The sequence below is a fragment of the Desulfovibrio sp. 6_1_46AFAA genome (assembly GCF_000224635.1).
In the GTDB taxonomy this organism is placed as follows: domain Bacteria; phylum Desulfobacterota; class Desulfovibrionia; order Desulfovibrionales; family Desulfovibrionaceae; genus Desulfovibrio; species Desulfovibrio fairfieldensis.
This window is the reverse complement of record NZ_JH114303.1, coordinates 115,343-160,616: the sequence shown is the minus strand read 5'-3', so window position 1 is coordinate 160,616 and position 45,274 is coordinate 115,343. Positions and strand designations below refer to the sequence as shown.

The following is a 45,274-nucleotide window of genomic DNA, read 5'->3' as shown; positions in this document are numbered from 1 at the left end:
TCCAGCCCGGTCGCCGGACCGCGCGCCGGAAGCCGCCGGGTCCGGCATGCCGCCCGGAGACGTACCCGTGGCCTCGCCCGCGCCGTCGGCCCCAGGCAGACGGCATCAGCCCGGCCTCACCCGGCCCAGCGCCGTGGACCCGGAACAGTAGGAAGCAAGTGCCGCTTCTGACAGAAAAAAGGGAGGCCGGATCACCGGTCTCCCTTTCGAATTGTTATGTCCGGAACGCCTACAGGGCGGCGGCTCTCGGAGCGTCGGCCAGCATGACGTTGATGACCGTTTTATCGACCGAGCACATACCCTGCGTGCTGATGGTGCCGAGATTCTGGATCGTCGTTTCCGGGTGGATCGAGACAATGCCCTGACCGTGGCCGATATGGATGTTCTGACTGGCCAGAAGGGCGCAGAGCACGGCTTCGGAGGCCGCCGTGGCCAGCTTGAAGGCGCAGCCGCCCTTGGCTCCGTCGCAGAGCATACCGGCCAGGGTGCCGCTCATGGAATTGATGACCCCGGCCAGTTGGTTGTCGTCGCAGCCCAGAAGCCAGGCCACGGAAACCGCCGCGCCGACGCCGGCCGCAATGGCACAGCCGCACACCGGGGACAGGGGGCCCGAGAACTCCTTGATGGCAATGGTCACCAGGTGGCTCAGGGCCAGCGCGCGGATCAGCTTTTCCTCGTCCAGGTCCTTTTCGCGGCAGACGATGTAGGGCGGCAAAATGGCCGTAATGCCGTGATTGCCGCTGCCCGCGCTGGACATGACCGGCATTTTGAGCCCGGCCATGCGCGCGTCCGCCGCCGCTGCCGCGTACATGCGGACTTTGTTGACCATATTTTCCTCTATGGCGCCCTCGTCCATCAGACGTCGCAGAGCCGCGCCCAGGCCCAGGCCGGGCATCTGTTCCAGACCGGCCTGGGCCATGCGGTAGTTCATGGGCACCCCGGCGATAAGGAAGGCGATCTCTTCCAGCGGCAGGGCCTCGACCTCCTGCCGCAGTTCCTGGATGGTCATGTCCTTGAGGATGGGCGTGACGGCGCTTTTCTTCCCGTCCTCCGCAACGGCCGGGGCCGCTTCCTCCACGGTTTTCCCGTCCCGTTCCACCAGAACCATATTGGTGTGGCCCCCGATGATGACGGCCCGGCCCGTGCCCTGCGCGCCGCTGACCACGGCTTCGATGAAGAAGTTTTCCTCCGCGTCGCAAAGGCCCACCTGAATGGGAACGGCATCCAGAAGCGCGTGGGCCCGGCTTACGGCGTCCTCGTTCACATCGGCGAAGACTTCCAGGCCCTTGTGCCAGTCGCCGCAGGCAAGGGCCAGGGCCACGGCGAATTCTATGCCGTACTCACTGGTTCCCGGGATGCCCACGCCGCGCGCGTTTTTGAAGATGTTGCCGCTCAGGCGCACCCGGACGTCCCTGATGTCCCCGCGGCTTTCCTCCTGGGCGCGCGATACGGCCAGAGCGATGGCCGCCGGTTCCGTGCAGCCCAGGGCCGGTTTGACGTTACGTTTGAGCAAAGAAACGAGATGGTCGCGATACATGTTTTTTCCTTTCAGAGCGGACGACGTTTTGAAAGCGCTCCGGCAGCCGCGCGGGCGGACGCCGCGTGACGCGGATGTCGGCGCGGTTCATCCGCGCGGTTATTGGGCGCCTTTTTCTTCCTTGTACTGGCGGATCGGAGCGGCGAAGAAGTCGCTGTACTGCTTGAGCACCTTGCCGAATTCAGCGCCCGGCAAATAGCTGGGGCGGATATAGACCTGTTGCAGCTTGGCCTGCACGCCGGGATCGGCCAGGGCTTCCTTGAACAATTCCTGGAGGCGCTCCACGCGGTCGGCGGGAATGCGCCTGGGCCCCACGATGCCGTATACCGAGTCGAAAACCAGATTTTTGTCCACCTGTTCCACAAAGGTGGGCGCGTCCGGGTAGTAGGCGTCGCGCTTGGCGCTGGAAACCGCAATGACCCGGATGGCGTCCTTGTGCGGCAGGAAGTTGGCCACCGGGGTGTAGGCCACGCTGATGTGCCCGCCCAGCAGGGCGGTCACCAGTTCGCCGCCGCCGTTGTAGGCGACGTAGGGCACGTTGGAGTCGGGGAAATGCTTCATAAGCTGCATGTGGAAAAATCGCTGCGCCGTGAGCGCGCCGGGGCTGCCGAGGCTGTACTTGTCAGGGGCGGCCTTGGCTTTTTCCATAAGGTCGGCAAGCGAGGTGATGCCCGATGCGGGCAACACGCCCCAGCCCATGGTGAACTCGGAAATCTGCGCGATGGGGGTGAAGCTCTCGTAGGTGAAGCCGCACGGCTTGACCTGCGGCACCACGGTCAGCACGTTGGCCGAGGTCAGGCTGATGGTGTAGCCGTCGGGCCGGGCGCGCGACAGCTCCACCATGGCGGGAATGCCGCTGCCTCCGGCCTTGCTGGTGACCAGCAGGGTGATGCCGTGCTTGTTTTGCAGGTATTCGCCGAGGATGCGGGCCAGCGTGTCGGGGGCGTTGCCCGCGCCGAAGGGCATGATCAGCGTAATGGGGCGGTTGGGAAAGGTTTCCGCCGTTGCGGGCGCGGCCATACAGCACAGGGCCAGCAGGCAAGCGGCGGCTGTCGCCAAACGTCTTTTGACTGTCTCAAACATGCTTGTTCTCCTTACGGTTGCAGGCTATCCCGCCGGTGTGGCGGGTTTGCGGCGCAGTTCGTCCCAGGCCGCCTTGAGGATGATCAGAAGGCTGACGGCCAGGATGGTGCAGGCAATGGGGCTGGTTACAAAAATACTCAGGTCGTTGCGGGAGATGGAGAGCGTGCGCCGGAAATTGGATTCGGCAATGGGCCCCAGAATCAGCGCCAGCAGCAAGGGCGGCTGCGGAAAGCCCCCCTTGAGCATCAGATAGCCGAGCAGGCCGAATCCGGCCATAATCCACAGGTCAAAGGTGGAATTGTTGGTGGCGTAACTGCCGATGGCGCAGAGCACCAGGACAATGGGCATGAGAATGGGGGTGGGCACATGGACGATCTTGCCCGCCACGCGCACGGCCAGCAGGCCGATGACCAGCATGGCTGCCTGGGCCACGAAGAAACTCCCGAAAATGCCGCTGACCACAGTGCTGTGCTCGCTGAACAGCAGCGGACCGGGGGCCAGGCCCTGAATCATGAGCGCGCCCAGCAAAATGGCCGTCAGCACATCCCCCGGCACTCCCAGAACCATCATGGGAATGAGCGCCCCGCCCGTGACGGCGTTGTTGGAGCTTTCCGTGGCGGCAATGCCCTCAAGGGTTCCCGTGCCGAAGGCTTCCGGCGTGGCCGAGTGCCGCTTGGCTTCGCTGTAGGCGATGAAACAGGCCGCGCTGGCACCCGTCGCCGGAATGATGCCGATGATCGTGCCGATGACCGAGGAACGCAGCAGATTGAATTTCTGGACCAACAGCTCCTTGAGCGCCAGGCCCTTGTTGGAAAGACGGCCGTATTTCACTATGCCGAACTGGCCGCGAAATACGTCTTCCAGGGAAAGCATGACCTGCGACACGGCAAACAGGCCCACCAGCGCCGGTACCAGGGGAATGCCGCTGAACAGGTCCGGCATATTGAAGGTGTTGCGGAAATCCCCTGAAACCTGGTCAATGCCGATGGAGGAAAGAAAAAGTCCGAAAAAGGCGGCCGCAAGGCCTTTGACAATGTTGCCGGAAGAAAATGTCGCGACCACCGTAAGGGCGAACACGGCCAGGGCAAAGTATTCGGGCGCGCCGAAGCGCATGGCCGCCATGGCCAGCAGCGGGGCGCAGGTCACCAGGGCGACGCCGCTGAAGGTGCCCCCCAGAAAGGAGGCCCAGGTCGCCATGTCCAGGGCCTTGAGCGACTGCCCTTTTGCCGTGAGTTTGGGGCCTTCCAGTATGGTCGCGGCGGCGGCCACGGTGCCGGGGGTGCCCACCAGAATGGCCGAGATGCAGCCCCCGTAAATGGCGCCGCAATACATGCCCAGCAGCAGGGAGAAGGCCTCCACTGTGGGCATGCCGAAAGAAAGCGGTATGAGCAGCGCGACGCCCATGGCCGCCGTCAGGCCCGGTAATGATCCGAAAATAATGCCCAGAGCCACGCCCGAGCAGTTGGCGAGAAGCGCCGCCGGCGTCAGGGCCTGTTGCAGTCCCGCAAAGATATCCATTATGCCGGTCTCCTGTTAGGGCAAGAGAATTTGAAAAAAACCGCCGAAGGCCAGCACGAGAATCCCGGTGGTTCCCACGGCGACGCAGATGATTTCCAGGGGCTTGCGCCTGCCGAGCACGGGCAGGGCCACAAGCAGGAAAAGCAGGGTGGCAACGATGAACCCGCCGTTGTGGGGCATGCCGAGCCGGTTCATGCCGCTGATCAGGTCGCCGAGCCAGACCATGGCGGCCATGTAGCAGACCCAGAACACATAGAATGCGAGAACTTTGGGGTCGAGATTAAACGACCGTGAGGCCTTGTCCGCATTGCGTCGCGCAATCCCCGTTATGACGAGAAGAGCGCCGCATAACGCCGTCGCGCCGAGCGTGATATAGGGCAGGGTGGAGGGACCTGCCCATTCCTCGGCGGACGGGGGCGGCAGCTGGCTGGTGCTCAGGGCGCCCACGGCGCAGAAAAGCAGGATGACGATCCCGGAAATGACGTCCTTATGGATTCTCATGGTCTCCTTCCCCCGGAAGTCTCAGGCTCTTTTTCTGCCGGGGCCTCCATAGGGAGACCCCGGCGAGTGTCGGGCCGGGAGCTGTTTCCAAACCGGTTCTTTTGCCTTCCGGCTTCGTCAAACGTCGCTTTTCACACTGGTCGAATACCATAAGAGTATACTCTCGTCGTAAAAAGCTCATTTTTCTCGCTGGAAAGGCAAAGCTCCCTAATTGGAAAACAGCTTCTAGGGCCGGGCTTTTTTCCACAAGCGGACGCGGCAAAAGCTGTCGCCTTTGCCGAGCCGCTCGACGATATCGCACGGAATGTCGTGCTCGGCGGCGCGGTTGCGGTCCAGCTCCATGGCGATATCGCAATACAAGTCCTGCTTTTCAGGGGAAAGTCCCATGGCTTTCCACTCTTCCAGCAGGGGGCAGTAATGCATGCGCATTTCGCTGTACTCGTCGTTCTTGGTGATTTCCGTTTCAAAGACGCCGCCCATGTCGCGGTAGTGGATGTCCACCCATTCGTCGGGCGTTATTTTGTGCCCATCGCGTTCAGCACGGATACAGCCGTAGCTGGTGATGGCCTTCCTCGCCGCGGCTTCGGCCTTGTCGGAGGGCAGAATCTTTTCCAGTTCGCCGCAGAGGCAGGCCATTACACGGGCGCGGTCGCGCATTGCGCCGCGAACACGCTCTGTAACTTCTTTATTCCACTCCATACAGACTTCTCCTTGCATAAGGACTAGTAGTCAAGCATGCTTTATGTATTTTACTATAAAGAAAAAACACCACAGCCGCAGCATATGCTGTCCAGTGTACAATCAAATATTGTGCCAAAAATGTTCTCCAGGGATAACATGCTATTTTTTATGTCTTTTTATCCGTGATGCCGCAGAACGACTGTGGACAATGAAGCGATTTTTTTCACATTTTTTAAAATTTTATTCTCATTTTTCTTAAATAAATTTTATTTTTGAAAAAACTATTGATTTTTTAAAATAAAAGCATTTAGAAAAATAAAAAATTTCTCAATATAAATTGCGAATGATAAAAATCGAGCGGGAGAAGGCAGCATGTCTTTCGTTAACGGAAATATGCAACTGGTAGGGCAAAGCCCGGCCATTTGCCGACTGCGCGAGCAGATCAGCAAAGTCGCAGCCATGGACGCCGTCGTTCTTGTGCAGGGCGAGTCCGGGACGGGCAAGGAGTTGGTGGCGCGAGCCATTCATATGCAAAGCCCGCGTCATCAAAAGGCGTTTGTGGCCATCAACTGCGGGGCCATTCCCGAGTCGCTGACGGAAAGCATTCTTTTCGGCTACGAGGGCGGGGCTTTTTCCGGAGCTCACAGCGCCGGTCAGACGGGCCTGCTGGAAAAGGCCAACGGCGGCACCCTGTTTCTGGACGAGGCGGGCGAAATGCCGCCCAGCCTGCAGGCCAAGATGCTGCGGACCTTGCAGAATTATAAAATCCGCCGCGTGGGAGGCAGCCAGGTCTGCCAGCTGGATGTGCGGATAGTCGCCGCCAGCAATCGGAACCTGCGCGATGCGGTCAAATCCGGGCGCTTCCGCGAGGATCTTTTTTACCGGCTGGACGTCATTCCGCTGATTGTCCCGCCCTTGCGCGAACGGCAGGGGGACATACGCCTTCTGGTGGAATTTTTTCTCGAGTCTTACAGTGCTGCGAGGGGGATACGTTACGAAATCTCTTCCGGCCTGCTCAAGAAGTTCGAGGCCTATGCATGGCCCGGCAATGTGCGCGAGCTGAAAAATTTTGTGGAGTACGGCATCTGCTTCAGCGAAGACGGTCGGCTCACCAAAAAACTGCTTGAGCCGCGCTTTGCGCTGGTCGGTGCCTCGGAATGTTCCGGCGCGCGGGTCGTGCGCCGCCGGAAGCCTGCCTTTGACGCGACGCATCTGGAAACTCTGCTGCGCCGTTACGGCCGCAGTACGGAAGGCAAAAAAGCCGTGGCCCGCCAGATGGGCATCAGCCTGGCCACGCTGTACCGTCACCTCAGGCGGGACCAGGAGGACGGCGCGCGGTAGGGCGGGGCCGCCTATGGCGATGGCTGCGGAACGTTTGGATATTTTCAACAGCCAAACGCTCTAAAAACAGTGAAGGCCGGTTCCCCCGCATGCTGTCGGGAAAACCGGCCCTTTTCGCATGGACGGGAAAACGCGCTCAGCGCAGGCCCAGGTCGCGCAGCAGATTCGCCACGGCCATCCGGCCCATCTGTTCGGTGGCCCCGGCCGTGGACGAGGAACAATGCGAGCCCATGACCAGATTGTCCAGCGCGTACCATGCCGGATTTGCCGGAGGTTCCTGCTCAAAGACATCCAGGCCCGCGCCGTGGATCCGGCCTTCCCGCAGGGCGGCCAGCAGGGCGTCCTCGTCGATGAGGCCGCCGCGCGCCGTATTGATCAGCACGGCTGTTTTTTTCATGGCGGCCAGGCGTTGGGCATTGATTAGATTACGGGTTTCGTCCGTAAGCAGCGTGTGCAGGGTGATGAAATCGGCCTCCCGGCAGATGCGGTCCACATCGGCGCGCTCAATGCCCGCCTCTTGGGCGTAGGCCTCGTCCCAGGCGATATCGTGGGCCAGAATTTTCATGTCGAAACCGCGCGCCCGACGGGCCACGCATTTGCCGATGGCCCCCAGGCCCACAATGCCCAGGGTCTTGCCGTAGAGATCGATGCCGGTGATCTTGCTCCAGTCCTTTTCCCGGCAGCGCCGGTCGATGAGAGCCGCCTTGCGGGCCACGGTGAGCATCAGGGTCAGGGCATAGTCGGCCACGGCGTTGCTGTTGGCCCCCACAGTGCGCGAGACGGCGATGCCCCGTGCCTTGCAGGCCTCCAGATCAATATTGTCCAGGCCCACGCCGTACTTGGCGATGGCCCGCAGTTTGGGCGCGGCGGCCAGCACCGAGGCGTTCATGGGGTCCACGCCCAGGATGACGCCCTCGCACGGGGCCAGCTTTTCCTTGACGGCTTCCTCGGAGAGGATGCCGCCCGTGTCGTTGCGGATGACTTCCAGTCCGGCGTCGCGCAGGATGTCGAAAAGTTCGGGATTGTTTTTGCCGAAGGAACGGGGCGTAACAAGAATCTTCACAGGACGCGCTCCTCTCGAGTTATGTGCATGAAATTGCGGATGGCCATGCGCGCCTGAGGCCAGCCGTCGGCGAGCTTGCGGGCCTTGGGATAGCGCCGGGCGCGGGCGTTTTTAATGAGGCCTGACCCTAACCCAAGGGCCGGATTTGTCAATGTCTCCGCCCTTGGACCCCAGGGCAGACGCATCTAGATTCTGTCGACATTCAAGCTGACGTGTGTTAAACTTGCGCAGCACAGGAGGTTGTTGTGCAAAAACGTCATGCCTTGCGAGATGATCAATGGGAGAGGATATGCGAAGCCTTGCCAGGCAAGGATACCGATCCTGGTCGAACGAGCAAAGACAATCGCCTTTTTATTGAAGCTGTTATGTGGATTGCTAAAACAGGCGCCCCGTGGCGTGACCTCCCGCCGGAGTACGGCAAGTGGTCAAATGTCCACAAACGATTTATGCGTTGGGCTAAAAATGGCGTGTGGCAAATGATTTTTAATACTCTGGCCGTCGATGCAGACACTGAGTGGCTTATGATTGACAGCACCATAGTCCGGGCGCACCAGCATGCAGCCGGGGCTAGGGGGGGCAGCAATGCCAAGCGTTAGGGCGGTCACGAGGTGGTTTTGGAACAAAAATTCATGCACTTTCAGACGCCTTGGGCAATCCGATGAGGTTCATTCTGACAGGCGGGGAAAAGTCAGACTTTCTTCAAGCATGCCCTCTGCTTGAAGAGCAAAGAGCCGAGGCCGTTCTTGCGGATAAAGGCTATGATGCTGGCTATATAGTCGACGCTATACAAGCAATGGGAGCCGAAGCGGTTATTCCTCCAAAGTTAAATCGTAACACGCCTCGCAATTACGATGTTTTTTTGTATAAAGAACGGAATGTTATTGAAAGAATGTTTGGCAAGATGAAGCATTTTCGTGGGATTGCCACGAGATACAGTAAAACGGCAGTTTCATTTTTGGCTTTTGTTCAGCTTGCAGCAATTTCACTTTGGCTAAAATGAATGTCGACAGAGCCTAATTCCAGCCCTTGCAGGCCCCTTATCCACCGTGATGATCCGTCAAAACCAGCCTTTTGTGCGCCGGCTGCGTCACTTGGCGCTTTTTGCTGCTCATGTACTTGAGTACAGCTCTGCTCTCGATGCCCGCAAGGTTCGCCCGGCTCGCCAACGGGCACGGCCCTTTGGGCCGCCTTCCGGTCGGTTTCCGCGCAAAAAGCGCCATTTTTCTTGCCGGCGCGCAAAAATCTTGCTTCAGCCGTTGTGACGCAGGAGCTTTAGCCGTAGGCGAACTTGTGAGTCGTACGGATAAAGACAGCAACGCTAGCTACGGATGAAGACAGCAATTGGTTACGCAAAATTATATCCAAGGAAATCGCTGTCGCTATCCGTAGCAGTGCTGTCCTTATCTGTACGCCGCCCTGCGGCTACAGCTAAGGCAACACGGCTTCGCCGTGAACGGCTCAAGCAAGCCGCTGACGCGGCAACGGCCGGCGCATTTTTTAGGATTCTCCCGGCACCAGCCATCCGCCTGCGCTTCGCTCCGGCGGAGCAAAGGTGGCTTCGCCTCTTTTTGTTCGTTCTCCGATCTACCGGGGAATAAAGACTTTTTAGATGCGTCTGCCCTGCTTTGGCCCCCACTAACCCGCCCGCCGCGAAGCCGCCTTTTCCTGGACGGCGCGCCGCCGGGCCGCCTTGACTATCCGCATCCGGTTTAGTAGTGCATTATATTGTAGGATAAGGAATAATTACGCTTTTACGGATCGGGAGTCCGCGTGGTTCTGCTGGAAAAAATCAAAGAGTCGGCCATTTCCGTCATTCCGGTGATGCTGGTGGTCTGCCTGCTGCACTTCACGGCGGCCCCTCTGGGCGACGCTCTGGGGGAATTTCTGGTGGGCGGCGTGCTGCTGATCCTCGGCTTGAGCGTTTTTTTGCTGGGCGCGGACATCGGCGTGCTGCCCGTGGGCCAGAAGGCGGGTTCGGCCCTGACTTCCCGCCGCAATCTGCCGCTCCTGCTGGGCGCGGGTTTTGTGATCGGCTTCTTCATCACCGTGGCCGAGCCGGACGTGCATGTGCTGGCCCAGCAGGTGAGCGCCGTGGACCCCGGCCTTTCCCGGCCCCTGCTGGTGCTCATGATCGCCGTGGGCGTGGGCCTGTTCGTGGCCATCGCCTTGGGCCGGATCATCCTGCAGGTGTCGCTTCGGTTGTTGCTGCTGCTTTTTTACCTGTTGCTGTTCGGCTGCGCGGCCCTGACCAGCTCCGCCTTTCTCGGCGTGGCCTTTGACGCGGGCGGCGCCACCACCGGGCCCATGACCGTGCCCTTCATCATGGCGCTGGGCGTGGGCGTGGCCGCCGTGCGCGGGGGACGCGGCAAGGACGACAGCTTCGGCCTCATCGGCCTGGCCTCCATCGGGCCGGTGCTTTCCGTGCTGATTCTGGGCATGCTGCACCACGGCCGCACCGGCGACGTGCCTGAAGTCATTGAGGCGCAGGCTTCCACCCTGCTGGGGCATTTTCTGGCCCTGGTGCCGGAAGTGGCCGGAGAGGTCGGCATGGCTCTGGGGCCGCTGGTGGGGCTGTTCGTGATCTTCAGGATTTTTCTGCTGCGCCTCACGCGTTACCAGACCATCCGCATGGCTGTGGGCCTGGTCTATACCTTTCTGGGTCTGGTCTGCTTTTTTGTGGGAGTCAAGGGCGGCTTTATTCCGGCCGGGCGTGAACTCGGGGGAATTCTGGCCCAGCATGACTTCCGTTATTTCCTGATTCTGGCGGGCGTGGTCCTGGGGGCGCTGGCCGTCTGCGCCGAGCCCGCCGTCTGGGTGCTCAACGCCCAGGTGGAGGAAGTCTCCGGCGGGCATATCAAGCGCACGGTCATGCTGGTTTCGCTGTGCATCGGCGTGGCGGCGGCCGTGGGCATGGCTATGCTGCGAGTGGTGACGGGCATGAGCATCTGGTGGTTCCTGATCCCCGGCTACGCGCTGGCGCTGGGCCTGACCTTGTTCTGCCCGCGCATGTTCACGGCCATTGCCTTCGACTCGGGCGGCGTGGCCTCCGGGCCCATGGCGTCCACCTTCATTCTGGCCTTTACCCTGGGAGCTTCCCACAGCCTGGGCGGCAACCCCATTACCGACGCGTTCGGCGTCATTGCCATGATCGCCATGACGCCTCTGATCACCATTCAGCTTTTGGGCATTCTTGTGGATCGCCGGGAAAAGGCGGCCGCCCGGCGCCGGGACGCCTTGCGCGAACCGGCTTCCCGTGCCGCCGGGGAAGGGCGGTCATGAGCCTGTTGGCGACGATCTACGCGCCCGGCAAGCTCCTGGTGAGCATTGTGGGCAGGAATCAGGGCGATTGGGTGGTGGAGGCCGCCAAAAAGGCGGGCGCGCGCGGCGGCACGGTGCTGCTCGGGCGCGGCACGGCGGAAAGCCGCATTCTGCGGCTGCTCTGCCTGGGCGATACGGAAAAGGATCTGGTGCTCACCCTGGCCCCGGCCGGGGAAATGCCCGCCATCATCAACGTCCTGCGCGACGGAAGCGGCATGGCCGGGAAAGCGCCGGGCGTAGGCTTCGTGATCGACGTGTCGGGCATTCTGCGACATATTCTGTCCGCGCCCGGCGCGGCCCCCCAACCTTTCCATACGGCAACAGGTGAAAGCATGAACGCACAGGCAAGCCATCAACTGATCTGCGTCATCGTCAACGCGGGCTATGCCGACGACGTGATGAACGCGGCGCGCACGGCGGGGGCCACGGGCGGCACGGTCATCAACGCGCGCGGCACGGGCCGGGAAGAGGACGTGAAATTTTTCGGCATCACTCTTGTGCCGGAAAAGGAACTGCTGCTTATTCTGGCGGAGCAGGCGGCGGCTCCGGACATTCTTGAGGCCATCCGCCGGACGCCCTGCCTGAATGAGCCCGGCATCGGCATTGCCTTCTGCATGGCGGTGGAGAGCTTTTTCCCCCTGGGCCGCGCCGGGGCGACGGACTGAACGGCGTCGTATCCACGGCGCGCGACGCAACGCGGCCCGGAAGGCCGAAGCCCCGGGCCGCGCCGCATCATGCCGAACCGGATCGGTTGCGCCGGTTCAGGCCTCGACATTCAGTTTGGAGCCGATGCCTTCGGCGGCCAGGCCGTCGATGCGGGCCATGTTCTGCTGCATCTCCTGGCCTTTGTCGAGGCTGCCGTTGATGACGGCCGACGCCATGGTGGCCTGAAAGTTCAGGGCATCCTTGGTGACGGCCACGCTCATGCCCATCTGCACATCTTCCATCGCGCACTCCTTGCGCCGTCAGGGCGGCGCTGCTGATAGTCTTCAACAGGGGATATCGGCCGGAATGCGCCTGGCTTAAGGGGGGGCGGATATTTTTTACCGGCTGTTTTCAGACCCCGACCGGATGCGTTTGTCCCGTCCGCCCGGCAAAAGCCGTTGCGGGCAGGCGGCAGGGCGTGTACAAGAGGAAAAACAACAGGATATCGCCCATGAGCACTCTGCATGACGACACGACCGTGACCATGCCGGAACTGGACTCTGTGGTGGAGCGTCTCTGCCACTCCTCGTCCCTGGACGCCGTCTGGCACCGTCCGGCCCAGGGCGCGGCCATGCCTTCGCTGGACGCCTTGAAGGAAATCATGGAGCGCCTGCGCGCGGCCGTCTTTCCAGGCTATTTCGGTTCGACCAGAATCCGGCGCGAGTCCATGCGTTACCACCTTGCGGCCAATCTGGATTCCATTTACCACAAACTGAGCGAGCAGATTCTGCGCGGCTTCTGTTTTTCCTGCGAGGGGCGGCACGCGGCCACGCCCTGCGAGGCCTGCGAGAGCGAAGGTACGGCGGCGGCCCTGAAGTTCATGGACCGGTTGCCCGAAATCCGCCGTCTGCTGGCCGGGGATGCCCAGGCCGCCTATGAGGGCGATCCGGCGGCCACCAGTCCCGGCGAAACCATTTTCTGCTATCCGTCCATGCACGCCATGTTCCACCACCGCATCGCCCATGAGTTGTATACACTCAAGGTACCGGTGATCCCGCGCATCATTTCCGAGATGGCCCATTCGTGCACGGGCATTGACATCCACCCCGGCGCGACCATCGGCGAGGATTTCTTCATCGACCACGGCACCGGCGTGGTTATCGGCGAAACCTGTATTCTGGGGCGCAACTGCCGCCTGTACCAGGGCGTGACCCTGGGGGCCCTGTCCTTTCCCAAAAATCCCGACGGCACGCTGACCAAGGGCATTCCCCGGCATCCGGTGCTGGAGGACAACGTCACGGTCTATGCCGGGGCCACCATCCTGGGCCGGGTCACCATCGGTGCCGGCGCGGTCATCGGCGGCAATGTCTGGATCACCAGCGACGTGCCCGCCGGAGCCAGGATCTCCCAAGAGAAGCCGTATGCGTAAGAAAACGATTGCCCGTCGCCTGCTCGCCCTGGGACTTTGCCTGATGTTTCTGGCCCTGGCCGCCTGCGCCGGACAGAATATTGAGGTGCGTCCCAAAGGGGAGGCGGTTGTGGGCGTCGGCGTGGGCAGCCGTTAGAGCATTTCAACCTTGAAATGCTCTAACGCCGAACACGGCGTGGATTCCGGCAAAGTGACCGAAGGCAGCCCGAAGGGCTGTCCCCGTTGGCGGCAACGGAGCCATACAGGGATCGACAGCAGCGATAATCGCATTTTTTGTCGGGATGAACCCACTGAAACCTATAGCGTTTCAGTGGTGGACTGCTCTGGAACATTTCAGACTTGATCCGCGCCGGGAGCTGTTTTCAGGGCATCCTTTCACGGCAACAGTTTCCGGCAGCGGGTAATTTGGAAACAGTGCGTCTTCCGGGCCTGTCCTGTTGGTGTGCGGGCGCGGCCCGAAAATGAAAAGGGCGGGGATTCCCCGCCCTTTGCTGTTCTGGCACGTCGCGGTACGCCGCGCACAGGGTCTTATCTCCAGCAGCCGCCGCGGCCGCCGTGCCCGTAACCGTGGCCCGAACCGTAACCGCCGTGGTGCATGCCGGGGCCGTAGCCGTTGCCCATGCCGTAGCGATGCCCCATCCCGTAACCGTGGCCCATGCCGTAGCCACCCATGGGCAGGCCTTCCTTGTCGAGCTGGGCCCGGAGGTCGGCGCGGTCGGAGCGCATCTTGCCTTCAAGTTCGCCGATTTCCCGGGACAGGCTTTCAATCTTGCCCTTGTCGGGCGATACGCTGCTCATCTGGGCATCCAGTTCGGCGCGTTTGGTGATCAGGGACTGCCGGACGGCATCCATTTTTTCATAGTGGTTGCTGAAAATCTGCTGCGCCTTGGCCTCCTGTTCCTGCGACAGCGGGGCATCGTAGCCCGGTCCGCCGTTGCTGTAGCCGCGGGCCTGGCTGAGACCGGCAAAGCCCAGAACCAGCATCGCCGCGAGGGCCAGAGACGTCATGCGCAGAGTGTTAGCCTTTTTCATTGTGTCCTCCCGAAGGGGTTGTGTGCGGATACCATTGCGGTATGCACGGATGTTAGTATGTATAAGGTGTCGCCTTTGTGTTTCAGGCGAATTGTCCTGCATATAGCAAGGCGCGTGCCATTATGAATAACTATGTTAAATGATAAATGTAATTAAAAATAACCTGAAAGAACATTGCGCCGCGCGGGGGAAGAACGTAACCTTTTTACCCGCTGCGGGTAAAAAGGTTACACGAAGGGAATCTTATGCAGGATCACTACTCTCCACTCTCCCATCTGGAAAAGCGGCGGCACTGGCGTTTTTTCTGGCGGCTCTTCGCGGGGCTCGCCCTGGCGGGCATCTGCGCCGCGGCCTTCATGGTCTCACGGGGGGCGGAACAGGAAGAGCGGCAAATGCTGGCAAACATGCAGGGCCGGGCCGATGTGCTGATCTGGGCTCTGGAGGGCAGCGCCCGCTCCTTCGGGCATATGCGGCAAAATCCCATGCTGGGCCTGGTGGAGGAGGTGGCGAAACAGCCGGGCGTCGCGTACATCGCCCTGGTGGCCGCGGACGGGCGGGTTTTGATCCACAGCCGCCCGGATCAGGTGGGAACGATTCTGTACAGCCCGGAGGAACTGCAAAAACTGCATGTGGGCGACAACTCCCAAAGCCGTTTTGATCCGAACGATCCGGGCGTGTTTGAAACCTACAAGATTTTTACCCCTTCCCGCCCGCGCGGCGGCGCGGGCATGCCGGGCCATATGGGCATGGGCCGCATGATGCGGGGCGGCCACCACGCCCGGATGTCGTCCGGCGAACTGGAGGACAAGTATATCTTTGTGGGCCTGGATGCTTCGCATTTCGCGGCCAACCTGCACGAATACGTGTTTCATCTCAGCGCCATAGCCGGTCTTGTCACCCTGGCGGGCCTGGTGGGCATCGTGCTGCTGTTCTACATCCAGAATTACCGGTTTTCCAAAAGGATGCTGGAAGATACGCAGGCCCTGGCCGCTCAGGTCATCAATAGCCTTCCGGCCGGGCTGGTGGTGACGGACCCGCACGGGGTCATTTCCCTGAGCAACCGGCACGGGCGGGACATGCTGGGCCTTTCCGGGCAGGAAAAGACGCCGCTTTCCCTGCATGATGCGCCGGTGCTGGACTGGCAGGCCCTGATGGACGAGCTGGATGCGGGCAAGGTTATTCCGGAGCGCGACGCGGACCTTTTCCGCTCCAAGGCCAATCCGCTTCCGGTCAGCCTCAGCGCCGCGAAAATCATCGGCAGCGAGGGCGCGTTTCTGGGCTATCTCTTTATTTTGCGCGATCTGGGCGAGATCCGCAGGCTTCAGAAACAGCTCCGGCAGAGCGAGCGGCTCTCCGCGCTGGGCAATCTGGCTGCGGGCGTGGCCCATGAAATCCGCAATCCGCTCAGCTCCATCAAGGGCTACGCCACCTATCTGACCGAAAAGCTGAAAAACGACAAAATGGCCTATGCCACGGGAAATATTCTGATTCAGGAAACCGAGCGCCTGAACCGCGTCATGTCGGATCTGCTGAGCGTGGCGAAGCCGCTTGATCTGCGTTTGCAGTCCGTGCGCATTGAAAACGTTCTGGAACAGGCCGTGCGGGTGATTTCCTCGGACGCGGAGGAAAAGGGCGTGGCCGTGCATTTGCGCCTGCCCCGGCCCGGCGACGGGCCCCAGGGTGAGGTCCGGCTCGACCCCGACCGCCTGATTCAGGCCCTGCTCAACCTGCTGGTCAACGCCGTACAGGCCACGGAGCCGGGCGGCAGCATCGAGGTCGCGCTGGAAAGCGGCCGGGCGCAGGCCGCGGACGGCGCTTTCTGGAGCATCAGCATCAGCGACACGGGCTGCGGCATGTCGGCCCAGACCGTGGCCCAGCTTTTCACCCCGTACTTCACGACCAAGGCCTCGGGCACCGGACTGGGGCTCGTGCTCACCCAGCAGATCGTGGAGCGGCACGGGGGAGAGATCAAGGTGTTCAGCCAGCCCGGCAAGGGCTCGACGTTCACCATTCTGCTGCCCCAGGCTATGCGGGAAGGAGGTGAGGCATGAAAAAAATGTTGACGATTCTGGTGGCCGACGACGACGCCACGCACCGCGAAGTATTGCGGACCCTGCTTGAGGAATGGGGCTACGCGGTCCGGGAGGCCGTGGACGGCGAGCACGCGGTGGCGCTGTGCCGGAAGCAGCCCTTTGATCTGGTGCTCATGGACGTGCGCATGCCCAAAAAATCCGGCCTGGAGGCCCTGAAGGAGATCAAGGTCCATAATCCCGCCGTGCCGGTGCTGATCATGACCGCTTTCTCGGAAGTCGCGGCGGCGGTGGAAGCCATCAAGTCCGGCGCGTACGACTATCTGACCAAACCCCTGGACTTTGAAAAGCTCAAGGTCGTGTTGCGCAATGTTTTCGCCCACGTGGGTCTGATCCGGGAAAACGCCACCCTGTCCCGCAGCCTTGCCGCCACCGAGGCGCAGACGGGCATGGTGGGGCGCAGCGAATCCATGCGCGCGCTCTGGGAGATGGTCCGCACCATCGCGCCCACGGACGCCACGGTGCTGATCACCGGCGAGTCCGGCACGGGCAAGGAACTGGTGGCCAAGGCCGTCCATGCCGCCAGCCGCCGGGCGCGGGGGCCGTTCGTGGCGGTGAACTGCGCGGCCCTGACCGAGTCGTTGCTGGCTTCGGAACTGTTCGGGCACGAAAAGGGCGCGTTTACCGGCGCGGACAAAAAGCATGAGGGGCATTTTCTCAAGGCGGACGGCGGCACGATTTTTCTGGATGAAATCGGGGAAATGCCGCTCTCCATGCAGGTCAAGCTGCTGCGCGTGATCCAGGAGCGCGAGGTGCTCAGTGTCGGCGGCAACAAGGCCGTGCCCGTGGATGTGCGCATCATCGCGGCGACCAACCGCGATCTGGCCAAGGAAGTAGCTGCCGGAACGTTCCGCCAGGATCTGTACTACAGGTTGAACGTGGTCACCCTGGCCCTGCCGCCCCTGCGCGAACGCGCGGACGATATTCCTCTGCTCGCCCAGCATTTCATGGCCCGTTTTGCGGACAAGAACAACAAGAATATCAAGGGGTTCACGCCGGGAGCCATGGACCGCCTGGTGCGCTATGCCTGGCCGGGCAATGTGCGGGAACTGGAAAATGTCATTGAGCGGGCGTCCATCCTGCTGCTGGGAGAGCATATCAGCGAGCGGGAGCTGCCGGAGCGCTTCGCCGCGTCCCAGGGCGATGCCCTGACGGACGCCCTGACTACGGATTGTCCCACTCTGGAAGACGTTGAGCGGGCCGTGATTTTGAAAACCCTGAAACGCTTCGGCGGCAACAAGACCGAGGCGGCCAAGGCCTTGGGCATCACCCGCAAGACGCTGCACGCCAAGTTGAGCAAGTATCAGTCCGCACAGGAGGATGCGCCGGAGGGAGAGGATGAGGACAAGGGCGCGGCAACGAGCTAGGCTTAGGCCTCGTTTTCATGGGTGAAAACTGTGCCCGAAGGGCGAAAAAAGCATCCGGTTTCGTGCATCCCTGCCCGCTGTCATGGACATCCGGGCAAGCGCATGCCATAATAACTTGGCCTAGGGCCTGTTGACACTATGCCTTTTTGCCCGCTCGCTACGTCAGATTTCACCTGCTTTTTCGGTCGAGTACCAAAAGAGTACACTCCCTCAAAGCAGGCTTATCTTCCTTGCGGGCGAACAAAAATTTTATAGTGTCAACAGGTCCTCGTTGGCTCCGGTTCCGTCCGGAAGCGGAGCCGCATTTTTTCGTCCATCCGCGGGAGATGCCCATGATCGACAGCTCAGCCTATGGCGCGGCGCTGGAAGACCGTCTGGCGCGCATGCCGGGCGGCGTATGCGGCTCGGACAACTGGCTCTTGCTCCACGCCAACGACGCTCTGCGGGACATGCTCGGCATTCGGGGCGAGATTTTGCCCAGCACGGCCCTGAGTCGCTGGCTGAGCCAGGGCGTTCTGGAAGGCTTTCACGAGGCCGGGGGCTCGGAGGGCATGCCCGGCGAGCAGGGCCGGATGATCTTTCGCCATCCGCGCGGCGCCAGCTATCTGTTCTACTGGTGGGGGGACGTGAGCAAAAGCCACGGCCCGGTGCGTTGTTTCACCGTGTATGAAATCCCCATGGGCGAGCTGGACCAGGCCGCCCGGCTGTCCTGGCGCGAGCTGGACAGCATGCTGGAATTCATTCACGACGGCATCTGGGTCATTGACGCCGACGGCGTCACCCGGCGCGTCAACCGGGCCATGGAGCGCATTGCCGGGATCAAGGCCGAAGAGGTGGTGGGCCGGCACGTGAACAAGCCCCTGCAGGAGGGGCGCTTTAAAACCTGTGTGACCCTGCGGGCCCTGAAGGCCCGGCACACCGTGACCCTTTTTGACGATTACGCCAACGGCAAGCGCTGCCTGAATACCAGTACGCCGGTGTTTGACGAAAACGGCAAGGTCTGGCGCGTGATCGCGGTCATCCGCGACATTACGGAGCTGGAGAACCTTCAGAAAAAACTCTCCAATCTGGAAGTGGAGGCCATGGCCTACAAGCTCCGCGCCCAGGGCCTGGAGAGCGAAGCCAACAGCGGCCTCATGGGCCAGAGCCTGCTGCTGCACCGCGTGCGCCAGGACATCGTCAAGGCCGCGCATTCCGACGCCGTGACCTTGATCCTGGGCGAGACCGGCACCGGCAAATCCTTGGCCGCCAAGATCATCCACGACATGAGCCACAGGGCGGAAAAGCCCTTTGTGGTGGTCAACTGCGGGGCCATGCCCGCTGCGCTCATGGAATCGGAACTGTTCGGCTACGAGGGAGGCGCGTTCACCGGAGCCTCCAAAGGCGGCAAGCCGGGCATGCTGGAGCTGGCCAGCGGCGGCACGCTGCTGCTGGACGAAATCGGCGAGCTCTCCCTGCCCATGCAGGCCAAGCTGTTGCATGTGCTGGACGGCCAGCCCTTCTACCGGGTGGGCGGCACCCGCGCCATCGCCGTGGACACCAGGGTGATCGCGGCCACCAACAAGCCTTTGGACAAAATGGTGGCCGACGGCCAGTTCCGCGAAGATCTCTTCTACCGCTTGCGCGTGCTGAACGTGGACATGCCGCCCCTGCGCGAACGCAAGGACGACATTCTGATGCTGGCCTGGCATTTTCTGCGCAAGATCAGTGAAGGCACCGGCACGGACAAGCGCCTGGACCCGCGCACGGAGCAGCTCTTCCTGGCCTACAACTGGCCGGGCAACGTGCGCGAGCTGCAATCCGTGATCCAGTCCCTGGTCACGCTGGCCGAGACGGAAATCATCGCTCCGGCCGACCTGCCTTCCTACATGCGGGAATCGGCCAGCGCGCCGCGTGAAGTGTCCCGGACGGAACAATCCCTGACCCGGGCCGTGGAGGCTCTGGAAAAAAGCATGCTGGCCGAGGCTCTGGCCGAAGCGGGCAGCACCTACAAGGCCGCCCGTCGCCTGGGCATCAGCCAGTCTTCGGTGGTGCGAAAAGCGAAAAAATACGGTATCCACGCCGAGGGCGAGGCACGGGACGCCCGGATCGGAGAAAAACCTGGCCCGGCGGAAGATGCGCCTGCCTTGAACATTGCCTAGTGCCTAATTCGAAAAATTAGACACGCAAAACCCGTAGGGTTTTGCGGCAACGCGTCGCCGCATCCGGAGAACGTATGGATGACATTACTGTCGGCAAAATAATCAGCATGAGCATCAAGCTGTACGCGCTGATGACGCCGCCCGCAGTGCTCAGCGCCTTTATCAGCGGCACCAGAAGCCTCGACAGAGAGCAGAAGGCCCTGACGGCCTGTAAAACATCCGTGGCGATTTTCATCATCGGCACGTTTCTTTTTTTGTTCGGTTCGCATCTGTTCACGCTGTTCGGCTTCACCCTGGACGCCTTTCGCATCGGCGTGGGCCTGCTGCTCTTTTTGACCGCCATCTCGCTGATGAACGACGACTGCACCCAGCCGCGCACCAGGCAGGAAGGCGACATCAGCGTGGTACCGCTGGCAATTCCCCTGGGCATGGGGCCGTCGGCCATCGGCGCGGTCATGGTTATGGGCGCCACCACCGAGGGCCTGAATGATGTGCTGTCCGGGGTGTTCTGCCTGCTGCTGGCTTCGTTCGGCATGTTTCTGTTGTTGTGCATGGCCGACAAGGTGGAGAAAGTGCTGGGCGACACGGGCATCGCCGTGATGTCCAAACTCACGGCCCTGCTGTTGTCGGCCATTGCGGCCCAGGTTATTTTTACGGGCATCACCGCCTTTTTGAAGTAGGCCGGAGCCGCAAGGGGGAGGGGTATGGAAGGCATTGTCAGCGAAGTGGTCGGGACGAGCATCAAGCTGTATGCGCTGATGACGCCGCCCGCCGTGCTCAGCGCTTTTATCAGCGGCACCAAGGAATATGACAAAAGACGGAAAGTCACCGTGGCCTTTAAAACCTCCACGGCGATTTTCATTATCGGCGTGGTGCTCTATCTGTTCGGCTCCAATCTGTTCGAGCTGTTCGGCTTTACTCTGGACGCCTTCCGCATCGGTTCGGGCGTGCTGCTCATGCTGACCGCCGTGGCCCTGATGAACGATGACGGCTCGCAGGTCCACACCAAGCGCGAGGGCGACATCAGCGTGGTGCCCCTGGCCATTCCCCTGGGCATGGGACCGGCCTCCATCGGCGCGGTCATGGTCATGGGCGCGTCCGCCGTGGACCTGCATGAAATGCTGGTGGGCGTGTTTTCCCTGCTGTTGGCGGCCGCGGGCATGTTTCTGCTGCTCTGCCTGGCCGACGGCGTGGCCCGGGTGCTGCGCCGTACCGGCATTGCCGTACTGTCCAAGCTCACGGGCCTGCTGCTGGCGGCCATTGCGGCCCAGGTGATCTTCACGGGGGTCAGCGCGTTTTTGAAATAGGGCATTTCAACTTTGAAACGCGTACTCTTTCAAAGATACTCTGTTCTAAAGGTTTTTTCCGGGCAAGCCGTCTTGCGGAGACCGTCTGTTTTTCCGGTGAGCGGGAATTTCAAGTGTAACAGCGGCCGTCCCGCGTGCGCGGGCGGCGTTCCGGCGGAAGCCGGGAGGGGGGTCAGGGTGCGACTGCTGGAAACATATTTTAATCCCGCCGCCAGGGGCAGCTCCGTCAGAAAGGAGTGTCTGGCCGGGCTGACCAGTTTCATGGCCATGTGCTATCTCATCTTTGTGGTGCCGTCCATGCTGGCCGACGCGGGCATGCCCAAGGATTCCGCCGTGGCCGCCACCATCTGGGTGAGCATTCTGGCGACCCTGCTCATGGGCCTGTGGGCGAAATTTCCGGTGGGCGTGGCGCCGGGCCTGGGCATCACGGCCTTTTTCGCCTACTACATCTGTGGTCCCGCGGGCTATACTTGGCAGACGGGCCTGGGCGCGGTGTTCATTTCCGGCCTGGTGTTTCTGCTGCTCACGGCGACCCGCGTGCGCCAGATGATCATCAATGCCGTGCCCATGGACCTGAAATACGCCATTGTGGTGGGCATCGGCGCGTTCATCGCCTTTATCGGCATGAAAAGCTGCGGCATTGTGGCGGCGGACCCCTCCACTTTCGTGACCCTGGGCAATCTGGGCCAGCCCCAGACCCTGCTGGCCGTGGCCGGGGTCTTTCTGATCGGCGCGCTGATGGCCCTGCGCATTCCCGGCGCCATGATCATCGGCATTCTGGCCATCACCCTGGCGGGCATGCTGCTGGGGGTTTCGCCCGTGCCCAGCGGGGTGATTTTTTCCGGCAAACTGCCCCTGCCCACGGAGACCTTCTTGCAGATGGATCTCAAGGGCGCGCTGCACCACGGCCTGTTTTCCATCATTTTCACCCTGACCATGGTGGACCTGTTCGACAATATGGGCGTGCTCATCGGCCTGGCGCACAAGGCCGGTTTCATGCGCGAGGACGGGCATATTGAAAACCTGGACAAAGCCCTGATCACCGACTCTTTGGCGACCATGTCCAGCGCCCTGCTGGGGGCCACCACGGCCACCAGTTATCTGGAAAGCGCCACGGGCGTGGCCGAGGGCGGCCGCACCGGCCTGACCGCCGTGGTCATTGCCGGGCTGTTCTTCCTCTCGCTGTTCTTCGCGCCCCTGGTGGCCCTGGTACCGTCTTTCGCCACCGCGCCCGTGCTGATCATCGTGGGCGCGCTGATGATGCAGGAAGTGGGGCGCATCCGCTTCGCGGACTTCACCGTGGCCCTGCCCGCCTTTCTGACCATCGTGAGCATGCCCCTGACCTTCAACATCGCCACGGGCTTTGGTTTCGGCTTTGTGAGCTGGGTGGGCATCAAGCTGCTGTCGGGCCGCTTCAAGGACGTCAATCTGATCATGTGCCTGATTGCGCTGTGCTTCGGGATTAACTTTGCCCTGCGCCTGCATTAGGAAACGCTGAGTACTGGTCTTTTTGCCCTCTGCCCGCGTCAGGATCGCCCCGTGCGAAGGTCGAATATGCTTGAATATGCTCCCTTCGCCCAAGGCTCGCCTTTCTTGGCGGAGAACAAAAATCCTCACTACTCAGCGTTTCCTTAACGCTCTGAACATCCATGCCGTGAGGCGACAGCCGGTCGAAAAGGCATTCTTTCTTGGCAGAGGGCAAAATTTCTCGTAGCCTGTGCGGACCTTCGGACAATTTCCGCAAGAGGGGGCAGGATGGTGGAAAAGGGACAGGTCAAACGCGAAATGCTGGGCAGCCGTCTGGGCTTTCTTCTGCTGTCGGCGGGCTGCGCCATCGGCCTCGGCAACGTCTGGCGTTTTCCGTATATCACCGGCGCTTACGGCGGCGCCATTTTTGTGGGCATTTATATTTTCTTTCTCTTCGCCATTCTGCCCGTCATGATCATGGAATTCGCCGTGGGCCGCGCCTCGCGCCGGAACATGGGCCTGGCCCTGCGGGTGCTGGAACCCGCGGGCACGTACTGGCACCGTTTCGGTTGGGTGGCCCTGGTGGGCAGCTATATGCTGATGATGTTCTACACCACGGTGACCGGCTGGATGCTTTCCTACTGCTGGTTCATGGCCTCGGGCGCGTTGTCCGGGCTCACGCCCGAGGGCGTGGGCGGCTTTTTCAAGGCGGCTCTGGGCCGGGTGGATGTGCAGATCATCGGCATGAGTCTGAGCGTGGTTCTGGGCTTCGGCGTCTGCGCCTTGGGCGTGCAGAAGGGCGTGGAGCGCGTGGTCAAGCTGATGATGGTGGGCCTGCTGCTGATTCTGGTGCTTCTGGTGGCCCGCGCGCTGCTGCTGCCCGGCGCGGGCGCGGGCGTGCGCTTCTACCTTGTGCCGGACTGGGGCAAGTTCAGCGAGGTGGGCCTGCTCAACGTCTGCAACGCGGCCATGAACCAGGCATTTTTCGCCCTTTCCGTGGGCATCGGGGCCATGACCATCTTCGGCAGCTACCAGCCCAAGGACCGCTCCCTCACCGGGGAGGCGCTCTGGATCATGGGCCTGGACACCTTTGTGGGCATCATGGCCGGGCTGATCATTTTTCCGGCCTGCTTCGCCTTCGGCGTGGAGCCCGGCGCAGGGCCGGGTCTGGTTTTCGTGACACTGCCCAATATCTTCAATTCCATGGGCGGCGGCCGCCTCTGGGGCACGCTCTTTTTCATCTTTCTGGCTTTCGCCTCCCTGTCCACGGTCATCGCGGTGTTTGAAAACATCATTTCCTACAGCGCCGACGTCTGGGGCATGCCCCGCCGCCGGGCCACGGTGCTGCATGCCGGGGCCATGTGGCTGCTGTCCCTGCCCTGTGCCCTGGGCTTCAACCTGCTGAGCTTCGTGCAGCCCCTGGGCGCGGGCAGCAGCATCCTGGATTTTGAGGATTTTCTGATCAGCAACAACGTCCTGCCCCTGGGCGGTCTGCTTTTTCTGCTGTTCTGCTGCCGGCGGCGCGGCTGGGGCTGGGAGAATTTCCTGACCGAAGTGGACCAGGGGGTAGGCGTCAAGTTTCCGCCCTGGCTGCGCGGCTATCTGACCTGGATACTGCCCGCTCTGATCCTCGTGCTCTTCGCGGTCGGCTATGTGGAGAAGTTCGGGCTCATGGAACATCTGAAATTGTTCTGGGCCACCGCGTACCGGCCCGGTATGGGAGGCTGGATCGTCGGAATCCTGGCGGCCGGGACGTTGCTTTGGCGGCTGCTGGCTAGGCGGCGTTCGCGCCGCTGAGGCCGGAACAAGGCCCGCTTGCCCGCGACGGCGGCTTGCCATCGGAAGAACATCACGGCATACTGCGGACTCCCGTCCGCCGAGAGGCGCATCCCGGAATCCGCCCTGAACAAGGAATCGTTATGAAACCCACCCTGTTGCAACAAAAAGCGCGCCCCAAGAAACCGCTCTGGCGTGAATACGGTGAAGCCTTGCTGGTAGCTCTGGTCCTGGCCCTGGTGATCCGCACCTTTGTGGTGCAGGCCTTCAAGATCCCCTCGGAATCCATGCTTCAGACCCTGCTGGTGGGCGACCATCTGCTGGCCAGCAAATTCGCTTACGGGATCAAAATCCCCTTTACCGACACTTATGTCTACAAGGGCGACGATCCGGCCAGGGGCGACATCATCATCTTCAAGTACCCCAATGATCCCAGCGTGGACTACATCAAGCGGATCATCGGCGTGCCCGGCGACGTCATCGAGGTGCGCAACAAGCAGCTCTATCGCAACGGCCAGCCCGTAAAGGAATCCTACATCCGCTTTGCGGATCCTGACGGCGTCGAACCCGTTCGGGACAATTACGGGCCGGTCACCGTGCCGCCCAACAAATACTTCGTCATGGGCGACAACCGTGACAATTCGCTGGACTCCCGTTTCTGGGGCTTTGTGGACCGCAGCGCCATCCGGGCCAAGGCCTGGCGCATCTACTGGTCCTGGGGCGGGCTGGACGATATCCGCTGGGGACGTATCGGGCAGCAGATCCACTAGGAGCTGCCTCTAACTTGTCCTTTCGCCCTCTGCCGGCGTCAGGCTCGCCCCGTGCGAAGGTCGGGTTTGAATATACTCCCTCCGCCCAGGACGCGCCTGCCTTGGCAGAGAACGAACATCCTTATTTAGAAACAGCTCCAAGGGCGGATTAACTTCAATGTTACATTGCTCCGGCTCGGCGCTGACGGCGCGGCTATGGTGATTCGCCTGTACAGCGGCGGCCTCGAAGGGGTGGACGCCTTTCCGGTGGAAGTCGAGGTGGATTACGTCCGCCGGGGTCTGCCGGGCTTCAGCCTGGTGGGTCTGGCCGAAACCGAGGTGCGCGAGGCCAGGGACCGCGTCTTTGCCGCGCTCCGAGCCTGCAATTTCCGGCTGCCCCCGGCGCGGATCACGGTCAACCTGGCCCCGGCCGGGCGGCGCAAGGCCGGAACCGGCTACGATCTGCCGCTGGCCGTGGGCCTGCTGGCCGCCGCCGGTCTTATCCCCGTGGACAGGGTGCGGGGCCTGTTCTTCATCGGCGAACTTTCATTGACCGGGGCCCTCAAGCCCGTGCGCGGCGTGCTGCCTCTGGCCATTCTGGCCCGGCGGCGTGAGGCCGCCGGTCTGGTGGCCCCGCCGGACAATGCGGCGGAAGCCGCCGTGGTGCGCGGCCTTCAGGTCTACGCACCGCGCGATCTGGCCCAGTGCGCGGCCTTTCTGGCCGGAGCCGAAGCCCTGGAAGCCCGGCAACCGGGCGCGCCTCCCGCGCAACCGTCCTTTCCTATGCCGGACTTCGCGGAGGTCAAAGGCCAGCAAGCCGCCAAGCGCGCTCTGGAAGTGGCCGCCGCCGGAGGGCACAATCTGCTGCTGATCGGGCCGCCGGGCAGCGGCAAAACCATGCTGGCCCAACGCCTGCCCACCATCCTGCCGCCTCTTTCCTTTGAAGAGGCCCTGGAAGTCACCAAAATCTACAGCGTGGCGGGCCATCTGCCGCCGGACGCGGGCCTGGTGGCCGCGCGTCCTTTCCGCTCGCCGCATCATACGGTTTCGGACGTGGCCTTGGTGGGCGGCGGCAGGCAGTCCCGGCCCGGCGAGGTCAGCCTGGCCCATCGCGGAGTGCTTTTTCTGGACGAGTTGCCGGAATACAACAAGCCCGCCCTGGAGGCGCTGCGACAGCCCCTGGAAGACGGCGTGGTGACCGTGGCCCGCGCGGCCCAGAGCATCACCTATCCGGCGGCCTGCATGCTGGTGGCGGCCATGAATCCCTGCCCCTGCGGCTATCACGGCGATCCTGCGCATGCCTGCACCTGCCGCCCGGAGCAACTGGCCCGCTATCGCAACAAACTCTCAGGTCCGCTGCTGGACCGCATTGATCTGCATGTGGAAGTGCCTGCCGTGCCCTATGCGGATTTGCGCGCCACGGAAGGCGGCGTCTCCTCGGCCGAAATGCGGGCCCGCGTGCTGGCCGCACGCGCCGTGCAGGAAGAGCGTTTCGCCGGGCTCGCGCCGCGCTGCAACGCGGAACTCTCCGGCGGGCTGCTGGAACGGCATTGCGCCCCGGATGCGGCCGGGCACAGCCTGATGGAGGCGGCCATGCGCCGTCTGGGCCTTTCCGCGCGGGCCTACACCCGCGTGCTGCGTCTGGCCCGGACCATTGCGGATCTGGCCGGAGCCGGGCGCATCAGCGCCGAACATCTGGCCGAGGCCGTGGCCCTGCGCGTGCTGGATCGCGGCGGCAGGGCAGACGCATAACCGGCGCAAATGAATTGAACTTACGGCTCCGTAGCGCGAGGCTGCGAGAGCAGCCTCATTAGTTACATGGCATGTGGTTATAAAAGAGCCCCGGCGGGTCAAGGCCGGGGCTCTTTGCGGATAATGCCGAAAATCGTTGTGCGCGCAACAGCGCGCTACTGGCTCATAAAGGCCGACATGGTCACCAGCGTATCCGTTACGGCGGAGTCAAAATGGTTCATGGCCGGACCTGTGTCCGCACCGGCCTTGATGGCCATCTCCAGTTCCAGAGCGGCGGCGGCCAGAGCCTTGGCCCCCAGATTGGCGGCCGCGCCCTTGGTGCTGTGCACCAGCTGGCGGGCGGTTTCCATATCGCCGTTTTTCAGGGCCTGTTCCACCTTGGCCGAGCTGTCCCGCTCCGTCTCAATGAATTTTTGCAGCAGCTTGACGTACAGGTCGCGTTTGTTGAGCACGCGGGCAATGGCTTCCTTCCAATCCAGAACTTCCTCGCTCATGATGTCCTTCTTAGCGTGGTTTGGTGAAAAAACGGATATGCTGTCCGGGAATGATGCCAGCAAGACCGGCCCATGACAAGGGCTTTATGCCGGATGCGTCCGGCATGGCGTTTGACGCGCTTCCGCTGCTTTCCTCCCTTGCGGCAGACGGTTGCGAAGCACGCGCAGGGCATTTGTAAAGTCCTTTTGGGTAACACGGATACTTTGCAGGCTTTCGTCCGGGATTCTTTCGCTGGAGCGGAGCAGCGTGTCCAGAGGCATCATCCTGCGCAATGCAGTGTGGGCGGCTTCCTGCACGAGGAAAGCCATTTCAGCGCCCGTATATCCGTTCAGGCGCGCGGCCATGGCGGAAAGTCCACTGAGCTCGCCAGCGGCAGACTGCGCGCATGGATGGCAAGGATTTTCGCGCGTCCTCCGGCATCGGGTCTGCCAATGGGTATTATTCTGTCAAAACGGCCCGGACGCAGCAAGGCGGGATCCAACAGATCCAGGCGATTGGTCGCACCCAGGATAAAAACTCTCCCCCCATCCTGAACGCCGTCCATCAGTGTCAGCAACTGCGCGGTAAACTTGGCGTCAAGGCGCAGGCTTTCGGCGGAAGAACGAGATTGCGCGATGGCGTCGATTTCATCGAAAAAAATAATTGCCGGCTGCGCCTTCCGTGCCTGCTCGAAAACGTCTCTGAGTTTTTCCTCGGATTCGCCATGCCATTTGGTCACCAGTTCAGGCCCGTTGATCGGGATGAAGGCAGCGCTGCTTTCCGTGGCCAGGGCTCTGGCCAAAAGAGTTTTGCCACAGCCGGGCGGGCCATGCAGTAGGCAACCCCTGGCTGGCGTGATGCCGAGATGGCGGAGTATTTCAGGGTGCCGCAAAGGTAGCTCCACCTCTTCGCGTAATACCCGCACCGCATCGTCGAGTCCTCCGATATCGGCATAGCGTGCGGGCCGCACACGTGTTTTTGCCCCCTGTTTCTCGCCGGGCACGAACGCGCTCCGAATGTGGGGCGCGGGCTTCGGGGATGTAGGATTCCGGCCGGTATTGCGGCAGGTTTCTGCCGCTTTTGCCGCCAGGACATCGGCCGAAAAATGCGGACACAGCGTGAGATGAAGTCGTGCGGCCTCCTTTTCCAGCCGGGCCCGCAGCGCCCCATCCCCTTCCGCTTCGCAGGCTTCGGGAAATATATGGGCGAGAAACAGACAGCCCCAGTCCCAGCCGTGCAACGGCGAACAATATTTCGCATCCGTATGGCCGCGCGAGCAATCATGGACCTGTAATACATCTTTCAGGCCGTTATCGTCCACGTTCACGTCGTTGACACGCAACGCGGCCCCGGGCCGTGAACGAACCATCTCCCAAAGTTCGAACAGGCTGTCGCGCCAGGATGCCGCTTTTTCCAGCGGCAGACGCAATATCGCCCGTCTTTCAGGCAGAAAGCGCCGATCAAAGCCGGGCATGGCCTGTGTCGCCGCCAATGCGGGGTCAGCATCCGCCGCGTCATGCGGAGGAAATTCCAGAACCAGAAAAGCGGGCTTATCCACTGGTTTCATTCCTCTCCGGTAATGCCGTATTCAATGGGGGTTTTCATATAGAAAACCCTCAGTCCTTCTTTGTTGATTCGGCCAAAAAGCTCATCCGTTTTGTCCGCGCTGAGCGCCATGGTTACTTCAATGGGCTGTTCTCCTGTTTCAAAGAAACGCGCGGACTGATATTTCCCGTCGCGTCCGTAGCCGCCCTGAGCCACGCTGACGGTCACGCCGCTCACGCCCAGTTGTTTCGCCTCTTTCGTCAACCACTCCGCGATGCTGAGCAATCCATGTGTGCGCTTCAGTTGCGTGAAGAAAACCAATTGATAGCCGTGCATGGTCTTGTCTCCTTACAGAGCCGTTTATCTTTGAAAAGCCGCCTGCCCCTGCGGACTCTGGGGAAATCCCGGACGCGCGCATGGCGGCTTCAGATTGCGTCTCCTAAAAGAGACGTCTGACCAGAGCGAAGGAACCCATACCCAGAAAAACCATCAGTAGCGAACCACCCACATGCAAGGTTATTGCCCCACAGGCCCAGCCAAAACGCTGGGCCTGCAACAGTGTCGCGACTTCCGCTGAAAACGTGGAAAAGGTGGTCAACGCGCCCAAAAAGCCGGTGATGTAGAGCAAGCGCCATTCCGGGGCCAGGGGAAATGTGTAAAAAATGCCCAGCGCCGTTCCCATGCAGTAGCCTCCGAGCAGATTGGCCGCCAACGTTCCCAAGGGTATCACTGGGAATACGGAATTGAGCGCGAGACCGAGCAGCCAGCGAAGCGTGGCTCCCCCGGATGCCCCGACGCACACGGCCAGTATGGATTTGATCATCTGCGATAACTCCCCTTGAAAAGGAATGGTCTGTACGTGCGCTTACCGACTTGCGACGAAAGCGTTTTTCCCGGCGTAAACGGCGCTTGACCCCAATGCGCGTTCAATCCGCATGAGCTGATTGTATTTTTCCACCCGCTCGCCCCGGCAGGGAGCGCCGGTTTTCAAATGTCCCGTTTCCAGAGCCACGGTCATGTCGGCAATGAAACTGTCCACGGTTTCCCCGCTTCGGTGTGAGACAAAAGCGCCCCAGCCGTTGCGCTGGCAGAGTCGCACGGCGTCGATGGTTTCGCTGAGTGTACCGATCTGGTTGAGTTTGATCAGTGCCGCATTGGCTATGTGCTCTTTAATGCCTCGTTCGATATAGCGGACGTTGGTGACGAAAATATCATCGCCCACCAGTTCCACATGACGCCCCAGCGTGTTGCAGAGCATGGCCCAGCCGTCCCAGTCGTCCTCGGCCAGGCCGTCTTCCAGTAGAACCACGGGAAAATCCCGTAGAATGGCGGCATAGTATTCCGTCATTTCTTCAGCGTTGAGAGCGCGTTTCTCCGTCTTGAGATGATAGAGCCCGTCCCTGTAAAAGGCTGTGGCCGCCGGGTCCATGCAGACGGCGATATCTTCGCCCGGTCGGTAACCGGCTTTTTCCACAGCCTGGAGAATCAGTTCCAGCGGTTGCCGATTGGAGGAAACCGACGGGGCGAAACCTCCCTCGTCCCCCACTCCGGCGGAAAGGCCGCGATCCAGCAACACGTTCCGCAGGGCCTGATAGACTTCGCTGCCCCAGCGCACGGCGTCACGCAGGGAAGGCGCGCCCAGAGGAGCGATCATGTATTCTTGAAAATCCGCTCCTTGCCGGCGGGCATGCACTCCGCCGTTCAGGATGTTCATGCAGGGCACAGGCATGAGGTTGACTCCGGCGCCGCCGAGATAGGCGTAGAGCGGGAGGTCTGCCGACAGGGCCGCCAGGCGGCAGACCGCCAGGGAAACGCCGAGCAGAGCGTTGGCCCCCAGGCGTGATTTGTTTTCCGTGCCGTCCAGAGTGACGAGAGCACTGTCAATGCTGCGTTGATTCCGGCAATCCATGCCCTGCACGGCGGAGCATATTTCACCACAGACAGCCGCCACGGCGTCGGAGACCCCTTTGCCCCCGAACCGTTGTTTGTCGTCGTCGTGCCGTTCAACGGCCTCCCGTGTGCCCGTACTCGCGCCGGAGGGGACGGCGGCCCGCGCGTGCAGGCCCGTATCGGACACAAGTTCCACCTCGACAGTGGGATTGCCTCGCGAATCAAGAATCTCCATAGCCGTTACTGTGGCAATCTGAAACGTCATGGTGTCCTCCTTTATGGTGATTGCATAACAAAAAAGGAGCCGCGCTGCCTGGCGCGGCTCCATGCACAATATTCTCCCGCCGCCGCCGAAGCGCTGGCAGGAGTCATCAACGAATGCGGTTTTATGGGGGACCCCATCCCCGTTGCCCTGAATATATCCGCTTGGGTGAAAAAGTAAACCGTACTGTCTGTTTGTTGTGGAGCACGCGTGGGGAGGCCGCCGTCATTGTCTGTTTTTCATGGTAACGCCCAGATACAGGGGAAGCGCGCAAAGCTGCGCTGTTATGGAAAACGCCGCCAGGCAGGTCGGCTCCAGATCGTACAGCCAGCCCATCAGCCAGCTGCCCAGAAACCAGCTCAGGCCGAAACAGGATTCAAAAATTCCAAAGTTGGTGGAACGTTTTTCCTTTGATGTAAGCGTTACCACGGCGGCCTTGAGAATGGATTCCTGTGCGCCCATGCCGATGCCCCAAAGCGCGACGCCGACGAGGGTGCTCCAGAGAGAGGCAGAGCAAAATACGAATACAGGGAAAAAAGCCGCCATGAGGCTGGAAAGAAGCAGGGCTTTGAAGTGCAGGCGGTCATAGAGCCAGCCGAAGAACAGCGCGGCGAAGGCGTCCACCAGCATGGCCAGCGCGTAGAGCAGGGGCAGGGCGTCGCCCTGGATGATGTTCTGGCGGGAAACATGCAGCGTGATTAGGGGAAAATCCACAAATCCCAGGGCGAAAAACATGATCCCGAACAAGTAGAGAAGAAATCCGCCTCGGCTTGAGCCGTTATTTTGTCGTGCGTCCGCCTCTTCAAAATGTCCCGGATCCGGAAAACGCCGACGCGCCATGAAGAGCCAGACCATAGTGAAAAGCGCCGGAATGCCCAGAGCGGCGAAACAAAGCGTATAGGCTGTCCGCAGCCCCGCGTCGCTCTTGAACCAGAGAATGCCGAACAGGAATACCGGCCCGAGAAACGCGCCTATTTGATCAAGAAATTCCTGCACGGCAAAAGCCTTGCCCACACCTACCCGAGTGGCCGCAAAGGAGAGAAGCGTATTTTTAGCGGGTTGGCGTATGGCTTTGCCGGTGCGTTCCAGAATAATCAGCAGACAGGCCCAAAACCAGCCGTTTTCCGGCACGAGCGCCAGAAGGGGAATGGCGACCATGTTGACCCCGTACCCCAGTATGGTCATTCTCCAATAGTGTTTTGTCCTGTCGGCGATGATTCCGGTCGCGAGCCTGAGCGCATAGCCGATGAATTCACCAAAGCCGGTGGCAAAGCCGAGTGCGGTGGCCGAAGCGCCGAGCAGGGGTAGATATGCCCCGTAAATGCTGCGCGCCCCTTCATGGGTCATGTCCGCAAACAGGCTGACAATACCCATGAGTAGAATGAAGGCAACGGCAGGAGCCGTGTTCCGTCGTTGCAGCAGAGCCATGTCTGTCCTCCTTGTACCGTAAAAGCCGCGCTGCCGGTTCCTTTTCTTCAATGCCTGACAGAAAGGAAGGGCAACGCGACAAAATAAAAATGACTCCCGCCCATATTCGTCAGGCAGGAGTCATCAGCAATACATGCGGTTCAAGGGGGACTCCATCCCCGTAAAGATAGAATATGCTGGCGGGGGCTCGCTGGCAAGAAAAAAACACCTGCGGCGTCAACTGCTCTAATAGGTCAGGGCCTCGGGCAGCAGGCAGAAATTGGCAGGCGCACCCGGCGTCAGGCGTCCCGCCCCGGATCCGCCCAGACCCAGCGCCGCCGCGCCGTTGACCGTGAGCAGGCGCACCAGGGCCTCGGGCGGCACGTCCAGGCTTTCGCGCAGATAGACGGCCTCCTGGCGCACGTCCAGGTCGGTATTGGACGTCAGGCCGTCCGTGCCCAGGCAGAGCAGGCCGCCGCTTTCCATCAGGGCGCGCACCGGCGGCGCGCCCACGCCCAGATTGCGGTTGGAGCGCGGGCAAAGGCAGAGGGCCGTGCCCCCGGCGGCCAGCACTTCCACTTCCTGGGCATCCAGTTGCGCGCCGTGCACGGCCAGCGCGCCCGGTCCCAGCAGGCCGAGGCCGGCCGCGTACGCTAGTGGCCGCATGCCCGGCGGCCGCCAGCCCTCGGGTAGTACCGTGCCCGCGTAGCAGTCGTACAGGGGACCGTCTCCGCTGGTCAGCAGCTGGGTTTCTTCCGGCGATTCCGCCAGATGAAAGCTGAAAACCGTGTTGTGACGGGCGCAGTGGTCCCGCGCGGCGCGCAGCACCTCCGGCGCGGTGGAGTACAGGGCATGCCCGGCCGGAGCGCAGCGTCCGGCCAGGGCCGGGTCCGCCGCCAGTTCGTCGCGGCAGCGCGGCGGCCAGGGGCGCTCGCCGTCGATAAAGGGCGGCCCGAAGCCGAACCATTCGCAGAAATGGCTCACCCCCACTCCGGCCTCGCGGCAGGCCCGGTCCACCAGAGCCACGCCGCCCCGCAGGGAACCGGCCACATCCCCTACGTGCAGGGCTCCGGTAGCGGCCAGGCTTTCGCAGGCGCTTTCCGCGGCCGCGGCCACTTCGGCGGCTGTTGACGCGCCCAGCTGGGGAATCATGCTGGCAAGCCAGGCCGTGAAGCCCATGCCCCAGAGCGTGCGCCCGGCCAGATAGGAAAGCTGGATGTGGGCATGGGCATTGATGCAGGCCGGGACCAGGCAGACCGGCCCCACGTCGCGCACCCGCGCGCCTGCGGGCAGGCGCGCGTTCTTCCAAGGCAGCACGTCTTCCACCAGGCCGTCGCGCACCAGCAGCACGGCGTTGTCGATTTTTTTCAGGGCCGCGAAAAGCCGCGCGCCCCGGGCCGGACTTTCGCCGGTCAGGGGCACAATGGTTCTGGCCCGGATGGCCAGGACGGAGGCGGGCACGGCGGGCCTCGGTCAGCGGCCCCGGCGGGCGAACTGGCCGCCGGAAACGTAAAAGGTGTTTTCCACAATGAAGAGCGCGTGGGAATCAATGGCGTAGACCAGATTTTCCAGGCGCTTGAGCGACACGTTGTTGGTGACGGTGAGCAGAATCTCGCGGTCCGAGCCGGAATAGGCCCCCTTGCCGCGCAGCATGGTCGCGCCGAAACGCTCGGTAACCAGAATGGCCTCGCTGATCTCCTCGCCGTGGTCGGAAATGATCATCACCAGTTTGCGCCGGTTGAACATGCCCAGCACGTATTCCAGGGCATTGGAGGAGATGAACATCATCAGCATGGAGGCCACGATGAGGTCCAGGGAAAGGCGGAAGGCGCCCGTCAGGAACAGCAGGACGTTGAAGATGAAGTTGAACTGGCCGATGGGGATGTTCCAGCGCTCCTTGAGCAGCACCGCGACAATGTCAGTGCCGCCGCCGCTGCCCAGAGTGCGCAGCATGATGCCCCCGGCCGCGCCGTGCAGCACGCCGCCCACCACGGCGGCGTAAACCTCGGTGGAGAGCGGGATCTGGAAGGTGATGAACATGCCGAACACCGTGGTGCAGAGCGTGCCGTAGGCCGTGTAGAGCAGGAAGCGCCGTCCCACGAAGAACCAGCCCCCGATATAGATGGGCAGGCAGATCAGCATGTACCAGAGCAGGGGCGTGAGGGTGCCGGTCCAGTAGGCCACGAGCAGGGCCACGCCCATGACGCCCCCGGCCAGGAAGTCATGGGGCGCGGCCACGCTCTGAATGCAGATGGTCATCAGGAGCGAGCCCAGGGTCATCCAGAGCAGGTTCCACCAGACCGATTCGGCCAGTTTTTGATTGTAGGTATACAGCTTCATGCGTTGCTATTACAGGATGCCCCAGAGCATCTTCAAGGCCACGAGGATCAGAAAAACCGCAAAGCCGCGCTTGAGCTTGGCCGTGGGCAGGGCATGGGACAGTTTGGCCCCCAGGGGCGCGGTGAGATAGCTGGCGGCGGCCAGGCCGAGCAGGGCCCAGAGGTTCACGAAACCCAGGGAAAGGGCGGGCAGGTCGGGCCTGCCCCAGCCGCCGATGATGTAGCCCAGGGTGCCGGCCACGGCAATGGGAAAGCCGATGGCCGCCGAGGTGCCCACGGCATGGTGCAGGGGCACGTTGCAGAAGCTCATGAAGGGCACGGACAGGGTGCCGCCGCCGATGCCCACAAAGCTGGAGACCAGACCGATGACCCCGCCCACTCCGGCGGTGCCCAGCGCGCCGGGCATGTCGCGGCTGGCCGGGGGCCGGTAGTTGGAAAGCATCTGGGCGGAAACCACGAACAGAAAGCAGATGAAGAAGATTTTCAGAAACATGGTGGGCATGTGCGTGGCCACCAGGCCGCCCACGAAGGTGCCTACCAGAATGCCGGGCGTGATGTTGCGGAAAATGTCCCAATGCACGGCCCCGCGCGCGTTATGGGCCCGCGCGCTGGAAATGGAGGTGATCATGATGCTGGCCAGCGAAGTGCCTAGGGCCATCTGCTGGACATACTCGGGCGGCACGCCTTGTCCGGGAAAAATAGCCACCAGCATGGGCACGATGACGATGCCGCCGCCCACGCCCAGCAGTCCGGCCAGAACACCGGCCACCGCGCCACAGCAGAGATAGACCAAGAGAGAAAGGAACATGCAGCGTCTCCTGAAAAAATATAAAAACCTCGACCAAAAACCATTGCCGCCGCGCGGCGTCCCCGCGCGGTAGCGCGCTCGTTGTGCCCCGGCTGCCGGACCATGTTTTGACGGCCGGGACGCACATAATCCACCGCGTTCGCTTTGCCCGCGAACATCCGGCGGCTCAACGCCGTGGGGTTTTAGGCTCAGCCCTCGGTCGGCAGCGGGAACGCGCTCCCGCTCGGCGTCAGGCGCGGGCATCCGCTTTCGCAGCCGTCGGAGCGAAGCAACTTTTCAACGTTGCCTCGCTCTATTTCAAAACAATTTCCACCGTGCCCGCGGCCATGCCCTTGAGCGGCGCGAGCATGCCGCGCAGGCCCCCCTCCAGCATCCGGGCCGTAAAGTCGTTGAGGGGCACTTCCCGGCCGTTGACCTTCAGGCTGAGGGAGGGCGGCGTCAGGGCCTGACAGTCCTTGGGGGAGGCTTCACCGGCCAGAATGTCCCTGGTCAGGGCCGCGCAGTTCTCCCGGCCGCACAGGCCGCAGTCCAGCCCGCCCAGCACAAAGGCCCTGGCGTCGGCCACGCGGGCCAGCTCTTCCACGGAATCCTCGTCAAAAGCGGGCAGGGGCGGCAGGCTGACCGGGCCGAAGGTGCCCACGGCCAGTTCCGGAGCGAGCATGGGGGCCTCCAGCACGTCGTGCAGACAGAGCACGCGCGGCAGAAAGGTGAGATTCTTGCCGCCCTCCACCAGAACGATGTCCGCCGGGAGCCGGGTGAACAGATCTATGAAGCCTATTTTGCCGCGCCAGAAAATGGCGGCGTCGTCCTCGCCCAGGGCGGCCACGGGGCGGCCGGGCGCGCTGAGCTTGCTGGTGTCGCGGCCCGGCAGGTCCAGGCCGTGGTGGGTGCATTTGATGACGGCGACCTTGCGGCCCAGGCCTTCCAGAGCCGTGGCCAGCAGGCCCGTGAGCGTGGTCTTGCCGGAATTTTTGAAGCCGGTGATGCCGATGGCCCGCATACGCTTCCTCCCGCTGCAGATGCCGTGGACGCGGCAATGATTACGCGCGTTGTTCCGGGCATGCGCGAAGGCGTTCATCCGTTCCTCCGGCGGCGTCGGGCCCGGCCCGGTGGACGCCTGATGGGCGTCCGGTACGCGTCCGTTCCAGCGCCCCGCGCCGTGGGCGCAAGGGCGTGAAAAACTGTTCCAAACCTAGACAAAGCCCTTGGAGGCGTCAACAGACTTTTTCCTTTACAAAGACCCGTCGCGCGTCTAACATTTTTGTCCATGAAGTTGAGTGATGCCTATGCGTCGCGCCGCCCCGGCCGCACGCCGGAGTTTGCGCCGTTGCGGCCTGTCCGCGTGCCGATCTGTCCCCCGTTGGTTCCAGCGGGGCTTTTTTTTAACTTTCAGTCCCTACGCCCATGAATACCGACAACCGCTATCATTGGCCGCACAAGGACCTGCTGGACGTGACCCAGCTGAGCGGAGAAGACGTCCGCCATCTGCTGGATCTGGCCGCCAGCTTTCAGGAAATCAACCGGCGCCCGGTCAAGAAGGTGCCCACCCTCAAGGGCAAGACCGTGGTGCTCTTTTTTGTGGAAAACAGCACCCGCACCAAAACTTCCTTTGACGTGGCGGGCAAGCGCCTGTCCGCCGACACCTATTCCCTGGCCAAGTCCGGCTCCAGCCTGAACAAGGGCGAAAGCCTCAAGGACACGGCCCTGACCCTCCAGGCCATGGGGCCGGACGTCATCGTCATCCGCCATTCCAGCAGCGGCGCGGCGGCCTTCATGGCCGACCTGCTGCCCTGCGGCGTCGTCAACGGCGGCGACGGCTGGCACGCCCATCCCACCCAGGCCCTGCTGGACTGCTTCAGCCTGCGCCAAGTCTGGGGCGACAGCTTTGCCGGGCGCACCCTGCTGATCCTGGGCGACATCGCCCACAGCCGGGTGGCCCGCTCCAATGTGCGTCTGCTGCATCTGCTGGGGGTCAAGGTCCGGCTCTGCGCGCCGCGCACCCTGCTGCCCGCCGGGGTGGAAACCTGGCCGGTGGAGGTCTTTTCCGACCTCAAACGCGCCGTGCGCGACGTGGACGCGGTCATGTGCCTGCGTCTGCAACTGGAGCGCCAGCAGGCGGGCCTGCTGCCCGATCTGGCTGAATACTCGCGGCGTTTCTGCCTGGGCACGGCCCAGCTGGAGCTGGCGCGGCCCGAGGTCAAGGTGCTGCACCCCGGCCCCCTGAACCGGGGCCTGGAAATTTCCCATGAGATTGCCGACGCGCCCGCCAGCCTGGTGCTCGACCAGGTGGCCGCGGGCGTGGCCACGCGCATGGCCGTGCTTTACCTGCTGGCCACGCGCAACGACGGAGGAAACGCATGACGCTCTGCATCAAGAACGCCCGCCACCTGGAGGCCCCGGTGGACCTTCTGGTGGACGGGGACAGGATACTGACCATGACCCCGGCGGGCCATCACGCCGCGCCCGAGGGCTGCGAAATTTTCGACGCGCACGGCCTGGCGCTGATGCCCAGCTTCATCGACGCCCATGTCCATCTGCGCGAACCGGGTTTCGAGTACAAGGAAGACATTGCCTCCGGTCTGGAAGCGGCGGCCCACGGCGGTTTCGGCGCGGTCATGTGCATGGCCAACACCAAGCCGGTCAACGACACGGCGGCCGTGACCCGTTTCATGCTGGAGCGCGCCCGCGAGAGCCATCCGCACGGGCCGCGCCTGCATCCCATCGCGGCGGCCAGCGTGGGCCTCAAGGGCGAGGAAATGGCCCCGCTGGCGGAACTGAAGCGGGCCGGATGCGTGGCCGTGTCCAATGACGGCCGTCCGGTGGAAAATGCGGAACTGTTGCGCCGGATCATGGAATACGCGGCGGATCTGGACCTGATTTTCATCGACCACTGCGAGGACGCCCGCCTGGGCCGGGGCTGGCTGATGAATGAGGGGACCGTAAGCGGCCTGCTGGGCGTCAAGGGCCAGCCGGACGTGGGCGAGGCCGTGCAGATCGCGCGCGACGTCATGCTGGCCGAATATCTGCACCTGCCCGTGCACATCGCCCATGTCTCCTCCAGCCTGAGCGTGGACGTCATCGCCTGGGGCAAGGCGCGCGGCGTTCAGGTCAGCGCCGAAACCTGCCCGCACTATCTTCTTTTGGACGAGAGCGCGCTGGAGGGCTACAACACGGCCGCCAAGGTCAGCCCGCCGCTGCGCCGCCCCGAGGACCGCGAGGCCCTGCGCCGGGCCGTGAAGGACGGGACCATCGACATTCTGGTCACGGACCATGCCCCGCACGCGGCCCATGAAAAGGAAGGCACCCTGGACGAAGCCCCCTGCGGGCTCACCGGCCTGGACCTGGCCGTGAGCCTGACCTGGGCCCTGGTGCGCGAGGGCGTGCTGGCCGAGGCCGATCTGCAGCGCCTCTGGTGCCGCCGCCCGGCGGAAATCTTCCGCCTGCCCTGGAACGGCTTCGCGCCCGGCGACCCGGCGGATTTCTTTCTTCTGGACCCGGATGAGGTCTGGACGCCCGGCCCGGAGACCATGTATTCCAAAAGCCGCAACACGCCCTTTCTGGGCCGGAGCCTGCACGGGCGCGTCAAGCACCACTGGCTCGGCGGACAGCGGCTGTTCTGATCGCATCTGGGGCGGATTGCCCTTTGAAGGGCCGCGCTTCTTCAACTGTTCATTCAGCCGGGAAACACGCTTTTCGGCTGAATTCACGCCGCGTCGCGGCGTTGGAGCATTCCCGGGTGAAGTTCCCTAATCTGAATTACGTGAGGTTTCCCCATGTCCATGCTTGATATACTGAGCGACAAGAGCCTGTTCCGTCGGCAATGCCTGATCAACGGCCAATGGTGCGACGCGGACGACAACAGCGTGCTGGGCGTGACCAATCCGGCCAATGAGGAACCGTTGGGCACGGTGCCCAAATGCGGCGCGGCCGAAACCCGCCGGGCTGTCGCGGCGGCTTCCGCCGCCTTTCCGGCCTGGAGCGCGCTGACTCCTTTGCAGCGCGGCGCGTACCTGCGGGCCTGGGAACAGGCCATCAAGGACAATCTGGAGGATCTGGCCAAAATCCTGACTCTGGAAGAAGGCAAACCCCTGGCCGAGGCCAGGGGCGAGATTCTGCAGGGCGCGTCCTATTTCCCCTGGTTCGCCGAGGAATGCCGCCGTGTCTGCGGCGACGTCACCCCGTCGTTTCGTCCGGGCACCCAGGCTCTCACCCGGCATGCGCCCGTGGGCGTGGCCGCGGCCATCACCCCCTGGAATTTCCCCTTCTCCATGTTGCCGCGCAAGGCCGCTCCGGCCCTGGCCGCCGGTTGCACCATCGTGGTCAAGCCCGCGGGCCGCACGCCCTACAGCGCTCTGGCCCTGGCCGAGCTGGGCATGCGCGTGGGCATTCCCGCCGGGGTCATCAATGTGCTGACCGGCGACGCGTCGGCCATCGGCGGCGAAATCGCGGTCAATCCCACGGTGCGCAAGGTCAGCTTCACCGGCTCCACGGAGGTGGGCAAGCAACTGGCCGCCGACTGCGCGCCCACGCTCAAGCGCATGTCCCTGGAACTGGGCGGCAACGCGCCCTTTATGGTCTTTGACGACGCGGACCTGGACAAGGCCCTTGATCTGGCCATGGGCAGCAAATTCCGCAACGCCGGGCAGACCTGCATCTGCGCTAACCGTTTTCTGGTCCAGAGCGGCATCCATGACCGTTTCGTGGACGGGCTCGCCGCACGGGTCAAGGCCCTGCGCGTGGGCAACGGCCTTGACCCGGACACGGACATGGGCCCGCTGATCAACGCCCGCGCCGTGGAACGGGTGGACGCCATGGTCCGCGACGCCGAGGCCAAGGGCGCGCGTCTGCTGGTCGGCGGGCACAGGCATGCGCTGGGCGGCAATTTTTACGAGCCCACCCTGCTCACGGGCCTGAAGCCGGACATGCAGGTTTTCCAAGGCGAAATCTTCGGGCCCGTGGCCGCCGTCATGCCTTTTGTCACGGAAGAGGAAGCCGTGGCCCTGGCCAACGACACCAGCTACGGCCTGGCTTCCTATGTCTGCACGCGGGATCTGGCCAGGACCTGGCGGCTGTTCGGCGCTCTGCAGTACGGCATGGTGGGCGTCAACGACGCGACCCTGGCCGCGGCCGAGACGCCTTTCGGCGGCGTGAAGTACAGCGGTCTGGGCCGTGAGGGCAGCAGCGAGGGCATGCTGGAGTATATGGAGACGCATTATATGTTGCTGGGCGGACTGGCCTAGGGTTTGTTGATACTATGCCTTTTTGCCCGCTCGCTACGTTAGATTTCATCTGCTTTTTCGGTCGAGTACCAAAAGAGTACACTCCCTCAAAGCAGGCGTATCTTCCTTGCGGGCGAACAAAAATTCTATAGTGTCAACAGACCCTGGTGTCGCGTCAAGCGACAGATCTCACCAGGAGGAATCGGCCATGCTGATTCGCAATCCCGTGGCCGCCGGGCGTTTTTATCCCGCCGCGCCCGCCGACCTGATCCGGGAAGTGCGAGCCTGCCTTGATGCGGGGGCCGCCATCCGGCGGCCCGGGGTCCAAGACGCGTCCGCACCGGCGGAAACTGAGGCCGTGTCCCGTCCCTGGGGCCTGATGTTGCCCCATGCGGGCTACGTCTATTGCGGGCGGGTGCTGGGCACGACCCTGGCGGGCGTGGAGCTGCCGCGCACCCTGGTCGTGCTTTGCCCCAACCACACCGGGCGGGGCCAGGCCTTGGGCGTCTGGCCCGAGGGCGCCTGGCTCACGCCCCTGGCCCCGCTGCCCGTGGATGCGGACCTGGCCGCCGCCCTCATCGAAAGGGGCGACGGCAATGGGGGCTTCGCGGCGGACACGCTTTCCCATCTGGGGGAACACGCCGTTGAAGTTGTGCTGCCCTTTCTGCAGGTGGCGGCGGGCGAGGAAAGGCCCTTGCGCATAACGCCCGTCTGCGTGGGCACGCAGCAGCCGGAAGCCCTGCGCGCGGCCGGGCAGGCCCTGGCCGATGTGCTGGCCGGTTGCCGGTCCAAGGGGCAGGAAGTGGGCGTCATCGTCAGTTCGGATATGAACCATTATGAAGACGAGCGCCGCACAGTGGAAAAGGACGCCCTGGCCCTGGAGCGAGCCTTGGCCTGTGATCCCGAGGGCCTGCTGGCTGTGGCGGCGCGCGAACGTATCAGCATGTGCGGGGCCGGGCCGCTGGCTCTGGCGCTTTTTGCCGCCCGGCAGTTAGGCCGGGCGCGGGCGGAACTCACGGCGCACGACACCTCGGCCACGGCCTCGGGCGATACGGAGCACGTTGTGGGCTATGCCGGTTTACGCCTGTTTTTGCACGAAAAATGACGCCGTCGGGGCCAAGGGGCACAAACGCAAAGGAAAAGTCGTCTGAGAAATGCGGACGACTTTTTTTAGAGCAGTCTTCAGCCTACCATTGCCATTTTGATCCGTAGCGCTGCGGTCCTTATCAGTACGACTCCTGCGGTGCCCACAGCTAAGGAAACGCCGGCAAGCTCGCCAACGGCCGACGTCTTAGGTTCGGGGGCCGGTAAGGCGTCAACTGGCCCGGGGCCGCGAGTTCTGGGCGGCCTGGCGGGAATGCTGCGGGCGGGAGGCGCGTTGTTTGACGGCCTTGCGGCTCTTGTGCTTTTTGTTTTTGGCGTATTTGCTCTGGGTGCCGTGCTTGGCCTGCTTGCGGGCTTCCGGCTGGGCCTGGGCGTATTGGCGGCCCGCCTCATGGGCTGTTTTGCGGAGATCCAGGCGGTAATTTTCCTGGGGCATCTGGGTTAGGGCGGCGGCCACGGACACGGCCTGGTTGCCGCAGACCTGAAAACCCGCGTCCAGCAGGCGGCAGGCCTCGGTGCCGCGCACGCGCACGTCGGGCGCGCCCAGAATCACGGCCAGCAGGCGTTTGTCCCCCCGGCTGGCCGTAAAGATCAGGTTGTAGCCCGAGGCGTTGACCCAGCCTGTTTTCAGACCGTCCGCGCCGGGATACTGGCCTAGCAGGGGATTTTTGTTCCAGGTGACCCGGCCCTGGTGATTGAGCACATGGGTGTTGTGGAATTTGAGCGCCCAAGGATAGGCCCGCAGATAGGCACGGGCCAGGGTGAGCATGTCGCGGGCCGTGGTGTACTGCCCCTGGGCGGGCAGGCCGTGCGGATTGCGGAACCGGCTGTCGCGCATGCCCAGCGTGCGGGCTTTGACGTTCATCATGTTCACAAAGGCCGGGGCCGAGCCGCCCACAAATTCGGCCACGGCCATGCTGGCGTCGTTGCCGGAGGACACGGCCATGCCCATGAGCAGCTCTTCCAGGGGCACCTGCTCCCGGTTCCTGAGACCCATGCGCGAACCGCCGGTACGCGCGGCCGCGCGGCTGACGGGCACGACGCTGTCAAAGGCGGCATGCCCGGCGCTGATGTGGTCCAGTGCCAGAAACATGGAAAGCACCTTGGTCAGCGAGGCCGGGGGGATGTGCTCATCGGCGTTCTGTTCGAAGAGGATTGCGTCGTTGTCCAGGTCGTACAGAATGGCCGAACAGACGCCCACAAAACCGTGGGGCGGCACGGCCGGAGCCGCGACTGCCCGGTCCGGCCGGATCTGGGGAGCCGCAAGAGCGAAAAGGAGCAAGAAAAACAACAGATGGGCCGTGGCCCGGAACGGCAGGGGACGGGAAATGCGTGACATGGCAAACCTGTGGTTTTCGCCCGGAGGGACGGGGAGCTGCGGAATTGTTAGACAATGTTTAGATATGCCGTGTCGCCGTCGGGTGCAAGAAAATTTCGCGTTACAGGGAGATTTGACAGGTCGGGTGGAAGCGTCCCGGCCGCCGGACAGCAGGCGCGTCTCACGCGCCGGAGGAGGTTCCATGCCCACCGTGTTTTCCCATCCCGCGCCCGTGCTGGCCTTGGCGGCGGCCCTGGGCTCCCGCGTCGTTCCCGCGCGTCTGCTGCTTTTCGGCGTGTTCTGCGCCGTTCTTCCGGATCTGGATGTGATCGGCTTCAAGCTGGGTATCCGTTACGCGGATCTGCTGGGGCACAGGGGCTTTTCCCATTCTTTGCTCTTTGCGCTGCTCATGGGGCTGTTCGGCGCTGTCCTGGCCCCCTGGCTGCGCTGTTCCCGCCCGGCGGCCTTCGGCGTGGGCCTGGCGGCTGTGGCCAGCCATATTCTGCTGGATGCCATGACCAACGGCGGGCTGGGCGTGGCCGCGCTGTGGCCTTTGGACAAGGCGCGGTATTTTCTGGACTGGCGGCCCATCCGGGTCTCGCCTCTCAATTTGCGCGTCTTTTTCGGCAGGCAGGGGCTGGAGGTGCTGATCTCGGAGTGGCGCTGGGTCTGGCTGCCCTGCTTGGCGGCGGGCGCCACGGCCTGGCTGTTGCGTCGCGCTCTGACCAACGTCCGGAGGACGCTCCGCCACTGAGGCGTCTGTCCCTCCGGACGCGCCGGGATTCAGATCCTGGCTTTGCGCCGGTCCGTCTTGCCGGAGTAATACCGCTGCTTGGAAGCATACATATTGCGCTCCGCTGTTTTGATCAGTCCGTAGGCGGAGAAGGGGGCGGGGTTTTTTCCACGGTCCGGACCTTGCGCAGAAGTGTTTCTGTGTCCGCGTCAATGACAAAGGCCACAAATTCATCGCCGCTGATGCGGTAGGCGTTGTCCCGGCCGAATTCCGCGCGCAGCATGGATGCGATTGTTCCCTGACGCGAAAAGGCCGCCCCACAGGGCGGCCTTTTCGCGTCAAGTGTCGAAGAGCTTATTTGCCCAGCACTTTCAGAGTCTCCAGGGCGATCTGCAATTCTTCGTTGGTGGGAATGATCAGCACCGGAATTTTGCTGTCCGGCAGGGAGATGGTCCGCGCGCCGGGCTTGCGGATGGCGTTTTCCTTGAGGTCCAGCTTGATGCCGAAGCCTTCCAGGCCGTCGCAGACAGCCGCGCGCACGATGTCGTCATTTTCACCGATGCCCGCGGTGAAGACCAGGGCATCCACCTTACCGTCCAGCAGGAAGAAATAGGAACCCAGGGTTTTTTTGATGCTGCGCACCAGCATTTGCAGGGCCAGGGCGGCGCGCTCGTTGCCCTTTTCCACCTGGGAGTGCACGTCGCGCATGTCCGTGTAGCCGCACAGGCCCAGCAGGCCGGACTTCTTGTTCATCAGGGTGTCGGCCTCGGCCGGACTCAGGCTTTTCTTTTCCATCACAAAGGGCACGATGGCCGGGTCGATGCTGCCGCAACGCGTGCCCATGATCAGGCCTTCCAGGGGTGTCAGGCCCATGCTGGTGTCAAAGCACTTGCCGTCCTTGACGCAGCTCATGGACGAGCCGTTGCCCAAATGCATGGTGATGGAGCGCAGCTCGTTGAGAGGCTTGCCCAGGTATTCCGCCGTCTTGCGGGCAATGTACTTGTGCGAGGTGCCGTGGAAGCCGTAGCGGCGGATCTTGAGATCCTCGTACAGCTCGTAGGGCAGGGCGTACATATAGGCTTCCGGCGGCATGCCCATGCCGAATTCCGTATCGAAGACGGCCACGTTGGGCACGCCGGGGAAGAGCTTTTCAGCCACTTCAATGCCCATGAGGTTGGCCGGATTGTGCAGGGGACCGAGCAGGATGCATTCCTTGATGATTTCCTTGACGCGGCTGTCCACCAGCACCGGGTCCGTGATGGCTTCGCCGCCGTGCAGCACGCGGTGCCCGATGGCGAAGATTTCGCTCTTGTCTTTGATCACGCCGAGCTCGGGATCGGTCAGCAGGGCGATGACCAGTTCCATGGCTTCCACATGG

The 45,274-nt window shown here is 62.6% G+C and carries 42 protein-coding genes and 2 riboswitches (1 of these 44 only partly in view); of the genes, 20 read left to right on the top strand and 22 right to left on the bottom strand.

The genetic code is table 11. The annotated features are described in order from the left end of the window. Positions 1 to 229: 229 nt before the first annotated feature. From HMPREF1022_RS10415 to HMPREF1022_RS10395, 5 genes are all read right to left on the bottom strand, one after another. Positions 230 to 1,537 carry an L-cysteine desulfidase family protein gene (locus HMPREF1022_RS10415; protein WP_008682383.1) on the bottom strand — a complete coding sequence of 436 codons (1,308 nt, stop codon included), beginning with the start codon at positions 1,535 to 1,537 and terminating at the stop codon, positions 230 to 232. Between the two features lie 99 nt (positions 1,538 to 1,636). Next, positions 1,637 to 2,620, bottom strand: a complete 984-nt coding sequence (locus tag HMPREF1022_RS10410; RefSeq protein ID WP_008682381.1) for a tripartite tricarboxylate transporter substrate binding protein — start codon at positions 2,618 to 2,620, stop codon at positions 1,637 to 1,639. Positions 2,621 to 2,644: 24 nt separating this feature from the next. Then, the gene (locus tag HMPREF1022_RS10405; protein ID WP_008682378.1) at positions 2,645 to 4,138 is read right to left on the bottom strand and encodes a tripartite tricarboxylate transporter permease; all 1,494 of its coding nucleotides are present in this window, start codon (positions 4,136 to 4,138) and stop codon (positions 2,645 to 2,647) included. A 15-nt stretch (positions 4,139 to 4,153) separates the two neighbouring features. After that, positions 4,154 to 4,639 carry a tripartite tricarboxylate transporter TctB family protein gene (locus HMPREF1022_RS10400; protein WP_009303087.1) on the bottom strand — a complete coding sequence of 162 codons (486 nt, stop codon included), beginning with the start codon at positions 4,637 to 4,639 and terminating at the stop codon, positions 4,154 to 4,156. A 225-nt stretch (positions 4,640 to 4,864) separates the two neighbouring features. Continuing rightward, positions 4,865 to 5,338 carry an L-2-amino-thiazoline-4-carboxylic acid hydrolase gene (locus tag HMPREF1022_RS10395; RefSeq protein ID WP_009303086.1) on the bottom strand — a complete coding sequence of 158 codons (474 nt, stop codon included), beginning with the start codon at positions 5,336 to 5,338 and terminating at the stop codon, positions 4,865 to 4,867. 354 nt (positions 5,339 to 5,692) lie between these two features. Between HMPREF1022_RS10395 and HMPREF1022_RS10390 the strand changes: the two genes are divergently transcribed. Then, positions 5,693 to 6,661 (top strand): sigma-54 interaction domain-containing protein, encoded by a 969-nt coding sequence (locus tag HMPREF1022_RS10390; protein ID WP_008682372.1) that lies wholly within the window; start codon positions 5,693 to 5,695, stop codon positions 6,659 to 6,661. A 136-nt stretch (positions 6,662 to 6,797) separates the two neighbouring features. On the opposite strand, the gene HMPREF1022_RS10385 is transcribed toward HMPREF1022_RS10390, so the two are convergent. After that, positions 6,798 to 7,724 (bottom strand): phosphoglycerate dehydrogenase, encoded by a 927-nt coding sequence (locus HMPREF1022_RS10385; protein ID WP_008682371.1) that lies wholly within the window; start codon positions 7,722 to 7,724, stop codon positions 6,798 to 6,800. Positions 7,725 to 7,969: 245 nt separating this feature from the next. Between HMPREF1022_RS10385 and HMPREF1022_RS17415 the strand changes: the two genes are divergently transcribed. The 3 genes from HMPREF1022_RS17415 to HMPREF1022_RS10365 all read left to right on the top strand — a co-directional run bounded on the left by HMPREF1022_RS17415 (position 7,970) and on the right by HMPREF1022_RS10365 (position 11,707). Continuing rightward, positions 7,970 to 8,724 (top strand): IS5 family transposase gene (locus HMPREF1022_RS17415; protein WP_156802946.1). Its coding sequence is split into 2 segments (ribosomal slippage): positions 7,970 to 8,294 and positions 8,294 to 8,724, totalling 756 coding nucleotides; the frame shifts between segments, so codons are not numbered across the junction. 770 nt (positions 8,725 to 9,494) lie between these two features. After that, positions 9,495 to 11,003, top strand: coding sequence for a DUF1538 domain-containing protein (locus HMPREF1022_RS10370; RefSeq protein WP_009303085.1), 1,509 nt, complete (start codon positions 9,495 to 9,497; stop codon positions 11,001 to 11,003). Beyond that, on the top strand, positions 11,000 to 11,707 hold the full coding sequence (locus HMPREF1022_RS10365; protein ID WP_009303084.1) for a P-II family nitrogen regulator: 708 nt from the start codon (positions 11,000 to 11,002) through the stop codon (positions 11,705 to 11,707). The genes HMPREF1022_RS10370 and HMPREF1022_RS10365 overlap by 4 nt, the downstream gene beginning before the upstream one ends. Before the next feature lie 96 nt (positions 11,708 to 11,803). On the opposite strand, the gene HMPREF1022_RS10360 is transcribed toward HMPREF1022_RS10365, so the two are convergent. Continuing rightward, entirely contained in the window at positions 11,804 to 11,989 is a 186-nt protein-coding gene (locus HMPREF1022_RS10360; RefSeq protein ID WP_008682368.1) for a hypothetical protein, read from the bottom strand. A gap of 209 nt (positions 11,990 to 12,198) precedes the next feature. On the opposite strand from HMPREF1022_RS10360, the gene epsC reads away from it, so the two are divergent. Continuing rightward, on the top strand, positions 12,199 to 13,116 hold the full coding sequence (gene epsC, locus HMPREF1022_RS10355) for a serine O-acetyltransferase EpsC (protein WP_008682367.1): 918 nt from the start codon (positions 12,199 to 12,201) through the stop codon (positions 13,114 to 13,116). Beyond that, complete coding sequence (locus tag HMPREF1022_RS18175; protein ID WP_009303083.1) at positions 13,109 to 13,252, top strand: hypothetical protein; 144 nt, start codon at positions 13,109 to 13,111, stop codon at positions 13,250 to 13,252. The genes epsC and HMPREF1022_RS18175 overlap by 8 nt, the downstream gene beginning before the upstream one ends. A gap of 392 nt (positions 13,253 to 13,644) precedes the next feature. On the opposite strand, the gene HMPREF1022_RS10350 is transcribed toward HMPREF1022_RS18175, so the two are convergent. Further along, positions 13,645 to 14,148, bottom strand: a complete 504-nt coding sequence (locus HMPREF1022_RS10350; protein ID WP_009303082.1) for a periplasmic heavy metal sensor — start codon at positions 14,146 to 14,148, stop codon at positions 13,645 to 13,647. A 245-nt stretch (positions 14,149 to 14,393) separates the two neighbouring features. Here HMPREF1022_RS10350 and HMPREF1022_RS10345 point away from each other — a divergent pair, with 245 nt between their 5' ends. The 9 genes from HMPREF1022_RS10345 (at position 14,394) to HMPREF1022_RS10305 (ending at position 26,797) form a co-directional block, all read left to right on the top strand. Further along, positions 14,394 to 16,199 carry an ATP-binding protein gene (locus HMPREF1022_RS10345; protein WP_008682365.1) on the top strand — a complete coding sequence of 602 codons (1,806 nt, stop codon included), beginning with the start codon at positions 14,394 to 14,396 and terminating at the stop codon, positions 16,197 to 16,199. Next, positions 16,196 to 17,605, top strand: coding sequence for a sigma-54-dependent transcriptional regulator (locus HMPREF1022_RS10340; RefSeq protein ID WP_009303081.1), 1,410 nt, complete (start codon positions 16,196 to 16,198; stop codon positions 17,603 to 17,605). The genes HMPREF1022_RS10345 and HMPREF1022_RS10340 overlap by 4 nt, the downstream gene beginning before the upstream one ends. A gap of 332 nt (positions 17,606 to 17,937) precedes the next feature. Continuing rightward, positions 17,938 to 19,746, top strand: coding sequence for a sigma-54 interaction domain-containing protein (locus HMPREF1022_RS10335; RefSeq protein WP_009303080.1), 1,809 nt, complete (start codon positions 17,938 to 17,940; stop codon positions 19,744 to 19,746). Between the two features lie 74 nt (positions 19,747 to 19,820). Beyond that, positions 19,821 to 20,426 carry a MarC family protein gene (locus tag HMPREF1022_RS10330; RefSeq protein ID WP_008682356.1) on the top strand — a complete coding sequence of 202 codons (606 nt, stop codon included), beginning with the start codon at positions 19,821 to 19,823 and terminating at the stop codon, positions 20,424 to 20,426. Between the two features lie 24 nt (positions 20,427 to 20,450). After that, a complete protein-coding gene (locus tag HMPREF1022_RS10325; protein ID WP_008682353.1) occupies positions 20,451 to 21,053 on the top strand; it encodes a MarC family protein in 603 nt (200 codons plus the stop codon). A 177-nt stretch (positions 21,054 to 21,230) separates the two neighbouring features. After that, entirely contained in the window at positions 21,231 to 22,541 is a 1,311-nt protein-coding gene (locus HMPREF1022_RS10320; protein WP_008682351.1) for an NCS2 family permease, read from the top strand. 267 nt (positions 22,542 to 22,808) lie between these two features. Next, positions 22,809 to 24,317 (top strand): sodium-dependent transporter, encoded by a 1,509-nt coding sequence (locus HMPREF1022_RS10315; RefSeq protein ID WP_009303079.1) that lies wholly within the window; start codon positions 22,809 to 22,811, stop codon positions 24,315 to 24,317. A gap of 122 nt (positions 24,318 to 24,439) precedes the next feature. After that, entirely contained in the window at positions 24,440 to 25,066 is a 627-nt protein-coding gene (lepB, locus tag HMPREF1022_RS10310) for a signal peptidase I (RefSeq protein ID WP_009303078.1), read from the top strand. A gap of 195 nt (positions 25,067 to 25,261) precedes the next feature. Next, positions 25,262 to 26,797 carry a YifB family Mg chelatase-like AAA ATPase gene (locus tag HMPREF1022_RS10305; RefSeq protein ID WP_008682344.1) on the top strand — a complete coding sequence of 512 codons (1,536 nt, stop codon included), beginning with the start codon at positions 25,262 to 25,264 and terminating at the stop codon, positions 26,795 to 26,797. 155 nt (positions 26,798 to 26,952) lie between these two features. On the opposite strand, the gene HMPREF1022_RS10300 is transcribed toward HMPREF1022_RS10305, so the two are convergent. From HMPREF1022_RS10300 to HMPREF1022_RS10255, 11 genes are all read right to left on the bottom strand, one after another. Continuing rightward, on the bottom strand, positions 26,953 to 27,291 hold the full coding sequence (locus HMPREF1022_RS10300) for an Hpt domain-containing protein (protein WP_009303077.1): 339 nt from the start codon (positions 27,289 to 27,291) through the stop codon (positions 26,953 to 26,955). Positions 27,292 to 27,375: 84 nt separating this feature from the next. Next, on the bottom strand, positions 27,376 to 27,636 hold the full coding sequence (locus tag HMPREF1022_RS16630) for a hypothetical protein (protein WP_009303076.1): 261 nt from the start codon (positions 27,634 to 27,636) through the stop codon (positions 27,376 to 27,378). Continuing rightward, on the bottom strand, positions 27,621 to 28,838 hold the full coding sequence (locus tag HMPREF1022_RS16625; protein ID WP_009303075.1) for an ATP-binding protein: 1,218 nt from the start codon (positions 28,836 to 28,838) through the stop codon (positions 27,621 to 27,623). The genes HMPREF1022_RS16630 and HMPREF1022_RS16625 overlap by 16 nt, the downstream gene beginning before the upstream one ends. After that, on the bottom strand, positions 28,835 to 29,152 hold the full coding sequence (locus HMPREF1022_RS10290) for a DUF190 domain-containing protein (protein WP_009303074.1): 318 nt from the start codon (positions 29,150 to 29,152) through the stop codon (positions 28,835 to 28,837). Before HMPREF1022_RS10290 ends, HMPREF1022_RS16625 begins: the two co-directional genes overlap by 4 nt. A gap of 103 nt (positions 29,153 to 29,255) precedes the next feature. Further along, positions 29,256 to 29,639 carry a fluoride efflux transporter CrcB gene (gene crcB / locus HMPREF1022_RS10285; protein WP_009303073.1) on the bottom strand — a complete coding sequence of 128 codons (384 nt, stop codon included), beginning with the start codon at positions 29,637 to 29,639 and terminating at the stop codon, positions 29,256 to 29,258. Positions 29,640 to 29,681: 42 nt separating this feature from the next. Continuing rightward, on the bottom strand, positions 29,682 to 30,971 hold the full coding sequence (gene eno, locus HMPREF1022_RS10280) for a phosphopyruvate hydratase (protein WP_009303072.1): 1,290 nt from the start codon (positions 30,969 to 30,971) through the stop codon (positions 29,682 to 29,684). Positions 30,972 to 31,061: 90 nt separating this feature from the next. Continuing rightward, a riboswitch (Fluoride riboswitch) is annotated at positions 31,062 to 31,121 on the bottom strand. A gap of 72 nt (positions 31,122 to 31,193) precedes the next feature. Continuing rightward, the gene (locus HMPREF1022_RS10275; protein WP_009303071.1) at positions 31,194 to 32,396 is read right to left on the bottom strand and encodes an MFS transporter; all 1,203 of its coding nucleotides are present in this window, start codon (positions 32,394 to 32,396) and stop codon (positions 31,194 to 31,196) included. Positions 32,397 to 32,503: 107 nt separating this feature from the next. Next, positions 32,504 to 32,565: riboswitch (Fluoride riboswitch) on the bottom strand. Positions 32,566 to 32,621: 56 nt separating this feature from the next. Next, positions 32,622 to 33,836: an amidohydrolase family protein gene (locus HMPREF1022_RS10270; RefSeq protein ID WP_009303070.1), complete on the bottom strand. Its 1,215-nt coding sequence runs from the start codon at positions 33,834 to 33,836 to the stop codon at positions 32,622 to 32,624. Between the two features lie 12 nt (positions 33,837 to 33,848). Then, complete coding sequence (locus tag HMPREF1022_RS10265; RefSeq protein ID WP_008682335.1) at positions 33,849 to 34,715, bottom strand: YitT family protein; 867 nt, start codon at positions 34,713 to 34,715, stop codon at positions 33,849 to 33,851. 9 nt (positions 34,716 to 34,724) lie between these two features. Beyond that, complete coding sequence (locus HMPREF1022_RS10260) at positions 34,725 to 35,522, bottom strand: sulfite exporter TauE/SafE family protein (RefSeq protein WP_008682334.1); 798 nt, start codon at positions 35,520 to 35,522, stop codon at positions 34,725 to 34,727. 292 nt (positions 35,523 to 35,814) lie between these two features. Next, a complete protein-coding gene (locus HMPREF1022_RS10255; RefSeq protein WP_156802944.1) occupies positions 35,815 to 36,600 on the bottom strand; it encodes a molybdopterin-guanine dinucleotide biosynthesis protein MobB in 786 nt (261 codons plus the stop codon). 326 nt (positions 36,601 to 36,926) lie between these two features. On the opposite strand from HMPREF1022_RS10255, the gene HMPREF1022_RS10250 reads away from it, so the two are divergent. The 4 genes from HMPREF1022_RS10250 (at position 36,927) to amrB (ending at position 41,846) form a co-directional block, all read left to right on the top strand. Then, entirely contained in the window at positions 36,927 to 37,883 is a 957-nt protein-coding gene (locus HMPREF1022_RS10250; RefSeq protein WP_009303068.1) for an aspartate carbamoyltransferase catalytic subunit, read from the top strand. Beyond that, positions 37,880 to 39,142 carry a dihydroorotase gene (locus HMPREF1022_RS10245; protein WP_009303066.1) on the top strand — a complete coding sequence of 421 codons (1,263 nt, stop codon included), beginning with the start codon at positions 37,880 to 37,882 and terminating at the stop codon, positions 39,140 to 39,142. Before HMPREF1022_RS10250 ends, HMPREF1022_RS10245 begins: the two co-directional genes overlap by 4 nt. Before the next feature lie 153 nt (positions 39,143 to 39,295). Continuing rightward, complete coding sequence (locus HMPREF1022_RS10240) at positions 39,296 to 40,762, top strand: NAD-dependent succinate-semialdehyde dehydrogenase (RefSeq protein ID WP_009303064.1); 1,467 nt, start codon at positions 39,296 to 39,298, stop codon at positions 40,760 to 40,762. 187 nt (positions 40,763 to 40,949) lie between these two features. After that, on the top strand, positions 40,950 to 41,846 hold the full coding sequence (amrB, locus tag HMPREF1022_RS10235; protein ID WP_009303062.1) for an AmmeMemoRadiSam system protein B: 897 nt from the start codon (positions 40,950 to 40,952) through the stop codon (positions 41,844 to 41,846). A 210-nt stretch (positions 41,847 to 42,056) separates the two neighbouring features. Here amrB and HMPREF1022_RS10230 read toward each other — a convergent pair whose 3' ends face one another. Beyond that, positions 42,057 to 43,184 carry a D-alanyl-D-alanine carboxypeptidase family protein gene (locus HMPREF1022_RS10230; protein ID WP_008682328.1) on the bottom strand — a complete coding sequence of 376 codons (1,128 nt, stop codon included), beginning with the start codon at positions 43,182 to 43,184 and terminating at the stop codon, positions 42,057 to 42,059. Between the two features lie 181 nt (positions 43,185 to 43,365). Here HMPREF1022_RS10230 and HMPREF1022_RS10225 point away from each other — a divergent pair, with 181 nt between their 5' ends. Next, positions 43,366 to 43,917 carry a metal-dependent hydrolase gene (locus tag HMPREF1022_RS10225; RefSeq protein ID WP_009303059.1) on the top strand — a complete coding sequence of 184 codons (552 nt, stop codon included), beginning with the start codon at positions 43,366 to 43,368 and terminating at the stop codon, positions 43,915 to 43,917. Between the two features lie 112 nt (positions 43,918 to 44,029). On the opposite strand, the gene HMPREF1022_RS18595 is transcribed toward HMPREF1022_RS10225, so the two are convergent. Both HMPREF1022_RS18595 and HMPREF1022_RS10220 read right to left on the bottom strand, forming a co-directional pair. Further along, positions 44,030 to 44,179 carry a hypothetical protein gene (locus HMPREF1022_RS18595; RefSeq protein ID WP_009303057.1) on the bottom strand — a complete coding sequence of 50 codons (150 nt, stop codon included), beginning with the start codon at positions 44,177 to 44,179 and terminating at the stop codon, positions 44,030 to 44,032. A 71-nt stretch (positions 44,180 to 44,250) separates the two neighbouring features. Continuing rightward, a protein-coding gene (locus HMPREF1022_RS10220) for an acetate kinase (RefSeq protein ID WP_009303055.1) crosses the window boundary here: on the bottom strand, positions 44,251 to 45,274 show its 3' portion. It continues 188 nt past the right edge of the window; only the last 1,024 of its 1,212 coding nucleotides appear in the window; its start codon lies off the right edge, out of view; the stop codon is at positions 44,251 to 44,253.

Coding starts and splice junctions, on each gene's coding strand:
- HMPREF1022_RS10405 (WP_008682378.1), bottom strand. CDS start 4,138: ATGGATATCTTTGCGGGACTGCAACAGGCCCTGACGCCGGCGGCGCTT.
- eno (WP_009303072.1), bottom strand. CDS start 30,971: ATGACGTTTCAGATTGCCACAGTAACGGCTATGGAGATTCTTGATTCG.
- epsC (WP_008682367.1), top strand. CDS start 12,199: ATGAGCACTCTGCATGACGACACGACCGTGACCATGCCGGAACTGGAC.
- HMPREF1022_RS10365 (WP_009303084.1), top strand. CDS start 11,000: ATGAGCCTGTTGGCGACGATCTACGCGCCCGGCAAGCTCCTGGTGAGC.
- HMPREF1022_RS10415 (WP_008682383.1), bottom strand. CDS start 1,537: ATGTATCGCGACCATCTCGTTTCTTTGCTCAAACGTAACGTCAAACCG.
- HMPREF1022_RS18595 (WP_009303057.1), bottom strand. CDS start 44,179: ATGCTGCGCGCGGAATTCGGCCGGGACAACGCCTACCGCATCAGCGGC.
- HMPREF1022_RS10345 (WP_008682365.1), top strand. CDS start 14,394: ATGCAGGATCACTACTCTCCACTCTCCCATCTGGAAAAGCGGCGGCAC.
- HMPREF1022_RS18175 (WP_009303083.1), top strand. CDS start 13,109: ATGCGTAAGAAAACGATTGCCCGTCGCCTGCTCGCCCTGGGACTTTGC.
- HMPREF1022_RS10260 (WP_008682334.1), bottom strand. CDS start 35,522: ATGTTCCTTTCTCTCTTGGTCTATCTCTGCTGTGGCGCGGTGGCCGGT.
- HMPREF1022_RS10240 (WP_009303064.1), top strand. CDS start 39,296: ATGTCCATGCTTGATATACTGAGCGACAAGAGCCTGTTCCGTCGGCAA.
- HMPREF1022_RS10390 (WP_008682372.1), top strand. CDS start 5,693: ATGTCTTTCGTTAACGGAAATATGCAACTGGTAGGGCAAAGCCCGGCC.
- HMPREF1022_RS10350 (WP_009303082.1), bottom strand. CDS start 14,148: ATGAAAAAGGCTAACACTCTGCGCATGACGTCTCTGGCCCTCGCGGCG.
- HMPREF1022_RS10340 (WP_009303081.1), top strand. CDS start 16,196: ATGAAAAAAATGTTGACGATTCTGGTGGCCGACGACGACGCCACGCAC.
- HMPREF1022_RS10325 (WP_008682353.1), top strand. CDS start 20,451: ATGGAAGGCATTGTCAGCGAAGTGGTCGGGACGAGCATCAAGCTGTAT.
- crcB (WP_009303073.1), bottom strand. CDS start 29,639: ATGATCAAATCCATACTGGCCGTGTGCGTCGGGGCATCCGGGGGAGCC.
- HMPREF1022_RS10360 (WP_008682368.1), bottom strand. CDS start 11,989: ATGGAAGATGTGCAGATGGGCATGAGCGTGGCCGTCACCAAGGATGCC.
- HMPREF1022_RS10245 (WP_009303066.1), top strand. CDS start 37,880: ATGACGCTCTGCATCAAGAACGCCCGCCACCTGGAGGCCCCGGTGGAC.
- HMPREF1022_RS10300 (WP_009303077.1), bottom strand. CDS start 27,291: ATGAGCGAGGAAGTTCTGGATTGGAAGGAAGCCATTGCCCGCGTGCTC.
- HMPREF1022_RS10335 (WP_009303080.1), top strand. CDS start 17,938: ATGATCGACAGCTCAGCCTATGGCGCGGCGCTGGAAGACCGTCTGGCG.
- HMPREF1022_RS10410 (WP_008682381.1), bottom strand. CDS start 2,620: ATGTTTGAGACAGTCAAAAGACGTTTGGCGACAGCCGCCGCTTGCCTG.
- amrB (WP_009303062.1), top strand. CDS start 40,950: ATGCTGATTCGCAATCCCGTGGCCGCCGGGCGTTTTTATCCCGCCGCG.
- HMPREF1022_RS10400 (WP_009303087.1), bottom strand. CDS start 4,639: ATGAGAATCCATAAGGACGTCATTTCCGGGATCGTCATCCTGCTTTTC.
- lepB (WP_009303078.1), top strand. CDS start 24,440: ATGAAACCCACCCTGTTGCAACAAAAAGCGCGCCCCAAGAAACCGCTC.
- HMPREF1022_RS16630 (WP_009303076.1), bottom strand. CDS start 27,636: ATGGCCGCGCGCCTGAACGGATATACGGGCGCTGAAATGGCTTTCCTC.
- HMPREF1022_RS10250 (WP_009303068.1), top strand. CDS start 36,927: ATGAATACCGACAACCGCTATCATTGGCCGCACAAGGACCTGCTGGAC.
- HMPREF1022_RS16625 (WP_009303075.1), bottom strand. CDS start 28,838: ATGAAACCAGTGGATAAGCCCGCTTTTCTGGTTCTGGAATTTCCTCCG.
- HMPREF1022_RS10330 (WP_008682356.1), top strand. CDS start 19,821: ATGGATGACATTACTGTCGGCAAAATAATCAGCATGAGCATCAAGCTG.
- HMPREF1022_RS10255 (WP_156802944.1), bottom strand. CDS start 36,600: ATGAACGCCTTCGCGCATGCCCGGAACAACGCGCGTAATCATTGCCGC.
- HMPREF1022_RS10290 (WP_009303074.1), bottom strand. CDS start 29,152: ATGCACGGCTATCAATTGGTTTTCTTCACGCAACTGAAGCGCACACAT.
- HMPREF1022_RS10275 (WP_009303071.1), bottom strand. CDS start 32,396: ATGGCTCTGCTGCAACGACGGAACACGGCTCCTGCCGTTGCCTTCATT.
- HMPREF1022_RS10305 (WP_008682344.1), top strand. CDS start 25,262: ATGGTGATTCGCCTGTACAGCGGCGGCCTCGAAGGGGTGGACGCCTTT.
- HMPREF1022_RS10225 (WP_009303059.1), top strand. CDS start 43,366: ATGCCCACCGTGTTTTCCCATCCCGCGCCCGTGCTGGCCTTGGCGGCG.
- HMPREF1022_RS10395 (WP_009303086.1), bottom strand. CDS start 5,338: ATGGAGTGGAATAAAGAAGTTACAGAGCGTGTTCGCGGCGCAATGCGC.
- HMPREF1022_RS10265 (WP_008682335.1), bottom strand. CDS start 34,715: ATGAAGCTGTATACCTACAATCAAAAACTGGCCGAATCGGTCTGGTGG.
- HMPREF1022_RS10315 (WP_009303079.1), top strand. CDS start 22,809: ATGGTGGAAAAGGGACAGGTCAAACGCGAAATGCTGGGCAGCCGTCTG.
- HMPREF1022_RS10230 (WP_008682328.1), bottom strand. CDS start 43,184: ATGTCACGCATTTCCCGTCCCCTGCCGTTCCGGGCCACGGCCCATCTG.